The organism is Pseudomonas sp. LAMO17WK12:I5 (genome assembly GCF_900215165.1).
Classification (GTDB): Bacteria; Pseudomonadota; Gammaproteobacteria; order Pseudomonadales; family Pseudomonadaceae; genus Aquipseudomonas; species Aquipseudomonas putida_A.
In genome coordinates this window covers 56,562-110,359 of the sequence record NZ_OBDS01000001.1, presented here as the reverse complement: position 1 = coordinate 110,359, position 53,798 = coordinate 56,562, and the positions used below count along the sequence as shown (strand labels likewise).

The window sequence follows — 53,798 nt, the reverse complement described above, 5'->3', positions numbered from 1 at the left end:
GATCTATCCCGGGTTCTATGCCGGTCGGGCGCTGCACATTCATGTGGCGGTGCGCATGGTCAGCGGCAGTGAATATCTGGAGGAGCGCAACGTGGCCTGGGTCGGTCAGCTGTATTTCCCCGAAGTGGTGTCACGCGCGGTGCTCAATGCCCGTGACTATCGCGGGCGAGCCTCGACACCCTTGAACAATGCCGATGACAGCTACTACAGCAACATGCGCGGCGAAGATTCGACCCTGACCGTGTGGCCGATCGGCCGCGACTCTCACGAGGACGGTTTCTTCGGCCACCTGACCATCGGCATCGACACCTTCGCCGCCTCGTCGCAGATCAAACCCGAGGACTTCGACAAGTACACCGTGTGAACCGATCAACGCAGCTCGTTGAGTGCACGGGTCAGCAACTGCATGTCAGCCGCAGTGGTGGTCAGCCCCGGCGTGATGCGAATGCTCGGCCCGCTCGCTGCGCCGTTGCGTACCACGGTGAACAGGTTGTACTCGTTGAGCAGGCGCTCGACCATTGCCTGTTGATCGGCGTGGCGAGTGAAACGCATCGAGGTGATTCCGCAATACAGGCGCGGATCGTCCGGGGTCATCACCTCGATCCCCGGCAGGTGCCGCACCGCGCTGACCCACAGGTTGCGCAGGTAATTGAGCCGGGCGCTTTTGGCCGCAGCGCCGCCGAGCGAACGGTGCTCTTCGAGTGCCAACGGCAGTGACATCAGCGCCGGAATGTTCGGCGTGCTGTACGGCGTGCGGGCGCGTATGTCGGTGGCCGGAAAGTGCATTTCGCCCATGTCCGGATCGATGTCGGCCAGACGCTGCGGGGCGATGTACAGAAAGCCCAGGGTCAGCGGTGCGCCAATCCACTTGTGCAGGTTGAAACCGGCGAAGGCGATGCCCAGTGCTTCAAGGTTGAACTCGATCTGGCCGAGGGCGTGAGCGCCGTCGAGGATGATGTCCACGCCGTGCTGTTTCGCCAGCGCGGCGATGGCCTGCACCGGCATCACCAGACCGGTGCGGTGGGTGACATGGGTCAGGGCCATCAGTTTGAGTTTCGGATAGCGGATGAAGGCTTCGCGGTAACTGTCCAGCAGGCTGTCGAAACTGGCCGGGTGAGTGTGGTTGATCTCGATCACGTCGACGCCGCGATGGCGAGACAGCCAGCGCATGGCGCCTTTGACCGTGTCGTATTCCAGGTCGCTGATCAGCACCTGATCGCCCGGTAGCAGGCGATTGTAATTACGGATCAGCGACTGCAGCGCATCGCTGGCGTTGCGGGTGAAGGCCACGCTCTGCGCGCGCACGCCGATCGTCTCGGCCAGTTGCGCACGGATCTCCAGGCTGTCGTGCTGTTCGAAACGCTGGCGCACGTACACCGAGTTGCTGGTGTTGATCAGCTCGATGTTGCGCTGGTAGTCCTCGATCACTGTGCGCGACATGCGCCCGAAGTAACCGTTCTCCAGGTTCAGCGGGCCGGTTTGCGCTTCGTAGCGATCGGCGAAGGTTTGCCAGAACGCTTCGTCACGGGCGCGGCGGGTGTTGTCAGGCATGGTCGACTCGGCTCAAGGGGAGGCGCGCTTCAGTGGCGCGGGGCGGGTTTGCCGTGTTTGGCGCGTAGCGGTTCGAGCAGATCCGACAGACCGTTATGGTCGATTTCCTGCATCAGTGCCAACAGTCCGCCGAGTTCGCCGTGAGGAAAACCTTCGCGGGCAAACCAGTTCAGGTAAGGCCCCGGCAGGTCGGCAATGATCCGGCCCTTGTACTTGCCGAAGGGCATTTCACGGGTGATCAACAGCTCAAGCTTTTCAGGATTCATCATTGGCAATCATCTGGATTCAATCAGTCAGGAAAATACAGGCATTCTGCATGCAGGCCAAATGACAGATCATGCAAATAACCGTGATACAGATAGTTCAAATATCTTTAACTTATTGAAAAATAACGATTTATTTTTGAATGAAAAGCTGGCACGCACACTGCAATAACCCTTGCATCTTCAACCAACCGCAAGGAATTGAAAAATGACTGACATGAATAAAGAAGCGATCTCTGTACTCAACGACCTGATCGAAACCTGCAAGGACGGCCAGGAAGGGTTCAAGACTTGCGCTGAAGACATCAAGCATCCAGAACTCAAAACCCTGTTCGTCACCCGTTCTGCCGATTGCGCGACTGCCGCCGCTGAACTGCAGGCTGAAGTGCGTAAACTGGGCGGTGATCCGGAAACCTCAACCAGCGTCAGCGGTGACCTGCACCGTCGCTGGGTCGACGTCAAAGCCATGTTCACCGGCAAGGACGAAGAGGCTGTGCTGAACGAAGCCGAGCGCGGTGAAGACCACGCCCTGAAGGCTTATCGTGAAGCCATCGAGAAAATCAACAAGCACGGCCTGGTCGGTATTCGTGACCTGGTTGAGCGTCAGTACCACGGCGTACAACGCAACCACGACCAGGTGAAAGCCCTGCGTAACCAGGCTCGCGCTCGTTCGTAAGCCGCGCTGAAAAAACTGTGGGAGCGGGCTTGTTCGCGAAAGCGCTGTGTCATGCAACGATAATGTTGCGGACATGACCCCTTCGCGAGCAAGCCCGCTCCCACGTTTGTTTTTTGTACCTGATGATCAGCCGATGCTGATCGCCGACAGCGTCGGCAAGGTCACGGTCTGCTGCTTGCGCGGCGCGAGAATCTCGGCCTCGCCATCCACGACCAGTTCATCGCGCTGGTTGAACACGCGAGTGGCGATGCGCACGCGAAACTTCGGCAGCTTCTCGAGGATTTCCAGGCGCACGGTCAGGGTGTCGCCAATCTTCACAGGCTTCTGAAAACTCATCTGCTGACCGATGTAGATGGTGCCCGGCCCAGGCAGCTCGCACGCTACGGCCGCGCTGATCAGTGCACCGCTGAACATGCCGTGGGCGATGCGTTCCTTGAACATGCTGGCGGCGGCGAACTCGGCGTCCAGGTGCACCGGGTTGTGGTCGCCCGACATCGCGGCGAACAGCTGAATGTCGCGCTCTTCGACAGTCTTGCTGTAGCTGGCGGTCTGGCCGACTTCGAGGGCTTCGTAAGGGATGTTGGTAACCTGGGTCATCGGTCTTGATTCCTGTGACGGATTAAAGTGAATCCACAAAAAATTATTCGCTGCGATGAGGGCGGCGATGGCTCAGCGCCTGGTCGATCCAGGTCAGAACATCGGCAATCACTTCGTCGCGATTGGTTTCATTGAACAATTCGTGCCGCGCCTGCGGGTAGATCTTCAGTTGCAAGTTCTGGCTGCCGGCCGAGCGCAACGCTTCGGCCAGATCTGTCAGACGCTTGCCTTCGCTCACCGGATCACATTCACCGCCGATCACCAGCAGCGGCAGGCCCGGGTCGATCTGGGCGAGATTGGACGCTTTGCTGATCTGCTGCAAGCCGCCGAGCAAGTCGATCCACAATTGATTGGTGCAGCGGAAGCCGCACAACGGGTCGTTGGCATACAGATCGACCTCGACCGGGTCGCGGCTCAGCCAGTCGAACGGCGTGCGCGCCGGTTTGAATTTTTTGTTGAACGAGCCGAACGACAACCACTCGATCAGCGCACTGCGGCCCTTGCCACCCTGACGCAGTTTTTCGAAACGGGCGATTTGTCGCGCCGCGCCGTAAAGCGCCACCGGCTGGAAGTTCGAACCGCTGAGAATCGCCCCATGCAGGCTGGCGCTGTGATGCAGCAGGTAACCCTGAGCGAGGTAGCTGCCCATGCTGTGCCCGAGCAGGATGATTGGCACGTCGGGATGCTGCTGGCCGATGTGCTGATTGAGGCTGGCCAGATCGCCGATCACCTTGCACCAGCCGTCGTCATCGGCGAAATGCCCGAGCGTCCCGTGTTCGGCGGTTTTGCCATGGCCGCGCAGATCCGGGGCGTACACACCGTAGCCTTGTTCACAGAACGCATTCGCCAGCCGCTCGTAGCGCGCGCTGTGTTCGGCCATGCCGTGGGCCAGCAGGATCAGCGCTTTCAAGGGCGCAGCCGGCAACCACTGGTTGACGAACAGGCGGCTGCGGTCACTCGCGTCCAGCCAAAAGCCTCGGTGGATCATGGCAATTCCTTTTTATCGAGCGGTATCGGCCCGCAGTCGTTGCATTGTATAGCGCGTCCGATCAGCTCACGCCACGGCAGGAAGATTCATACGATCAATGTCGCCATCGCCCATATTTGCCTCAATGGCCATAACTGCTAGTGTCCGTGAAGCTCCGCTTTTTGCTTTGTGCCCTCAGGGATCAGCGCGAAACCACAGAAAAGCGGCTCCCGGATCGATTCAGGTAAAGAGGACAAGAACAATGCAACCTGATTTCTGGAATGACAAACGCCCCGCCGGCGTACCACTGGACATCGACATGGGCGAGTTCAAGTCGGTGATCGAGGTGTTTGAGCGTTCCTGCAAGAAATTCGCGGACCGTCCGGCCTTCAGCAATATGGGCGTGACCCTGACCTACGCTGAACTCGAGCGCTACAGCGCGGCGTTCGCCGGTTACCTGCAAGCCCACACCGATCTGGTGCCGGGGGATCGCATCGCGGTGCAGATGCCCAACGTGCTGCAATATCCGATTGCCGTGTTCGGTGCCTTGCGCGCCGGGCTGATCGTGGTCAACACCAACCCGCTGTACACCGCGCGCGAGATGCGCCACCAGTTCAAGGATTCCGGTGCCCGCGCGCTGGTGTACCTGAACATGTTCGGGCAGAAGGTCCAGGAAGTGCTGCCGGACACTGACATCCAGTACCTGATCGAAGCGAAGATGGGCGACATGATGCCCACCGCCAAGGGCTGGCTGATCAACACCGTGGTCAGCAAAGTGAAGAAAATGGTCCCGGACTATTCGCTGCCGCAGGCGATTTCGTTCAAGAGTGCGCTGCGCCTGGGCCGTGGTCTGGGGATCAAGCCGTTGAAGGTCGGTCTCGACGACATCGCCGTGTTGCAATACACCGGCGGCACCACCGGCCTGGCCAAGGGCGCGATGCTGACCCACGGCAACCTCGTGGCCAACATGCAGCAGGTGCGCGCGTGTCTTGCGCAATTGGGGCCTGACGGTCAGCCGCTGCTGCGCGAAGGGCAGGAGGTGATGGTGGCGCCACTGCCGCTGTACCACATCTATGCCTTCACCGCGAATTGCATGTGCATGATGGTATCGGGCAACCACAACGTGCTGATCACCAATCCGCGCGACATCGCAGGCTTCATCAAAGAGCTGAAGAACTGGCGCTTCTCGGCGTTGCTCGGACTGAATACGTTGTTCGTCGCGCTGATGGAGCACCCGGACTTCAAGACCCTGGATTTCTCCAGTCTCAAGCTGACCAACTCCGGCGGTACTGCGCTGGTCAAGGCCACCGCCGAGCGCTGGGAGCAGATCACCGGTTGCCGCATCACCGAAGGTTACGGCCTCACGGAAACGTCGCCGGTGGCCTGCACTAACCCGTATGGCGACAAGTCGCGTCTGGGCACGGTCGGTCTGCCGGTGCCGGGTACGCTGCTGAAAGTCATCAATGACGAGGGTGTCGAGCAGCCGATGGGCGAGCGCGGCGAGTTGTGCATCAAGGGCCCGCAGATCATGAAAGGCTACTGGCACAAACCCGAGGCCACCGCCGAAGTGCTGGATGCCGAGGGCTGGTTCAAGTCCGGTGATATCGCGGTGATCGACCCGGACGGCTTCGTACGCATCGTCGATCGCAAGAAGGACATGATCATCGTCTCCGGTTTCAACGTGTACCCCAACGAGATCGAAGACGTGGTGATGGCCCACCCGAAAGTCGCCAACTGCGCGGTGATCGGCGTGCCGGACGAGCGTTCGGGCGAAGCGGTGAAGCTGTTTGTGGTGGCGCGGGAAACCGGGGTCAGCCTCGAAGAACTGAAGGCGTACTGCAAAGAGAATTTCACCGCTTACAAGGTGCCGAAACACATCGTGCTGCGTGAGTCGTTGCCGATGACGCCGGTCGGGAAGATTCTGCGGCGGGAGTTGCGCGATATCGCCTGATCGGTGAATGGCCGCGCGTGGCGCGGATCGCGGGCAAGCCACGCTCCCACAGGGATCTCCACCAACCTTGTGGGAGCGGGCTTGCCCGCGATGCTTTTTGGGGGTTGAAGGCCCGGAAAACCGGGGCTTTCAGGGTGGTATAGGATTTTTGCTCTAAAATGACTGTTAGAAAGTCTTGAGTCATTAAAGTGACCATGGAGGCCGCTTTTGGCTCTAGTCGGCCCTCGGCAAAGCTGCTACTCTCGGCGCGCTTTGTGACTTCTCGGCCTGTAGAAAAGCCAGATTCACCAATACAAAACACACACCAATAATAATCGCATCAAATGCGGTGAAGAATTCGCGTTGCTGAGGAGTGGGCTTCCATGATCGAAGACTTTTGGAAGGATAAATACCCGGCTGGAATTGCTGCCGACATCAATCCAGACGAGTACCCGAATATTCAGGCAGTGTTGAAGCAATCCTGCCAACGCTTCGCCAACAAGCCGGCTTTCAGCAACCTGGGCAAGACAATCACCTACGGTGAACTGTACGAATTGTCCGGTGCGTTTGCCGCGTATCTGCAACAGCATACCGACTTGCAGCCCGGTGATCGAATCGCCGTGCAACTGCCCAACGTTCTGCAGTACCCGGTGGCCGTCTTCGGTGCGATCCGCGCCGGGCTGATCGTGGTCAACACCAACCCGCTATACACCGCGCGGGAAATGGAACACCAATTCAATGACTCCGGCGCCAAAGCCCTGGTGTGCCTGGCCAACATGGCGCACCTGGCGGAAGCCGTGGTGCCAAAAACCGGGGTCAAGCACGTCATCGTCACCGAAGTCGCCGACCTGCTGCCGCCGGTCAAGCGCCTGCTGATCAACAGCGTGATCAAGTACGTGAAGAAGATGGTGCCGGCCTATCACCTGCCCAAAGCCGTCAAGTTCAACGACGTGCTGAGCAAGGGCCAGGGCCAGCCGGTGGCCGAAGCCAATCCGCACAGCAGCGATGTCGCGGTGTTGCAGTACACCGGCGGCACCACCGGCGTGGCCAAAGGCGCGATGCTCACCCATCGCAACCTCGTCGCCAACATGCTGCAGTGCAAGGCGCTGATGGGCTCCAACCTCAATGAAGGTTGCGAGATCCTGATCACCCCTCTGCCGCTGTACCACATCTATGCGTTCACCTTTCATTGCATGGCGATGATGCTGATCGGCAACCACAACATCCTGATCAGCAACCCGCGCGACCTGCCGGCGATGGTCAAGGAACTGTCGAAATGGAAGTTCAGCGGTTTTGTCGGCCTGAACACGCTGTTCGTCGCGCTGTGCAACAACGAAGGTTTCCGCAAGCTGGATTTCTCCAACCTGAAAGTCACCCTGTCCGGCGGCATGGCCCTGCAACTGGCCGCCGCCGAGCGCTGGAAAGCGGTGACCGGTTGCTCGATCTGCGAAGGTTACGGCATGACCGAAACCAGCCCGGTGGCCACGGTCAACCCGATCCAGAACATTCAGATCGGCACCATCGGCATTCCGGTGCCGTCGACCCTGTGCAAAGTCATCGACGATGCGGGTGTCGAGCAGCCCATGGGCGAAATCGGCGAGCTGTGCGTCAAGGGCCCGCAAGTGATGAAGGGCTACTGGCAGCGTCAGGAAGCCACCGACGAGATCCTCGACAGCGAAGGCTGGCTGAAGACCGGTGATATCGCGCTGATCCAGCCCGATGGCTACATGCGCATTGTCGATCGCAAGAAAGACATGATCCTGGTATCCGGTTTCAACGTTTACCCGAACGAACTGGAAGACGTGCTGGCGACCCTGCCGGGCGTATTGCAGTGCGCGGCCATCGGCGTGCCGGACGAGAAGTCGGGCGAGGCGATCAAGATTTTCATCGTGGCCAAGCCGGGCGTGACCCTGACCAAGGAAACCGTGATGGAGCACATGCGCGCCAACGTCACCGGTTACAAGGTGCCGCGTTCGGTGGAGTTCCGCGATGCGCTGCCGACCACCAACGTCGGCAAGATCCTGCGTCGTGAGTTGCGTGATGAAGAGCTGAAGAAGATCAAGGCCAAGTCCGCCGCCTGAAGCAAAAAGCCCCGCAGATGCGGGGCTTTTTGTTGGAGTAGGTGGTGGATCTGTAGTGACTGTGATGCCGCCTTCGCGAGCAAGCCCGCTCCCACATTCAACCGCGTTCCTCCAGTTGGAATACAGTCAAATGTGGGAGCGGGCTTGCTCGCGAAGCTTTTCGGTTACTGCCGGAACGGCGCGAAATTCACGTTGGTTCCCGCCGGACGCATGTCCTGCAGATACGAATCCTTGTCTGCACTCAATTCCAGGCTCAACGCCGCCTTGCGCTTGCCTTCGTTGCGAATCACCAGACCTTCGAGCTTTTCCCGCAGGAACACCGTCGGCACTTTCAGGTGCAGCAGTTCGTCGGTGGCCGGGGTGTGCATCAGCAGGTGAATCCACTCGTACTGACCGACGGCGAGGCGCGTCACCGGCAGGTCGAACCACCAGATGTTGCGGTTGCGGTTCAATTCGGCGAAGTGGCAGTTGTTGGTGCCGAGCACAGCGCCGCCCAGTTCCTGGTTGCGACGGGCAATGGCCTGCTTTTTATCGAGTTTCATAACATTCCTGCGGGATCTGATCGTTGGCGCACGGCGCCCATAGGTGCGCATTCTCGGGGCTTGCGGGGCAAACATAAAGCCCAACCTGCATGGCACGACGAAATGAAGGGCAAAAATAAATGAAACTCGTGGCAAACCCGGCCAGTCAATCATTACGTACTGACTTTTCCCCTTCAATGCACCAAGGAGAAACACCATGAGTAGCACTGGCGATAAAGTAAAAGGCATGGCTAACGAAGCAGTCGGCAACGTCAAGCAAGGCGTCGGCAAAGCCACCGACAACACCAAGCTGCAAGCCGAAGGCAAACTGCAAGAGAAAAAAGGTGAAGCCCAGCAAGCTGTCGGCAAAGCCAAAGACGCCATCAAGAAAGGTGTCGACAAGGCGTAATTCCGCCTTGAACGAAACACACGAGCGGCCATCCAAGGATGGCCGTTTTTGTGTCAAAACCCGACAGCCATCCACGAAGGTCGCCAAGTAGGCTACCGTGATGTAGAAAACGGCCCCTGAGTCGCCACGACTTCAACCTGTAATGCGGCGAAAGGAGACGCGAATGATTTTTCCAGACATGAAAGGTCTGCCACTGCACCGGGTGATGGTGCGCACGGTCACTGAATTCGTCGACGACGAGATGTCGACCTACGCCTCGGCACTGGCCTACCAGATGCTGTTCTCGCTGTTCCCGTTCATTCTGTTCCTGATTGCCCTGATCGGTTTCCTGCACCTGCCGGACTTCTTCACCTGGTTGCGCCTGCAGTCGGAACTGGTGCTGCCACCGCAGGCGCTGGAACAGGTCAACCCGGTGATTGATCAGTTGCAGCAGTCCAAGGGCGGTTTGCTTTCGGTCGGTATCGTCATCGCCCTGTACACCGCGTCTGCCGGCGTGCGCCTGATGATGAGTGCGATGAATGCCGCTTACGACGTGGTCGAGGGCCGACCGATCTGGAAGCGTTTTCCGCTGTCGGTGTTCTACACCGTCGGCATTGCCGGCATGTTGCTGGTGGCAGCCGCGCTGATGGTGCTCGGGCCGCAGGTGATGGGCTGGATTGCCGCGCAGGTGGGGCTGGAAGACTTCATCGTCACTGTGTGGACGATTGCGCGCTGGCCGGTGATCGTGTTTCTGATGATGGTCGCCGTGGCCCTGATTTACTACGTGATGCCCGACGTCAAACAGGAATTCCGTTTCATCACCCCCGGCTCGGTACTCGCCGTGGTGGTGTGGATCATCGCCTCACTGGGTTTTGCGTTCTACGTCAAAACCTTCGCCAACTACAACGCGATGTATGGCAGCATCGGGGCGATCATCGTGCTGTTGCTGTATTTCTACATTTCCTCGGCGGTGCTGCTGCTCGGCGCCGAGATGAATGCGGTGATCGAACACATGTCCAGCGAGGGCAAGGACGAGGGCGAGAAAGTCCCCGGCGAACTCGATGAGCATCCCAAACAACATGTCTCTGGCCTGGGGCGCGACCACTCGCTCAAGCCGGACACTGACGAAGCCCGACCATGATCCGTGAAATCCTCAAAATGGGCGACGAACGCCTGCTGCGCATTGCTCCACCGGTGCCGCCGGAAATGTTCGACAGCCCCGAGCTGTGGCAACTGATCGATGACATGTTCCAGACTATGGAAAGCGTCGGTGGCGTCGGCCTTGCCGCGCCGCAGATCGGCGTCGACCTGCAACTGGTGATCTTCGGTTTCGAGCACAGCGAACGTTATCCGGACGCCGAAGCGGTGCCGCAGACGATCCTGATCAATCCGCTGATCACGCCGTTGAGTCCGCTGACCGAGGAGGGCTTTGAGGGCTGTCTGTCGGTGCCCGGCCTGCGCGGTGCGGTGGATCGTTATCAGCAGATTCGCTACGAAGGCTTTGATCCCAAGGGCGAGCCGATCGTACGCGTGGCGTCAGGCTTCCATGCGCGGGTAGTGCAGCACGAATGCGATCACCTGATCGGCCGCTTGTATCCGTCGCGGATTCCCGATTTCAGCAAGTTCGGCTTTACCGAAGTGATGTTCCCGGATCTCGATCCAACGGCTGACGATTGATCCTGAGACTACCTTCACTTTCCAATGTGGGAGCGAGCCTGCTCGCGAATGTGCTCGATCAGTGATCAATTTGGTGACTGACACACCGTTTTCGCGAGCAGGCTCGCTCCCACAAGGGTATCTGTGATCTTAGATTGAATGTGGTTCCAGCCCCAGCGCAATCATCGGCTTGCTCCGCGCATACCGGCTCAAGCGTTCGGCCAGCGCGTAGGGCAGGGCAGGGTCGAAACTGAAGCCACGCCGCTCATAAAAACCGCGCAAATCCGGATGACAGAACAGCCACACCGGCTCCTGCAGATCCTTCACTGCCGCCGCGATCAACTGCGCGGCGATCCCTTGCTCACGGCAACCCAGATCGACAAACAGCCCGGTCAGCCAATACCCGCCCGCCACTGGCCGCAGGCACAGCGCGGCGACGATGTCCTCGCGCCGCGCCACCCACAACTGCGCATCGCGCACCGCCTTCATTGACGATTGGTGGCGGCGGTAAAACTTGTTCATCAACGGCCACAAAGGCTCGTCGAGCAGACTGTACTGGGTATCGGGCATGGGATCGGACTGGCGGCGGGCAAAGCGCCGATTATAAAAGAACGGGCGACGCTGGATAGGTGTATACCTGAGCCTACATCCCTGTGAGTGGAGTACGCATCATGTCCAAAGGTATGGATTCAAAGAAAGCCGCGAAGAAGAAACCGGTGAAGACGGCGATTGAAAAGCGTGCAGAGAAGAAAGCCAAGAAGGTCGATATTTTCGGTCATTGATCACGTCCTTCGGGAGCCCGTCCCCCGGGCTCTCGTTTCAGCGCAAAAATAATCTGCAAGATTGCTCGGCTTCGTTGCACAGAAGGGGAAGACTCCCGTTCCGAGCCACGCCATGCCGAATTACTTCGATGCCGACCATCGCCAGCAGATCGAAACCCTGCGCCAGCGCTTCACCGCCCGCACCGAATGGCCGACGTGGCTGCTGCTGATCGGCGTGTATGGCGGCTGGTTCGCAATCATCCTCAACAGCCACTGGCTCGGTCGCGGCTTGAGCACATTGCTGCTGATTCCGCTGCTGGTGCTGTGGCTGTCGGTGCAGCATGAGTTGCTGCATGGGCATCCGACCCGCTCGGTGCTTTTCAATAAAATCCTCGGCTACGCACCTTTTGCGGTGTGGTACCCGTATACCTTGTATCGCGACAGCCACCTGCTGCATCACCGCGATGAACACCTGACCGTGCCCGGCATCGATCCGGAAAGCCGTTATCTGACGGAGGTGCGTTGGCAGGGCAGTTCCTTGTTCGAACGCAGCCTGCACTGGCTGAATAAAACCGTAATCGGCCGCTTCATCATTGGTGCGCCGCTGGGATTGATCGCACTGGCTGCCGAAGAACTGCAACGCCTGAAAAACCGCGAGCGTCAGGCCTGGTTGATGTGGCTGACCCACGGTGCGTTCAGCGTGTTGATGCTGTGGTTTATCGCGCGCTTCAGCGTGTTGCCGGTCTGGCATTACCTGCTGCTGATCAGTGTGCCGGCACTGTCGATCGCGATGATCCGCTCCTACTATGAACACCGCCCGCACGTTCAGCCGGAGCAGCGCACCGTGCTTAACGAAGCCGGCTGGCCGTGGCGCTGGCTGTTTCTGAATCTGAATTTTCATCTGGTGCATCACGACCTGCCGGGGCTGGCGTGGTATGACTTGCCGGCGGCCTACCGGATGCGCCGCGAACAATGGGTAGCGCGCAGTGGCGGGTTTCTGGTGCAGGGTTATGGGCAGTTGTGGCGGCAGCACGGTTTGAAGCCGATCGACAGTCCGCAACATCCTTACCACTAACCTCAAAAACACCACAAAACCCCTGTGGGAGCGGGCTTGCTCGCGAAAGCGGTGTGTCAATAACGCATATGGAGGCTGACACACCGCATTCGCGAGCAGGCGAAGGCCTACAGTGGAAATCTGTTGTCCGGGAATAATGTGTATGACCCAACACCACCTCGAACTGCTGATGTACACCGCCCCCGAGCCCATTCGCGCGGCCAACGAACGCTGGATCGCCCGCATTCTTGAACACCTCGGCCATTCCCGCCTCAACGCCGCAAGCCTGTCGCTCCCCGAGCTTTGGTTGTCGCCGGATCTGCTGCTGACCCAGACCTGCGGCTATCCCTTGATGACCTTGCTGCGCGATCAGGTACGCATCGTCGGTCGCCCGCGCTACGAATTGCCCGACGCCACTGCCGGCAATCATTGCAGCCTGATTCTCAGCCGTGCTGACGATACGCGCAAAACCCTGGCAGATTTTCGCGGCAGTCGCGGGGTGATCAACAGCGAAGATTCCAACAGTGGCATGAACCTGTTGCGCCAGCGTCTGGCGCCGCTGCACCGCAACGGGCAGTTTTTCGCCACGGTCGGCATCAGTGGGGCGCACCGCGAAAGTCTGCGTTGGTTGCGTGAAGCGCGCGCCGATCTGGCGGCGATCGACAGCGTGACCTATGCGTACCTCGCTCGGCATGCGCCTGAAGAAGTCACTGGATTGCGGGTGGTGGCACGCACTGCGCTCAGTCCGACCTTGCCTTTTATCACCGCCGCGACTGCCACTGATGAGCAGATCGAAAAATTGCGCCGGGTGATGAATCAAGCTTTGCATGAACTGCCGGATGTTGTGCAGACATTGGAGCTGCCAGAGGTGCTGGCGGCCAGCGAAAGCGATTATCAGGTCGTGCTCGACTATCAGCGTGAGGCGGATGAGTTGGGCTACGGCCGCTTGCACTGAACAGCCTTATATCTCCAAAAAGAATATAAAAATGAAATATAAATATTATTAATGCATAAGGCGCCTTGCTACGATCGCGCCACCGGATCACCGGACATTCAGCGACCCTTACCCAGGAGCCCTCATGTCCGGCGCCGACACCGCTCACCGCAATCATCTCGACGCTCTGTTCCGCGCCCACTACCGCTGGCTGTGCACTTACCTGAGCCGACATCTGCACGACTCCGCAGGCGCGGAAGACATCGCCGCCGAAACCTTCGCGCAATTGCTTCAGGCGCCCAGTATCACGGCGATTCGCGAACCGCGCGCCATGCTCACCACGATTGCCCAACGCCTGCTCTATCAGCGCTGGCGCCGGGCGGATCTGGAGCGCCGGCATGCGCAGCAGATCGACGTCGAGGTCGCTATCTCGCCTGAAGACCTCGCGCAACTGAGCCAGACCCTCAAACGCCTCGATCACAGCCTGCAACGCCTGCCGGGCAAAGTCCGCTCGACCTTTCTGCTGGCGCGCATCGATGGCCTGACCTACCCGCAAATCGCCGCCGAACTGGGCATCTCTCAGCGTTCGGTCAGCGTTTACATGAGCCGCTCCCAAGCCCTGTGCGACCGCCACAGCGCCAACCAAATCCTGACAGACAAGAGGTCCGCATGAGATCAATCAAAACCCTGCTCGGCCGTTCGTTACTGGCGCTGAGCCTGAGCGTCGGCGCTGTTTCGGCGGCGGAAAAAACCGCACCGATCCACTTCGGTGACATCACTTGGGAAAGCGGCAGTTTCATCACCGAAGTGCTGCGCCTGATCGTCGAAAAAGGTTACGGCTACCCGACCGACACGCTGCCGGGCAGCACCGTCAGCCTGGAAGCGGCGCTGGCGAAGAACGATATTCAGGTGATCGGCGAGGAGTGGGCCGGGCGCAGTCCGGCGTGGGTCAAGGCTGCCAATGAAGGCAAGGTGTTCGGCCTTGGCGACACGGTCAAGGGCGCGACCGAGGGCTGGTGGGTGCCGGAATACGTGATCAAGGGTGACCCCGAGCGCGGGATCAAACCATTGGCACCGGAGCTGAAATCGGTGGCCGACCTGCCGCGCTACAAGGACGTGTTCCGCGACCCGGAAGACCCGCGCCGTGGACGCTTCCTCAACAGCCCGACCGGCTGGACTTCGGAGATCGTCAACAGCCAGAAACTCAAGGCCTATGCGCTGACCGACAGCTATGTCAACTTCCGCACCGGCTCCGGCGCGGCCCTGGATGCCGAGGTGGCGTCGTCGATCAAACGCGGCAAACCGGTGCTGTTCTATTACTGGTCGCCGACGCCGCTGCTCGGGCGCTTCAAACTGGTGAAGCTCGAAGAGCCACCGTTCGATGCTGAAGCCTGGAAAACCCTGGCCGATGCCAACAACCCGAATCCCAAGGGCACCCGCTCGATGCCGGCCAGCCTGGCGATTGGCGTGTCGGCGCCGTTCAAGGCGCAATACCCGGAGCTGGTGTCGTTCTTCGAGAAAGTCGATTTGCCGATTGATCTGCTGAACCAGACGCTGGCCGGGATGAGCGAAAAACGCCAGCCACCGCGGCAGGTTGCCGAAGCATTTTTACGCGATCAGCCGCAGGTGTGGAGGGCGTGGGTGCCGGGGGAGGTGGCGAGCAAGGTGACGGCGGGGCTTTGAGTTTCTGCCGGTTGATCGGTGTTGTTTGAACTGATGCCTTCGCGAGCAGGCTCGCTCCCACACTGGATTTTTGACGTGCACAAAACCCCTGTGGGAGCGAGCCTGCTCGCGAATGATCTAAAGACTTACGCCGCTTCCGCCGCCAACGCCGCCATCACGGTCGGCCGCCGCTCAATCCGCGCCTGAAACCGCGCCAGTGCCGGCCACTGCGCCAGTTCGATCCCGAACAACCCGGCCCAGCGCAACACCACAAACAACAAGGCATCCGCGACGCTGAAGCCGCTCGGCAGCAGATACTCCTGCTGCTCCAGCACTGCGACCAACACCGCAAAACGCTTGAACAACTTCTCCTTGATCACCTCGGCCGGCAACCGCTCATCGAACAGCGCACCAAGCCCGCCGTGGACTTCGCTCGAAATGAAATTCAGCCACTCCTGCAAACGCAGCCGTTCAAAACTGCCGGGTGCCGGCGCCAATCCTGGCTGTGGTTGCAGATCCGCCAGATATTGCAGGATCACCGGGCCTTCGGTCAGTACCGTGCCGTCGTCCAGTTGCAGGGCCGCGACGTACCCCTTGGGATTGATCGCGAGAAAGTCTTCACCGCTGGCGGTGCGCTTGCTGCGGTTGTCGACGCGAATCAGCACGAAGGGCAGCTTAAGTTCGCGCAAGACAATGTGCGGCGCCAGTGAACAGGCTTGCGGGGCGTAATACAGCTTCATCGGCAGCTCTCTGGTGAGGAATTGGCGCCAGTGTCATAGTGCGCCGCACCCTCGGTAAAATTAATCTTTCAGAAACCTGCCATAAGGACAGCTACTGGCATGATGAACCTGATGCATTGGCGGCTGGTGGTCGCCGTGGCCGATCACGGCAACATCACCCGCGCTGCCGAGCGGGTCGGCATGACCCAGTCCGGCGCGAGCCAGGCCCTGGCGCTGATGGAAGAAACCCTCGGCGTGCAACTGTTCAGCCGCGAAAGCCGACAGACCTTGCCCACCGCCATCGGCCTGCCGGTGATCGAACAGGCGCGGCTGATGCTCGGTGCGCTGGAGACCATTCGCCAGACTGTCGACAGCGTTCGCCCGATGCTGCGCGGGACGATCCGCCTGGCGAGTTTTCCCATGGTGCTGGCGAGTTTTCTGCCACCGCTGCTGCGCCAGTTCAATCGGCTTTACCCGGGGATCGAAGTGGTGGCGCTGGAGGTCAGCGATGACGAGGTGGAAACCCTGCTCGCGGCCGGGCTGGTGGATGTCGGCGTGGTGCTCAACCCGGCACCCGAACGCAACGCCGGGCCATTGGGTCGCGACGCATGGGTGGCGGTCGTGCCGGCAGGGCATGCGTTGGCGCTGCGAGGAACCGAGCAGGGCGTCAGCCTGCAAGAACTGACGGCGCTGCCTTTTGTGCTGGCCACCGGCGGTTGCTCGACCAACGCCCGCAGCCTCGCCGCCGAGGCCGGGTTGCAGTTGCAGGACGTGCGGGTCGAGGTGCGCGAATGGAGCAGCGCCTTCACGTTGGTGCGGGAAAATCTCGGCGTGACCCTGGTGCCGGAAATGACCTTGCCGGCCGAGCGCCAGGGCTTGCGCGTGATTGCCCTGCAGCCACGTATCGAACGGGTGTTTTCGCTGGTGCTGCCTGCGGGGCAGACGCCGTCAGCGACGGTGCAGGCGTTGCTGGATCTGGTGGCGGAGACGGCGGTCGCGACAGCTCGCTGAACCGTTTCTTGTGCAAAAAGTGCCAGATACTGGCCGACTAGTGGCCTTGCGCACGGCATGGCGATGGCTATGCTAGCTGTAACTAACTATGTCGACCGTCATCTGTTAGCCGTGATTTCAACGCTGCCAGAGTGCGCAACCCAAGGCACCGGACACTGAACCAACAAGGAGCGGGGTTTTACATGGAAGTTCTTCTGCACGTTAGGGCTGGCCCGTCGCCGGGCTATCAAGAGAAGGATGTCTTGATGAGAGCGTCGCTGCATGGACCCTCGGATTAAACATCATTTATCACCTGACAACTTCCTCCTGTGGAGGAATGCGTGTGCCTGTTCTGTGGAACGTAGTGGTGGATGCTGAAAGACCTGACTTTCATCAAATCAAAAGACCGCGCGGAAGGTGATACAACCATGTTCAACCTACATCACAAGGCTGACCTGCAGGAAATCGAGCGTTTCAGCTGCGCCTTGACCGAAGCCAACGCCAAGCTCGAAGCGATCAGCCGCTCCATGGCGATGATCGAATTTACCCCCGAGGGCATTGTTCTGGATGCCAACGAAAACTTCTGCAAGACCATGGGTTACAGCGCCGAGGAAGTGCGCGGCAAACATCACCGGGTGTTTTGCGAAGAAGCGTTTTACCGCAGCGAGGAGTACGCCAGATTGTGGCGCGACCTGGCCCGGGGTGAGCCGATCAGCGGCACGTTCCTGCGTTTGAACAAGTCCGGCAAGGAGATCTGGCTCGAAGCCAGTTACATGCCGGTGTACGGCCCGGACAAACAAGTCAAAAGTGTGATCAAAGTGGCGTCGGACATCACCGCCCGGGTCAATAAAGAACACGAAGAAGAAAGCATGCTGGCGGCGATCAGCCGTTCGATGGCGGTGATCGAGTTCACCCCGGACGGCAACGTGATTACCGCCAACGACAACTTTCTGAAAACCATGCAGTACTCGCTCAACGAAATCGTTGGCCATCACCACAGCATGTTCTGTCACCGTTCCGAATCCGAATCGGCGCAGTACAAGGCGTTCTGGGCGTCGCTCAATCGCGGCGAATATCACTCGCACCGTTTCGAACGCAAGAACAAGTCCGGGCAGATGGTCTATCTCGAAGCCTCGTACAACCCGCTGTTCGACACCAAGGGTCGTTTGTACAAGGTGGTGAAGTTCGCCAGCGACATCACCAGCCAAATGACCACGTTGCAAAACGCCGCGGAATCGGCCCACAGCACCTCGGTTCAAAACGACGCCTGCGCGCAAAAAGGCTCACAGGTCGTGCAGCAGACGGTGCAGATCATTCAGGACATTTCCCGCGACCTCAACGAAGCGGCGCTGAGCATCGATGCGGTCAGCAAGCAGTCGGACATCATCGGCACCATCGTCCAGACCATCCGCGGCATCGCCGATCAGACCAACCTGCTGGCGCTCAACGCGGCCATCGAAGCGGCGCGAGCCGGTGAACACGGACGCGGTTTTGCGGTGGTGGCGGACGAGGTGCGCAGTCTCGCGGCGCGCACCAGTCAGGCGACCCTGGAGATTGTCGAAGTGGTGCGCAAAAACCATGACCTGTCGCTGAGCGCGGTGTCGAGCATGCAGTCGAGCCTGAGCCGCACCGGGCTGGGTGTGGAACTGGCGAACGAGGCGGGGGAGGTGATTCTGGAGATTCAGCAGGGATCACGGCATGTGGTGGATGCGATCGGGCAGTTCAATGCGACGTTGCAACTAAACTGACACCCATCAACAACGGTAGGAGTGAGCCTGCTCGCGATTGCGGTGCGTCAGTCACTGGATAAGTAACTGATGTATCGCTATCGCGAGCAGGCTCACTCCTACATTGGTTTCTAAGCAACTTTCAGATCACAGCGCCGCGAGAAACTTGTCCGCCAGTTTGTCGCTGTCCTTGACGTCATTGACGTTGTCTTTTTCCGCTTGCGCCAGCTTCATCTTGTCCTGCAGACGCTCGGCGATCTCTTTGCCGATGGCCAGTTGTTTCTCCGGCGGCATGGCTTTGATGTCGTCTTCGGTGATGCCCATGCTCTGAAGGATACTGTCGCGCAGGCGCTGTTCCGGCGACTTGCTCATGTAGTCCTTGAACGCGTCAGTGGCCGAGGTCCCGGTGGTGGTGCCGGCCGCCGTGGCGTCGGTGGTTTGCAGGCCGACACGGGTCTTGGCGAAGGCTTCGTCGACGTTATCGCTGATGCGCGTGGCGGCGGCCACTTGCTGGGTGGCGATCTGCGTGGCCGAATCCTCAACCTTGGAGGTCGCGTCGGTCGCCTGCGACTGGGCCTGGTTCTGCAGCGATTGCAGCATGGCGCCGTGCAGGCCGCTTTGCAGACCGGCAGCGGCGGTCGTGGTCGCGTCATCCGCCAGCCGCTTGGGCAGGTGAATGAGCTGCTGCTGTTTGGCACTGACCAACATCATGATGGAGCCCTATGGATAATTGCTGACGGGCCTGAAGCAGCAATTACCGTGCCTTCGCGCAAAAACACATGATTTCAACGAGTTACGCAACTTGTGCGCCGAACAAAGCGGTCATCCCTTGCCGTCGGGCGGCAGAGGATGACCGTGTAGCCTCAGCGGTGGGCAATGTTTTCCAGCGCCAGATTGCGCGTGCGCGGGCCGAACCAGCCGATGGTCAGCATCACGATCAGCATGCTGCTGACAATGAACGCGAGCACCCCGGGCGTGCCGAAGTTGTCGAGGAACAGCCCGATCAACAGGCTGCTGAACACCGTCGACAAGCGACTGAACGAATAACAGAAGCCCACCGCCCGGGCGCGGATGTTGGTCGGGAACAGTTCGCTCTGGTACGAGTGATAACTGAAGCTCAGCCAGGCATTGCAAAAGGTGATCATCACTCCGCAGACGATCAGGCCGAAGGCGCTGGTCTGCAACGCGAACAAAGTGCCGAAAGTCATCGCGCCAAGGGCCGAGCCGACGATCTGCCACTTGTTCTCGAAACGGTTGGCAAACTTCACGAACAGCAACGGCCCGAGCGGGTAGGCGAGGGTGATGATGAACGCATACATAAGGCTGTGGGTGACACTCACACCCTGGCCGGAAAGCAACGCCGGCAGCCAGTTACCAAAACCGAAGAAACCGATCGCCTGGAACACGTGAAACACGATCAGCATCAATGCGCGACGCCGATATGGCGGCTGCCAGATGTCGGCGAAGCGACCCTTGCCCTCGACATCCACGGGCACCGTTTCCGGAGCGTCCAGCGGTTGGCGGTGATCCTTCTCGCAGCGGGCTTCGATGTCATCGAGAATCCTGTTCGCTTCATCGAACCGCCCATGCTGCGCCAGCCAGCGCGGCGACTCCGGCAGGCGCTTGCGCAGCCACCAGATGAACAGCGCAAACACCGCACTCGCCAGCACCACCCAACGCCAGCCGGACACACCGAACGGCGCCTGCGGCACCAGCCACCAGGACATGAGTGCCACTGCCGGCACCGAGAGAAACTGTACGAAAAAGGCGAAGGCGAACGCTGAACTGCGCATGCGTTTGGGCACCAGTTCCGAGAGGTAGGCGTCGATGGTCACCAGCTCGATACCGAGGCCGATGCCCACCAGAAAGCGCATGCAGATGATCCCCAGCGCCGAGCTTTGAATCCCCATCAGCACCGTGGCCACGGTGTACCAGACCAGCGCAAAGGTGAAGATCGCGCGCCGGCCGAATCGATCGGCCAACGGGCTGAGCAGGCTCGCGCCGAGGAACAGGCCGAGGAAGGTCGCCGACGCGAACGCTGCCTGATCGGAGAAGCCGAACACGCCCTGATTGCCGGTGGCGAAGATCCCTTCACGGATCAGCCCCGGACTGATGTAGGCGGTCTGGAACAAATCGTAGAGTTCGAAGAAACCACCAATCGACAACAGCGCCACCAGTCGCCAGATGGTGGCGACGGCGGGCAGGCGGTCGATGCGGGCGGAAATCTCCGCGGCGCGTATCGGGTCGATGCCGTCGCTTTGCGCGGCGGCGGGGGCGTGAGCAGTCATCTGCGGATCCATTTTTTATTGATGGAAAAGCTTAGCCTGCTATCGGAGTTGATGGATTGTGAATTTCGGCGGTTAGCCCCGGAGAACCGCCGATTACTTGCAATAACTGCTTACCAATTAACGATTTATGCCGCAGCGGCCGAATCAGGCAGCGCCGATGCCGGCAAGCCGAAGACGCGATCGAACAGCCAGTTGAAGGCAAACGTGTAGCACGGGATGAAGATGATCAGCGCCAGATCCAGCAGGAACGCCTGCACCAGACTGATGCTCATCCACCAGGCGATCAGCGGAATCAGGAACACGATCAGCGTCAGTTGGAAACCCACTGCATGAGCGATGCGCCGCTTGACCGTGCGGGTGCGCGACTGCTGGCGGCTTTCCCAGTGCTCGAACAGCGAGGTGTAGATGAAATTCCAGGTCACCGCGATGGTGGTGATGATCACCGCCAGTGGGCCAGTGCTGCCGGGCGAAGTGCCGGATAACAGCGCCAGGCCGAGGGCGGAGAAGGTCATGCCGATCACTTCGTAGAGCGACACGTAGACCAGTTTGCGTTTGACGCCTTGCATGGAGATTTGCCTCTTTCTTGCAACGTGTTGGCCAGCGAGACTGGCGAAGACGGCAAAAGATAGCTTCAATAGGCGTGACAGAAAAAGTCAGTAGCTTTCAGTTTTGGTGATAGGTAGATGAAGTGAATTTCAACAGCGACAGCATCGAACTGTTCCTCGCAGTGATCGAGCGTGGCTCGTTTTCCGCTGCTGCCCGCGCTTTGGGCCGGGTACCTTCCGCGGTCAGCATGGGCATCGGCAACCTTGAGGCGGAGCTTGGCTATGCCTTGTTCGACCGCAGCCATCGTGAACCGCAACCGACGGCGATGGCGCTGTCACTGGTGCCCCACGCGCGGCTGATTGCCGAGCAGCTCAAGCAACTGCAAGTGCATGCGGTGGAGTTGTCCCTGGGGCTGGAGAGCAAGTTGTCGATTGGCGTGGTCGCGGACATTGACCGGCGCCGCTTGCTCGCCGCGATCAAGGTGATTGCCGAGCGTCATCCGCTGCTCGACATTGAGGTACTGACCGCGCCGCAGGACGATGTGCTGGCGATGCTGCACCGTGGCCGCGTCAGCGTGTGCCTGGCGTTCGCCGGGTTGAGCATGAACGTGCTGGAGCGTTTTCAGTTTGTCGGCAGCGAACGGATGATCGCCACGCTGGCGGCGGACAGTCCGTTGTTGCAGGGGCAGGATCTGTTTCTCGAAGACCTGGTGCATGTGCGGCAGATCTTCGTCGCCAGTCGCGACTTGCCGATCAGCGAAACTCGACCGCTGGTGGCCGAATCGCATTGGCGCACCGACACCCTGGAGACTGCGCTGGAGATGGTCGAGGCAGGGCTGGGCTGGGGCAATTTCCCGTTGTCGGTGGTGCAGCCGTGGCTGGACAGCGGGCGCTTGAAGCGACTGAATTTTCGCAACATCGAAAACGGCCTGGTACTGCCGGTGCACGCGGTGTGGCTCAAGAGCCAGCCGCTGCAAAAGGGCGCGCTGGCGCTCGTCGACCTGCTCAGCCACTGATACATGCACAGGGTGGGTGTACCAAAAAACTGTGGGAGCTGGCTTGCCAGCGATTGCGGTGTATCAGTCAACACTGTATCGACTGGCCTGACGCCATCGCTGGCAAGCCAGCTCCCACAGGGATTGCTTCCGACAGCATTTCAGAGCTCAGGTACTCTCGCGAATCTTCAGTTCAAAACCCATATCTTCCACCGGCCGCGCCACACTATTCCCCGCCATCAACGTCAACATTTGCTCCGCCGCACGCCGGCCGATCGCCTCGCGTGGGGTGTTGATGCTGCTCAGGCGCGGGACCATGTGTTCGGACATCGGCAAGTCGTTGAAGCCGAGGATCGCCACCTGCTCGGGGATCTTGATCCCGTTGCGCAGCGCCTCCAGCAGCGCGCCCTGCGCCAGGTCGTCGTTACCAAAGAAGATCGCATCCACATCCGGATGCGCTGCCAGCAGTTGCAGGAACAGCTCACCGCCCAGGCCCACGGACGAGGAGCGCGGGGTCAGCACTTCCAGATCCGGGTCGTAGCGCCCGGCTTTTTGCAGGGCTTTGCGAAAACCCTCACCGCGCAACAGGGTGCGCTGATCGAGTTGCGCACCGATGTAGGCCAGACGCTTGCGCCCACGAGAGAGCAAATGTTCGGCAGCGGTTTCGCCAGCACTGAGCTGGGAGAAACCCACGCAGTTCACTCCGGCCGCGCTGTCCAGTTCCATCATGTACACGCAGGGAATGTTGCTGGCCTCGATCATCCGTCGCGAACTTTCCGTGCGATCAAACCCGGTCAACAGAAAACCGCGTGGCTGATAAGCCATGTAATTGCGCAGCAGGTTTTCTTCTTCATCGCGCGAATAATGGAAGTTGCCGATCAGCACTTCGAAGCCCTTGGGTGTCAGCACCCGATGAATGGCTTCCAGCGTATCGATGAACAACAGGTTGGACAGCGATGGCACCAGCACCACCACTGAATGGCTCTGCGCCGAGGCCAATGCGCGGGCGGCAGGGTTGACCACGTAGTTGAGTTCAAGCGCGGCTTTCTGCACTTTTTCCACCAGTTCCGTGGCGACCGTGCTGACCCCGCGCAAGGCGCGGGAGGCGGTAATCGGGCTCACGCCGGCGAGGCGGGCAACTTCATTAAGGGTGGGACGGCCGGTGGTGCGAGTGTTTTTATCGTTTTTAGGGGTGGTCATCGGGCGGCTTGCCAAACAAAAATCAAGGCACTAAGGTAGCGCTGTCCTGATGCAGCTGCAAATGCGTAAGCGAGGTCCTGCCTGATCTTCGCTTTTTGGCGTTGGGAACAAACCTGCTGCAACCCAAAAAAACGACAAGAAGGCGTCGGCAACTTCTGCCTGTGCACTAGAGTCATAGCTAGCAAAGGTAGCGCTGTCTGCGCGCTGAGGTGTTATATGAGTCATCCCATCACCGCCCTGGTCATCATGGGCGTTGCCGGTTGCGGCAAGACGTGCGTCAGCGAGGCCCTGTGCCAATTGAGCGGCGCCACTGCCATTGAAGGCGATACTTTTCATCCGGCCGCCAACATCGAAAAGATGAGCGCGGGGATCCCCCTGAACGACGACGACCGTGCCGGCTGGCTCGACAGCCTGTGCGATGAACTGCGTCGCGTCGATGCATCGGGTAAACGCCCGGTGCTGACCTGCTCTGCCCTTAAACACAGTTATCGCGAAGTGCTACGCAGTGCCTTGCCGGGCCTGGGCTTCGTGTTTCTTGAGCTGACCCCTGAAGTCGCCGCCGACCGCGTATCGCATCGTCCGGGCCACTTTATGCCGGCAACGTTGATCGAAAGCCAGTTCGCCACCCTCGAATCGCCGGTAGGTGAGCCGTTGACCCTGGCGCTGAATGCTTCGATCCACAGCGTTGAAGAACTGGCGGCCCAGGCGCACGTCTGGTGGCAGGCCCACGGTTTGAAACAGGCGGTATGAGTGTGTTGAAAGAGCTAGCGCTGTCCTCACGAATTCTGTTTAACCCGCTTTAATAACAACAACAAGCCAGGAGACACCCCCAATGTTTGGCATGTCCCACGACGCCTACCTGCTGCTCGATGCAGTGGTCACGGTAATCGGCCTGATTATCCTGATCACCAAATTCAAGATTCACCCCTTCATCTCGCTGACCATTGCGGCCGCGTTCCTCGGCCTGACGTCCGGCATGCCGATCGGCACCATCATCAAGGCGTTCCAGGACGGCTTCGGTGGCGTGCTCGGTTTCGTCGGCATCATCCTCGCGCTGGGCACCATGCTCGGCAAAATGATGGCCGAATCCGGTGGTGCCGATCAGATCGCGCAGACACTGATCCGCGCCTTCGGCAAGGACAAAGTCCAGTGGGCAATGATGTTCGCCGCGTTCCTGGTGGGCATTCCGCTGTTCTTCGAAATCGGCTTCGTGCTGCTGATTCCGCTGGTGTTCATCGTTGCCCGCCGCACCGGTGTGTCGATCATCAAGATCGGTATCCCGCTGCTCGCCGGCCTGTCCGCAGTACACGGTCTGGTGCCGCCGCACCCGGGCCCGCTGCTGGCGATCGGCGTGTTCGGCGCCGACATCGGCAAGACCATCCTCTACGGTCTGATCGTTGCGCTGCCGACCGCCATCATCGCCGGTCCGATCTTCGGTACCTTCATCGCCAAGCACATTCCCGGCACGCCGAATCAGGAGCTGGTCGATCAACTGGCCCGTGAAAGCGACGACTCAACCAAGTTGCCGAGCTTCAGCATCACCCTGATCACCGTGCTGCTGCCGGTGTTCCTGATGCTGCTGAAAACCTTCGCTGACGTGGCGCTGCCGGACGGTCACTTCTTCCGCACCTGGATGGACATGATCGGTCACCCGATCTCGGCCCTGCTGCTGGCCTTGCTGCTGTCGCTGTACACCTTCGGTCACAAGCAGGGCATCGGTTCGCAGCAGATGCTCAAGTGGCTGGACGCGAGCCTGGCGCCGACCGCCGCGATCATCCTGATCATCGGTGCCGGTGGTGGCTTCAAGCAGATGCTGGTGACCAGTGGTGTGGGCGACGTGATCGGCCACATGGCAGTCAGCGCACAGATTTCACCGATCCTGCTGGCGTGGCTGGTGGCGGCGGTGATTCGTATTGCTACCGGTTCGGCCACCGTGGCGACTATCACGGGCGCGGGCATCGTGGTGCCGGTGGTGGGGATGATTCCGGGCGTCAACCGTGAGCTGCTGGTGCTGGCCACCGGTGCCGGGTCGTTGATCCTGTCCCATGTGAACGACGCCGGCTTCTGGCTGGTGAAGCAGTACTTCAACATGACCGTGGCCGAAACCTTCAAGACCTGGACCGCGATGGAAACCATCCTGTCGGTGGTGGGCCTGGGCTTTATCCTGCTGTTGTCGCTGTTCGTTTAAGCGATCACACAGACACAAAAAAACCGCAGCGATGCGGTTTTTTTGTGCGCTGATTTTAGGGTTCACCCAAAACCAATGTGGGAGCGAGCCTGCTCGCGAAGAGGCCATGTCAGACAACCAATATGTTGACTGATAGACCGCTTTCGCGAGCAGGCTCGCTCCCACAGGGGGCAGGTGTCAGGCGCCAGTTTTGGTGACTAAGCCATCCGCCCGGAACATCCCGCGAATCCCGCGCACCGCCTGACGAATCCGGTCCTGGTTTTCAATCAGCGCGAAGCGCACGTGATCATCGCCATACTCACCAAAGCCCACCCCCGGCGAGACGCAGACCTTGGCCTCGGCCAGCAGCTTCTTGGCAAATTCCAGCGAACCCAGATGCGCATAAGCCTCGGGAATCTTCGCCCAGACGTACATCGAAGCCTTCGGATTCTCGACCATCCAGCCCAGCTCATGCAGGCCTTTGACCAGCACGTTACGACGCTGGCGATACTGCTCGGCGATGTCGCGCACGCATTGCTGATCGCCTTCCAGCGCAGCAATCGCCGCCACTTGCAGCGGAGTGAAGGTGCCGTAGTCGTGGTAGCTCTTGATCCGCGCCAGGGCGTTGACCAGCTCCGGGTTGCCGACCATGAAACCGATGCGCCAGCCAGCCATGTTGTAGCTCTTGGACAGGGTGAAAAACTCCACTGCGATGTCCTTGGCGCCGGGCACCTGCATGATCGACGGGGCTTTCCAGCCGTCGTAGACGATATCGGCGTAGGCCAGGTCGTGAATCACCAGCACGTCGTACTGCTTGGCGAGGGCGATCACCCGTTCGAAGAAATCCAGCTCGACGCACTGCGCGGTGGGGTTGGACGGGAAACCGAGGATCATCATTTTCGGCTTGGGGATCGAACCGCGAATCGCCCGCTCCAGTTCATCGAAGAAGTCCACGCCCGGCACCAGCGGCACCGAACGCACCTGGGCGCCGGCAATCACCGCGCCGTAGATGTGAATCGGGTAACTCGGGTTCGGCACCAGCACCGTGTCGCCCTGATCCAGGGTCGCCAGCATCAAGTGCGCCAGGCCTTCCTTGGAACCGATGGTGACAATGGCTTCGCTTTCCGGGTCGATATCGACCGCGTAGCGTTGCTTGTACCAGTTGGAAATCGCCCGGCGCAGGCGCGGAATGCCCTTGGACGTGGAGTAACCGTGGGTGTCTTCACGTTGGGCAACTTGTACGAGTTTTTCGACGATGTGCGGCGGTGTGGCCCCGTCGGGATTGCCCATGCTCAAGTCGATGATGTCTTCACCACGACGCCGCGCGGCCATCTTCAGCTCGGCGGTGATGTTGAAAACGTAAGGGGGGAGTCGATCAATGCGCGCAAAGCGGCGCGGCGAACCTTGTTCAGCCATTGTTGCCTCGGATAACGTAAGCGCCCGGAACCGTCCGAGCGACGCTGGTCACTGCGGTGACCTGTGGCGGAAGATAAGGGCAGCGATGGCAGACTGTCCAGCGTGCACGACAATAATTTTTTCCAAGGAAATGCTTAATGGAATTCACCAGCGGCTTCTTGCTGAGCCTTTCGCTGTGCCTGGACATCGGCGTAGCCAACATCGCGATGATCACCCTGGCGATGCAGCGCGGTTACTTTCAGGGCTTCGCGCTGGGCCTCGGCACTTGCGTCGGCGACCTGATCTACGCGGTGCTGGCGCTGGCCGGGATGACCGTGTTGCTGCAGTACGAAAGCGTGCGCTGGGTGCTGTGGATCGGCGGGTCGGCGCTGCTGATCTACTTTGCGGCGAAGATGATCTATTCGGCGATTCACCATGAGGCGCAGTTGGCGGCGACGGCGGAGGTGGGGCAGAACTCGCATCGCAAGGAATTCTTCCGAGGGATCTTCCTCGCTATGTCCTCGCCTAGCGCGATCCTCTGGTTCGCCGCGGTTGGCGGCACCCTGATCGCCCGTTCCGGTGGCGGCGGTCCGCTCAGCTCGGCGCTGTTTCTCGGCGGTTTTCTCTGCGCCGGCCTGCTGTGGTCGGCCGGTCTGTGCTTTGCCGCAAGCCACGGCGGCAAGTTGCTCGGCGACAAGCTGTTGCGCTACTCCTACATGGCATCGGCGGCGATCTTCTGCTATTTCGCGGTTTACGTGATCGTATCCGGTTATAACGAGTTCGTCGGCTCCGGCGCTGCCGACCAGTTGCACGCCTTGTGACATTGCGAATCGGGTTTGGCTTCTATACTCAGCAGCCGAACCCCTACTTTTGTTCCAGGAGTCGAGTCATGGATGAGCAAAAACGCGTCGAAGTGGCGGAACCTCGCTTCGAACATGGACACTTCCTGCTGATCGCGGGATTTCGTGGACGATTTACCCAGGACACTGCCAAGGACATCCCCGCGCTGTGGGAAAAGTTCTTGCCGCACCTGGGAAAGATACAGGGACAAAAAAACGAAGTGACCTACGGCGTCTGCAGCAATTTCGACGGCAAGGGTGGCTTCGACTACATCGCCGGGGTAGAAATCAGCAAGCTCGATGACCTCGACCAGAAGGTCTATCAGTGGGTCGAAGTGCTGCCCCGGCAGTACGCGGTGTTCGAGCACAAGGGACCGCTCGACCAGTTGCCGCAAACCCTGCAATACATCTACAAGACCTGGCTACCGACTTCCCATTACGTGGAACTGAATGCCCCGGAGCTGGAGCGCTACAGCGCCGATTTCAATCCGCGACTGCATACCGGCAAACTGGAAATCTGCGTGCCAGTCGACAGCAAAGCCTGAACCAATAACGCTGAGGCGGATCACTGATCCGCCTCATGTTGTTCAACCGCGCTTGCCTTTGCCCAGCCGTCGCGCCCGCAACAGGTCGATGCCCAAGGTGATAAAGCCGAACGTACTGATGCCCAACACCATCAACAGGCCGATTTCAACGCTGCTCATAAGCGGTTACCCCCAAGGGTGATCAGAGACACACCGCAGGAATAGCCCGTCAGCGGCACGAAGAAAAGCGCTTATACGCAGGCTTTACGCCCCCCGCGCGGATCGATATGAACACCTTATTCCTTTATGCTTTGCGCACTTTTCTCCGTTGATTTTCGAGCTGCCATGAACACCGTCATCCGCAACGTCACCGCCGCCGACCTGGATCGCTGCTACGCCATCGAAACCGTTGCCTACGAAGGCGATGAAGCCGCCACTCGCGAGAAGATCGCCACGCGCATCGCCACCTGGCCTGAGGGTTTCATCGTCGCCGAAGTAGACGGCGTAGTCGCCGGGTTCATCAACTCGGGTGCGGCGTTTGATGTGCAAATGTCCGACGAGGCGTTCAAGGAGCTGATCGGTCACGATCCGCAAGGGCCGAACGTGGTGATCATGTCGGTGGTGGTGCACCCGGACTATCAGGGCCAGGGTTTGGCCAAGCGACTGATGGCCGAGTTCATCGAGCGCATGCGCGGGATGGACAAGGCGACGATTCATCTGATGTGCAAGGAGAAGCATATTCCGCTGTACGCCGGGTTCGGCTTTGCCTACATCAAGCCGTCGGAGTCCGACCATGGCGGGATGGCGTGGCACGAGATGATCCTTACTTTGTAAGACATCACTCATAACCTGTGGGAGCTGGCTTGCCAGCGATAGCGGTGGGTCAGTCGACAGCAATGTTTGATGTGCCGATGCCATCGCTGGCAAGCCAGCTCCCACAGGTTCTAGCGGTGTTTGCAATTCCCCGTTCAGTAGAGAGTGTCGCTTACTCTTTTCGGTGCTTCGCGGTCGTAGGTCTCGGCGTCAAACTGCCCGTCGTTCAGGCGCTTGTGGAAGGCGCCGGCAGAGGGCAGGGCCGAGCGCGGCAGGTGGGTTTCCGGGTTCCAGGCGTCAGAGCGTACAAAGGCTTTCGAGCAGTGGAAAAACGCCGCCTCTACCGTCACCAGCAACACCGTTTTCGCCGGTTTGTCGTTCACCGCAAAGCTTTCCAGCAGCTCAGGATCGGCGCTGATGGTCGCGGTGCCATTGACCCGCAAGGTCTCGCCAATGCCCGGAATGATGAACAGCAACGACACCCGTGGATCGTGCAGCACATTGCGCAGGGTATCGATGCGGTTGTTGCCCGGGCGGTCCGGCAGAGCCAGGGTGTTTTGGTCAATGACCCGCACGAACCCGGCTTTGTCACCGCGCGGCGAATTGTCGAGACCGTCGGCGCCCACCGAGCTGACGATCACCAGCGGCGACAGGCGCACCATCGCCTGATAATCCTCGTTGAGAAAACCGATCTGCTTGCGCACCGCGCGGTCGTGGGGCAGGCCGTAAATAGCTTCCAGTGCTTCGATTGAATCGATCATCGTGCATCCCTCGATGATTTAGAAAAACAGTCCCATACGCCGTTCGTAACCGACCCGGCCCTTGTACGCTTCGCCGCTGTCGACGAAACCGTGTTTGGCGTACAGCGCGATGGCGGCATCGTTATCGGCATCCACCGACAGTTCCAGCCCCTTGATCTCCGGCCATGCTTCACGCGCCACCTCGGGCAGCGCCTGCAGGCAAGCCTTGCCGTAACCTTTGCCCTGCGCCCGGTGGTCGACCTGCAGGGCGTGCAGGGTGGCGCTGTGTTCATTGGCCCAGGCCGGCAACACGGGCGGGCGCTTGAGCAGCAGGAACGCCACCGGCACCTGGTCGGCCAGCAGGGCAAAGCCTTTGACGCCGGGATCAGGTTTGGACAGCAGCGTGTGCAGCGCGCCGTGAATGTCGCCGGAGAACTTGATCTGCTCGGGATGGATTTCAATCGCCTCGACCTGCTGACGCTGCAACGCGTTCAGGCTGTCGTACGGCACGAGTTGGGCTGACACGGGAATTTCCTTTTTCCTACAAAGATGAGCCTCGGATTCTAGCGATTTTGTGTTCGGCGGAAATTTTTTGTTTCGACTGTCGATCTGCCCGATGGCCGAACGACTAAAGGTGTCTTCACAACAAAAACCACGGAGAACACCATGAGCGCACAGACTGAAATCCAAGCCCTGATCAACACCTACCGCGAAGCGGTGATGACCAAGGACGTCGACAAAGTCATGGCGTTGTATGCCGATGACATCCTCTCTTTCGACGCGATCAAGGCCCTGCAATTCAAGGGCAAAGCGGCCTACCGTGCCCACTGGGAAGCCTGCATGGAGATGTGTTCCGGCCCGCACGTTTTCGAGTTTCACGAGATAGCCATCGAGACCGCCAACAACCTCGCCTTCGCCCATTGGGTGACGCATTGCGGCGGCACCAACGACAAGGGCGAAACCCAGAGCTGCTGGATGCGCGCCACCGCGTGCTATCGGCAGGTCGGCGGGACGTGGAAGATCGCTCACGAGCACTGGTCGGCACCGTTCGATCCGATGAGCGGCAGCACGCTGTTCGATGTGCAGCCCTGATCTTCAGCCATAGTTGATCCGTTCGATTCAGGAGAAAACCATGAAGTATTTATGCTTGGTCTACAGCGATGAGCGCCTGCTGCACACCTCGCCCGACAGCCCGGAAGACGCCGAGTGCTGGGCCTACGCCGAGTCGATTCAGGGCAGCGGGCGGATGGTCGCGGCCGAAGCGCTGGAGTCGGTGCAGACCGCGACCACGGTGCGCATGCGCAACGGCAAGCTGTCGATCACCGATGGCCCGTTCGCTGAAACCAAGGAGCAACTGGCCGGTTTCTACCTGATCGATGCCAAGGATCTCAACGAAGCGATTCAGGTCGCCGGTAACATTCCGGCGGCCCGGGTCGGCAGCGTTGAAGTGCGTCCGGTGCGGCAGTTGAATGTCTGAAGTCCGGGCGCGGGTCGAGCAGGTCTATCGCGAAGACTCGCGGCGGATTCTGGCGACCCTGATTCGTCTGCTCGGGGATTTCGACCTCGCCGAGGAAGCCTTGCACGAGGCGTTCTTCGTCGCGGTCGAGCGCTGGCAGCGCGACGGTGTACCGGACAATCCGCGCACCTGGCTAGTGTCCACCGGGCGTTTCAAGGCCATCGATGTGTTGCGCCGCCGCGCTCGCTTCAAGGCCTCACAGCCGCTGTTGCTGGCGCAGCTCGAAGAACTGGAACAGGCCGACTGGAGTGGCGAAGACGTGGAAGACGACCGCCTGCGGCTGATCTTCACTTGCTGTCACCCGGCGCTGGCGGCGGACGCGCAAGTGCCGCTGACCCTGCGTGAAGTCTGCGACCTGACCACCGAGGAAATCGCCCGCGCGTTTCTCTCGGCGCCGGCGGCGATTGCCCAGCGCATCGTGCGCGCCAAGGCGAAGATTCGCGATGCAAAAATCCCTTATCAAGTACCGAGCCTGAGCGAACTGCCCGAGCGCCTCGACAGCGTGCTGCGGGTGATTTATCTGGTGTTCAACGAAGGCTATTCGGCATCGATGGGCGCCGAGCTGACCCGCGAAGATCTGACTCGCGAGGCGATTCGGCTTGGGCGGTTGCTGATGGAGCTGCTGCCGGAACCGGAGGTCATGGGCCTGCTGGCGTTGATGTTGTTGCATGAGTCGCGGCGGCCGGCGCGCACGTCACCCAGTGGAGAATTGATCCTGCTGGATGACCAGGATCGCTCGCGCTGGGATGCCGGGTTGATTGCTGAAGGTTGTGCGCTGGTGGAGCGGGCGCTGACCACCCGAAGGTTCGGGCCGTATTGCCTGCAAGCGGCGATTGCCGCGGTGCATGCCGAAGCGCCGTCAGCGGCGGAAACCGATTGGCAGCAGATCGTCGGGCTGTATGACGTGCTGTTGCGGGCGGTGCCGTCGCCGGTGATCGAGTTGAACCGCGCGGTGGCAGTGGCCAAGCGCGATGGGGCGCTGGCCGGGCTGACGCTGATCGAGGGGATTCTGGATCGCGGTGAGTTGCAGGATTACCACCTGGCGCATTCGGCGCGGGCGGAGTTTTGTCGGCAGTTGGGCCGGGTGGAGCAGGCGCGGGCGGCGTATCGGCGAGCACTGGAACTGACCCGGCAAGAGCCGGAGCGGCGGTTTATCGAGGGGCGGCTGAGCGAACTGGATTGATCCGAGATATTCATTGGCAGTGCCGGCCCCTTCGCGAGCAAGCCCGCTCCCACAGGCGATCGCATTCCAACTGTGGGAGCGAGCCTGCTCGCGAATGGGCGCGCCGCTATTCCAGCATCTTGCTCAGCAACCAGCTCCCCGCCGGCCCCGGCGGATACAGCCGCGACCACAACGCATCGACATACACCGGCCGCGGCCAGCCGCGCACCGTCAGTTCCACCAGCGAGCCATTACCGAAACGCGCCACCAGCCAGCGCGGCAGCGCCGCCCAGCCGAAGCCCATCTCGGCCATTTCCATCAGCATCAGGTAACTCGGCGCCGACCACACCCGGCCCTTTGCCCGGCTGTCGTAGGGATTGACGATGGTCGCCAGGCGCAACTCGCGATGCTGCTCCAGCACCTGCTGGTCGACCCGTTCGACACGGGTCAGCACATGATCATCTTTGACGAACAGCGCCAGGTCAGTGCGCTCGGCGACGGTCGAGGTCACCAGATCCGGTGGATAGGTGTCCTGCATTTCGGCAAACGCCAAGTGTGCGCGGCCACGCTGGACCAACTCGATCAGGTCGTCACACTCGGCGATCAAGCAATCCAGTTCCAGGTCCGGATAACGCTGCTCGAAGCCGACCAGTGCCGCTTCAAATCGCGCTGACTGGTAGGTGTCGGAAATCGCCACGGTCAGCTTCGGCTCGACGCCTTGTGCCAGTTGCCGGGCGCTCATTTCCATACGACTGGTGGCCGCCAGAATCGCCTCGGCCCGTTGCAGCATCACATGGCCGGCCGGAGTCAGGGTCGGTTTGCGGCTGCTGCGGTCGAACAGAATCAGATCCAGATCGATCTCCAGGCTGGCCACTGCCGCACTGATGGTCGACTGACTGCGCCCCAGCTTGCGCGCCGCTGCAGAAAACGAACCCTGAGTGGCCGCTTGCACGAACGCCAACAGCACTTCTTGCGAAGCCATGAACTATCGCCTTGATCGATGGTTATTGGTTATGAAGTATCGGTATGGTGGCCGATCATGGCAACCCTCTTCACTCAAGGAGTCAGGCCATGACTGCCAACAAATCCATCACTGAACGTATCTTCCAGGCCATCGGTTTCGAGTGTCTGGCGATCTTGATCTGTACCCCGTTACTGGCGTGGATCATGGACAAACCGCTGCTGGACATGGGCGCGGTGACCGTGCTGATTGCCCTGCTGGCGCTGGCGTGGAACGTGCTGTTCAACGGCTTTTTCGACCGCATGCTCAAGCGCCTGAACATCGCGCACAACGCCTGGACGCGGGTGGTCCATGCGCTGCTGTTTGAGGGCGGATTGATCGTGATGGGCGTGCCGCTGATTGCCTGGTGGTTGTCGGTCAGCCTGTGGCAGGCGTTCTTGCTCGACATCGGCGTTCTGCTGTTTTTCCTGCCGTACACCTATGTGTATCACTGGGGCTATGACGTGGTGCGCGAGCGCCTCGTGACCCGCCGGGTATGCGCGGGATAAGCACAACCTGTGGCTAATGCAAAACCTGTGGCGAGGGGATTTATCCCCGATGGGGCGCGTAGCGGCCCTTCTTTTTATCCAGAAAAGAAGGGCCTGCTGCGCAGTCCATCGGGGATAAATCCCCTCGCCACAGAGGCTCTCACCAAGAAAGTTTTTAGTGAATGGGGGATTTAAAGGAACATCCCGCCCGACGCCTCGACCCTCTGCCCGTTGATCCACTGCGCACCCGGCGCCAGCAGCATCGACAGCGCACCCCCAATATCATCCGGTTGCCCGGCGCGCCCCAGTGCGGTGTTGCTCGCAACCATCGCGTTCAACGCGGCGTTGTCGCGCACCGCACCGCCGCCAAAGTCGGTCTCGATGGCGCCCGGCGCCAGTATGTTCACGCCGATCTGCCGCGCGCCCAGCTCCTTGGCCTGATAGCGGGTCAGCACTTCCATCGCGCCTTTCATCGCGGCGTAGGCGGCATAACCCGGCAGGCTGAAGCGGGTCAGGCCGCTGGAGATGTTGATGATCCGGCCGCCGTCATTGATCAGCGACAGCAGTTGCTGAGTCAGGAAGAACGGCCCTTTGAGCTGGATATTCATCAGCAGGTCGAACTGTTCCGGGGTGGTCTCGGCGAACGCCGCGTGCACTCCGATCCCGGCGTTGTTGATCAGGAAGTCGAAACGCGGACGCTCCAGTTGCTGCAGCGCCTGCTCCACCCGCGAAGCGAAATCGGCAAAGGTTTCGCTGCGACCAACATCCAGTTGCAGCATCACGGCTTTGGCGCCGCGTTGTTCCAGTTCAGCCACCAGCGCCTGGGCTTCATCGGCGCGGCTGTTGTAGGTGCCGATGATGTCCACGCCTTCGGCGGCGAGGTGCAGGGCGGCGTTCTTGCCCAGGCCACGGCTGGCACCGGTGATCAATGCGATTTTGCGGCTCATGTGAAATCCTCGATTGCGTTGAGTGGTGATGAGCAAAGTTTATTTATCCGCCATGGGGTGATAAACAGACTGAAACCGGAATCACTGATCGACTCAGCCGAACAATCAACGGGTGTCCTGATGAACAAACTGGAACTGCTGCGCACCTTCGTCCGGGTCAGCGAACTGTCGAGTTTCACCCTGGCCGGGGAGAGTCTTGGGTTGCCGCGCTCGACGGTTTCCGAACACGTCCAGGCCCTGGAAACCCTGCTCGGCACCCGCCTGCTGCAACGCACCACGCGCAAGGTGCAGGCGACTCAGGACGGCTTGGTGCTGTACGAACGCAGCAAGGATCTGCTGTCGCACATGGACGAGATCGAGGGGCTGTTTCGGCAGGATCCGGCCTCGCTGAGCGGGCGGATTCGTGTCGACATGCCGAACATCCTCGCGCGGCGCCTGATCATGCCGCTGCTGCCGGAGTTCATGGCGCGCCACCCGAATCTGGAACTGGAAATCAGCAGCACCGATCGCCGCGTCGATCTGCTCAGCGAAGGTTTCGATTGCGTGGTACGCATCGGCGCGCAGCCGGATCAGTCGGTGGTGGCGCGGCACTTGGGCGACTTCCCGATGATCAACTGCGCCAGCCCCGCGTACCTCGAACGCTACGGCGTGCCGCAGACGTTGGAGGATCTGGCGCAGCATCGGCTGGTGCACTACGTCGGGGTGCTCGGTTCGCGCTCGGAAGGGTTTGTGTATGAACAGGACGGACAGGTGCGGCGATTGCCGATGGCTGGCAGCGTCACGGTCAACAGCACCGATGCTTACGAGTCGGCGTGCCTGGGCGGCTTCGGCCTCATCCAGGTGCCGCGCACCGGCATGCAACCGCACCTCGAAACTGGCGAGTTGGTGACTGTGCTGCCGCAGTTCACGGCGCCGGCGATGGGCATTTCAATCCTGTATGCGCGGCAACGGCATTTGCCGCTGCGGGTGCGGGTGTTCATGGATTGGTTGGGGGAGGTGATTCGTTCGACGCTCTGACTGATACCGCAGATCAACTGTAGGAGTGAGCCTGCTCGCGATGGCGTGCTGTCAGTCGATGCAGATGTGACTGAAGCGCCGCTATCGCGAGCAGGCTCACTCCTACAGGGGGGGCCGGGTTGTTCAGAAGATCTGGGTGAACAGCCAGTACAGGCTGCCCGACAGCAGAATCGCCGCCGGCAAGGTCAGCACCCACGCCATCAGCAGATTGCGGATGGTCTTCATCTGCAAACCACCGCCATTGGCGACCATGGTCCCGGCCACACCCGATGACAGCACGTGGGTGGTCGACACCGGCAAACCGAACATGTCCGCCGCGCCGATGGTCAGCATCGCCACGGTTTCCGCTGAGGCGCCCTGGGCGTAGGTCAGGTGGGTCTTGCCGATTTTTTCACCGACCGTCACCACAATTCGTTTCCAGCCAACCATGGTGCCGAGGCCCAGAGCGATGGCCACGGCGATCTTGACCCACAGCGGGATAAAGCGTGTGGCGTTGTCGATCTGCTGTTTGAACAGTTGCAGTTTGTCAGTGGTGTCGGCGTCGAAATTGCCGACCTTGTTCTTGTCCATCAGGCGAATGCTTTCGCTGGCCAGGTACATGTCGTTACGCACGTTGCCCATGGCCTCGGCCGGGACTTTCGACAGCGAGCCATAGCCTTTCACCTCTTCGCCAATGTGCCCGGTGAGAGCGGCGAGGGCGGGGATCAGTTGCGGCGTGGCTTGCTTGCTGCGCACGTAATCCGACAGCACCGGACGCGGATCGGCCGGGGCCGGCAGCGGGGTGTTTTTCACCAGCGCTTGCTGGGTGACTTCGGCGACGGCAGCGAACTGCAGCGCCTGATCGGCGGGCATGGTGCGGTTCAACGCGTAAGCCATCGGCAAGGTGCCAACCAGAATCAGCATGATCAGGCCCATGCCTTTCTGCCCGTCGTTGGAGCCGTGGGCGAAAGACACGCCGGTGCAGGTGGCGATCAGCAAACCGCGAATCCACCACGGTGGCGGGTTGTTGCCTTCCGGTGCCTTGTACAGCGCGCGATTCTTGATGAAGGCGCGCATGGCCAGCAGCAACAGCGCCGCGCAGCCGAAGCCCACCAGTGGCGACAGCAGCAGGGCGTAACCGATCTTGGTCGCCTGCGCCCAGTCCACGCCACTGGTGCCATCGCGTCCGTGCATCAAGGCATTGGCCACGCCTACGCCGATGATCGAGCCGATCAGCGTATGCGATGACGAGGCCGGCAGGCCCAGCCACCAGGTGCCGAGGTTCCACAGAATTGCCGCGATCAGCAGGGCAAAGATCATCGCGAAACCGGCGGACGAACCGACCTGCAGAATCAGCTCCACCGGCAGCAGGGCGATGATGCCGAACGCCACCGCGCCACTGGACAGCAACACCCCGAGGAAGTTGAAGAAGCCCGACCAGACCACCGCCACATTCGGCGGCAACGAGTGGGTGTAGATCACCGTCGCGACCGCGTTGGCGGTGTCGTGGAAACCGTTGACGAACTCGAAGCCCAGCGCAATCAGCAGCGCCACGCCGAGCAACAAAAACGGGGTCCAGGTGGTGACGGTGGTGCCCAGCTCATGCATGTCGTGCATCAGGCTGTAAGCGGTGAACAGCATCCCCATGGCGAGCACCGCGAAGAACACCACATAAGTGAACGGGCCGGGTTTTTTATCAAGTGCCGGCCGGCCGCCGTGGGCGGACGTGGGGCGGGCGGCGGTCAGGGAGGGAGTAGCCATGAGCGGACAATCCTGAGCGAGGGAAGGAGTGTCGGTCATGATCGTTGCTAAATATTACAGAGAGACTGCGACAGGTCAGTGTTTGGCTGAATAACCAGACCACCGATCTGAAGGTCAATGAGGTCCCCTGTGGGAGCGAGCCTGCTCGCGAAGACGGCGTGTCAGTCACCGTCATTGTTGAATGACAGATCGCATTCGCGAGCAGGCTCGCTCCCACAGGGGAACTGTGCTGGACATCAAGTTTGGTGGTTAGTAATCCCCACGCTTGCGAAACGCCCAGCGCCCGGCAATCACGGTAAACGTCGCGACCAGCGCCACCAGAATCCAGAACCCCTCGGGATCCGTCGCCAGTGGCACTCCCCCCACGTTCATGCCAAAGAAACCGGCAATGATGTTGATCGGCAACGCCAGCACCGTGACCACGGTCAGGGTGAACAGTGTGCGGTTGCTCTGTTCGTTGAGGTTGGCGGCGATTTCTTCCTGGAGCAGTTTGATCCGCTCGCCGAGGGCGGTGAGGTCGTTGATGATCAGCGCGAACTCCTCGGTGGATTTGCGCAGCTCCTTGACGTCCTCCTTCTGCAGCCACGGCGGCGGACGATTGAGCAGGCGCAGCAGCGAACCCGGCTCCAGCGCCAACAGCCGTTGCAGGCGCACCAGTACCCGGCGATTGGCGCCGAGTTCGGCGCGGTTGGTCGACAGGCGTGAGGAGAGCAATTCGTCCTCGACCAGATCGACGCTCATGCTGGTCTTGCGCACGATCTGCGTCAGCACTTCACCCTGATCACGCAGCAAGTGCACCAGCAGTTCCGACGGCGAGCGAAAGCATTCGCCGGCCTTCACCGACGAACGCAATTTGTCCACCGAGTGCAGCGGTTGCAGGCGTGCGCTGACGATCAGTTTGCTGCGCACGCAGACCCACAGCGTCGACACGTCTGAGGAAACCATGCTGCTGAGGTTGAACACCACGTCGTTGACCACTGCCAGCAACGCCGAGTCAACGTGTTCGATGCGCGTCGAGCGCGAACCTTCGTGCAGCGCCTCGAAAAACTCTTCGGGCAATTGCAGATGACTTTTCATCCAGCGCTCGCACGCGGCGTGCGCCAGGTTCAGGTGCAGCCAGAGGAATTCATCACTGTCGCTGTCGTCTTGCAGACAACGCAGGGCGGTCGCCGAATCGACTTCGCGGCCACGTTCACCGGGACGAAAACGGAAGCCGTAAAGCAGACCGAACAAATCAGGATCGCGATGACTGAGATCAAGGCTGTGGTTCATGGAGGCTCGCTGCGAGGAGGGGACGCCGGTCGCGGAATGGCAGGTTCACTGAGCCGCATCATCGCAATCGCATGTGACGCTTGCGTGACTGAAAAATGACAGCGACCCGGATCATCCACTGGTAATCCAGTGGGAGGGGGCTTGCTCGCGAATGCGGATGTTCATTGAGTGACGATGTGGATGACACGCCGCTTTCGCGAGCAAGCCCCACCCTGGGCCACGGTCGATCACAGCCTTTCAATTCATCTGCCAATGGTCGGATTCTCTTCAAGAAGCGCTCTGGTACGCCGATCACGCTTGGTTACGTCAGTCATGCAGAGCGCATTCACAGCATCACCCAGATGCGTGGTGAGATTGCCAATGCCGCCACGGTGATCCGTCGCCTGAGCGCCTGACGTCCGCCGACGTGTACCGGTTCGGTTACCGAGTCGGTACACAGTCGATCTCAAATCCGTGCGAGTGCCGCCGATGGCCGGTTATCTAAAACCGGCATTGGAGCCCTCCCATGGTCAGCATCACCTCCGTTTCGATCAATCAGACCGTCAGCACCGCCACCAGCAAAACCAGGATCAGCGACGCGAGTGACGACACCTCGACCCCTGCAACCAGCAGCGCGGGCGTCAGCGCCGATACCAGCAAAGTGGCGGCTGGCGGGGGCGCGGCTCCGGCAGGCGACAGCAGTTCCGACAGCAGCGGTGAATCGGATTCGGTGAAAGAATTGCGCAAGCAGATCGCCGAGCTGCAAAAGCAATTGCAGGAACAGCAGCAGGCGCTGCAAGCGGCTCAGGCCAAGCAGGAAGACGCTGATGTCAAGGCTGCCGACGTGGCGTCCGCCGAGTCGCAAATCTCCAGCACTTCGGCTTCGTTGCAGACGGCCACGGCGGCGTTGTTGCAGGCGTTGCAGGATTCCGGGTCGAGCAGCTCGGGGGCGTTGGTCAGCACCTCGGCTTAAGCATCACGCGATTCCCCTGTAGGAGTGAGCCTGCTCGCGATAGCGGTATATCTGCCTTATTCATGGTGACTGACACACCGCTATCGCGAGCAGGCTCACTCCTACAGAGAACTGCGGTGTGTTTCAGAGGGTTGGCAGGCTGAAGGTGAACAGCGTGCCGCTCTGTGCGGTGGACGCCACATGCAAATGCCCGCCATGGGACTGGGCGATCTGGCTGGCGATATACAGCCCCAGACCGAGCCCGGCCTGGGGCGCGCTGCCGGTCGGGCGGGAGTAGGGCTGGAACAGGTGCGGCAGGATCGCCTCGGGAATATGCCCCTGATTCTTCACCGCCAGCATCAACGCACCGTGCTCGACCTGGGCGATGACTTCGATATCCCCTTCCGGGTCGCCATGGGTCACAGCATTGGCCAGCAGGTTCGACAGCAACTGGGCAATCCGGCCACGGTCGCAGGCCACGCCCTTCAATTCGCCGATGCAGGCGTGAATGGTGCGCTGCGGATGCACATTGCGGATTTCCGTCACCACCTGCTGCACCGCGTCGGTCAAGTCGGCGCAGGGCTGGATCGCGACCGGAATACCATTGCCCAGACGTCCGCGAGCAAAGTCGAGCACATCATCCACCAACCGCGTTGCCCTTTGCGCACTGCCAAGGATATTGCGTATCCGCACCTCGATGGCAGGGTCCGGATGCTTGCGCAGAAGCATTTCGGCGCCGGCGCTGATGGCGAACAACGGGTTACGCAAGTCGTGGCCGAGCACGGCAATGAACTGTTCGCGCAACTCGGCGGTTTCGCGCTCCTGCAACAACGCGGTTTCGGTGAGCTGCGCGTTTTCCTCGGCTTCGATCTGCAATGCGAGCATCCGCGCGAACGACTCCATGGTGCTCTGGATGCTGCTGGACTTGAGTTGCGCGGGGTTCGGATCGAGCGCGCAGATCGTGCCGAAAAACCGTCCGTCAGTGCGGAACACCGGCACCGAGATATAACTCTCGAATTTGTACAGGCGCGGGGTGTGATGATCGCGGTAGAGCGGGTCTTCGCTGGCCTTGTCGATCACCACCGAGGTGTGCGCAGCACGGATTTCGTGGCACAGCGTGGTGACCACATCCAGCTCGCCGCCAACCTGCAGGCCGAAATCCAGCTGATCGAGGACGGCGCAGGCTGTCCACGAATCCTCGGTAACCCGCGCCACGGCGGCAAAGCGCAGGCCGGTCAGTTCGCGGATCACTTGAAGGATCGCCGGAACCGCGCTGATCCGTCCGATTGTCGCGATGTCTGCTGCCGCTGTCTGCCCCATGCCCATCGTTCTCGGCTGCAATCGTTATCTGATGGTCGCCATACTAGCGGTCTGATGGCGGTTTTGGCATCCCTTCAGGCTGCATCCGCGTGATTCGCCGGGCTACGGACGCAAAAAAGCCGCACGATCGCTGATCGTGCGGCTTTGCTTTGGCGGTGTATCAGGTGTCTTGCTTGTTGCTCAGGACTTTGCCGGTGGTGGCGTCGAAGTCGACGTCGAACTCTTTGCCATCGGCGGTTTTCAGCTCGACTTCGTACTCGTAACCGTTGAAGTGGTTATCCAGATCGGTGTCGGTGATGGTCGCACCCGGATGCAGTTTCAGCGCTTCGGCATTCATCGATTCCAGCGACTTGATCTTGCCGGATTTGACCAACTCAGGGATCTGGTCGACACGCACATCGGCTTGGGCCAGGCCAGCAGTCAGGGTCAGGGCAGCGGCGGTAAACAGGGCAGTCAAAGTTTTCATCGGGTCATTCCTTGGGTTGTTCGTTGAAGTGGGTTCAGGTTAACCACCACAACTTAACTCACCCTTAAAACCCCACATCGCGTGCAGCGCTCTTGTGGGAGCGAGCCTGCTCGCGATGCGGACAACCCGGTCTGCTGATCAGAACCCGTTGTTCTTCAACACCTGATCAACACTGGCACTGGCCGGGCGCTTGTAGAACTTCAACAGTTCGCTGGCGCGGTTGGTGAAGATGCCATCAACGCCGGCCGCCATGACTTTCTCGAAATCCACCGGCTCATCGACGGTGTAGACGTGCACCAGCATGCCCTGATCGTGGGTGTACTGGTTCATCCACGGTTGCACCAGATCCGAATAGCTCTGGTCGCCGCCCTTGGTCAGCTTGGCCGAAGGGCCGGTGCCGATGGCGCCCTGCGACTTGGCGAAATCAACCCATTGCTTGAATTCGGCTTCGGACTTCGGCTCCTGCTTGCCGTAGAACACGTTCTTGTCCTTCTCGCCGGACTCGGCAAAGGTCACCTTCGATTTCGGCTCGATGCTGCCTTCGCCGACCCACAGCAGCAGGATTTTCGGCACTTGCGGCATTTCCTTTTGCAGCAGTTCGAGGCTGTTCTTCTCGAAAGTCTGCAGGATCACCTTGCCTTTGCCCTGGCCGACGCCCAGTTCGCTTTTCGCCAGTTTCGAACCGGCCGGGCTCAGCCAGCCGCGATCCTGCAGCTTCTCTTTGAGGTCATGCTCGATGCCAGGGAACAGTTGCGGCTCTTTGGTTTCGATGTACAGGCCCGGTTTGTGTTTCGGGTTGGCCTGGGCGATGTCGATGATTTCATCGAGGGTGAGGATTTTCAGCCCGGCATAGGTCGGACGCGCGCGATCCGGGTAAGCCTTGTTGTACCAGCTGCCGGCGTCGAGGGTTTTCAGTTCGGCCATGGTGAAGGCGGTGGCCGGGCTGTCTTTACGCTCCGGGAATTTGGTCGCGACGTCTGTGGTGCGCTGCAGGTTGTTATCGTGCAGGGCGAACAGCACGCCGTCCTTGCTGCGCTGCAAATCCATTTCCAGGTAGTCGGCGCCGAGGTCGCGGGCCAGTTTGTAGGAGGCGGCGGTGGACTCCGGTGCATCAAAGGACGCGCCACGGTGAGCGATCACGGCTGGATGCGGGATGCCATGGGCGGCGGCAAGCGCGTTGACGTCAGTCTGGGCGGCGTGGGCCTGGCCGAGACCGAGCAGCAGGCTCAGCACGAGGGCGCTTTTGGTGAAAGTGGCGGGCATGTTCGAGTTCCTTTCGCAGGGCATTTTCAAAGACGTACCTTTTAACAACTGAATCGATTGGGTGCTATCGCCAGACCGACATAAACGTATTAAAAGCGATTTTTCCTGCACTTTTGTGGCGCGGTTTGCAGTACGCTTGCCCTCGGCAGACGCTCCGGCAGAGGGCGCGCCGATTCCGTTGCCCTGCGTGTAAACCATCGATGATTTTTCGTGAGGTTTACCATGCGCATCACTTCCCAACTCATCTGTCAGGCCGCCGATGACCTCAAGGGTTTCGTCGGCCTCAACCGCAAAACCGGCCAGTACATCGTGCGTTTCAGCGAAGATTCGTTCGGCATGGACGTGGCGGATGACGGCATTATTCCCACCAGCGAGTTTGTCTGGGCGCCAGCTTCTGAGACGACCATGACCTTGAAGCGCGAGCTGATTCAGTTGCTGCTGGATCAGAACATCGATGAGCGGATCAACATCAGTGAGCCGTTGCGGGTGTACATGAGCAAGGTTGAGGTGCCGGAGATTGTGGCGGTGCGCAGTCTGGTGCAGGGCTGAAGTTTTGTAGTGGCTGTGCCGGCCTCTTCGCGAGCAGGCTCGCTCCCACATTGGATCTGTGGCGTTCACAAATCCCTGTGGGAGCCAGCCTGCTGGCGATGAGGCCAGTGAGCACACAACCAAATTCAAAACCCAAACGCGGTACCTGTGGGAGCGGGCTTGCTCGCGAAGGGGCCAGTCAGCGCGCCGCCAAAGTCACTGCCCAAACCGATACTCCCGCTCCACCCGACACACCCGGGTCTGAAACTTCGAATACCACTGCGCCCGGCCGCGCGCCTGGATCACCCGGTGCTCGGGATGCTCGCGCCAGGCCAGAATCGCCGCTTCGCTCTGCCAGTAGGAAATGGTGATCCCGACCCCGTCTTCCCCACGAATCGAATCAATGCCGAGAAACCCCGGTTGCTGGCTGACCAACTCCATCATCCGTTCCGACGCCGCCGCATAACCGTTGTCACCCTCGGTGCGGGTCGAGGTGAAAATCACCGCAAAGCAAGGCTCGTTCGGCTTCATGGACGTTGCTCCGCACACGCTTCGACGAACGCCCGCACCAATGGCGGAACCTGGCCCTTGAGCGCCGCACGTTCCGGTTGAAACAACGTGGCGACAAAAAACACATGGTCAGGCAATTCGATTGCGCGCAAGTCGCCTGCCGAATCATGCCCCACGGCGCGTAGCTGATGGCTCAGCAAATCTCGTTCGAACTGCGGATTCACCCCGAACCGGCAGCGATAGCCTTCATGAATCTCGGACGTTTCGTACGCCTTGGCGATCAACGAACCGGCGACCAGATGAATGCTGTCCACCGCCTCCACCAACGCACAGGTCAGCGGTGTGAGCACGGCTCGCGGTGAATCCGGTGATGTTTCGCCATGCTCGGCATCGGCCCAGCCCAGCACGTTGCGGGAAAACTCCAGCAGCGCATGCTGAAAACCACCGCAGGTGCCGAGGAAAGGGCGCTGTTGTTCGCGGGCAAAACGGATGGCCCTGAGTGCACCGGCCTCACTTTTGTAGGGGCTGGCCGGGACGCACCAGAAGCCGTCAAAGTGATCCAGCGCAGTGTCGGCGTGGATCTGCTCGGTGGGCAGCCATTCGAATTGCACATTGTGGCCGGACTGCTCGGCGATCAGGCCGAGGGCAACGGGGATCGCCTGGTGGGCGGTGACTTGCGGATCGTGATCGCCGATCAGGGCGATGGAAATGGCGTCCATGGGATTTCCTTGATTTGAGTGAGTGATGAACCTCTGTGGTGAGGGTGTGCAGTTGTCGATCACCGGGGCTCACTATAGATTGGCGTTCACGCACTCAATATTGGCGTTTCCCCAAGTGATCAATGCAGCAACGCACTATCGACTCGATTACCCGGACCTGGCGCTGATCCTTGCGTTGGTGCGCGGCGGCTCTCTGGCCCGGGCGTCGCAGCTACTCAGGGTAGATGTGTCTACGGTGTTTCGCGCAGTGCGGCGGCTGGAGTCAGCGCTGGGTCAGCAACTGTTCGAAAAGAGCCGCGCCGGGTACCTGCCAACCACCCTCGCGCAGACTCTCGCCGAGCAGGCCGAACGCGCCGAGCAGGCACTGGAAGCGGCGCGGATCGGTGTCGAGCAGGGCGGCGAAGTGGTCAGCGGCACGGTGCGTCTGACCTGTACTGATTCGGTGCTGCAAGGTCTGTTGTTGCCGGCGCTGGCGCAGTTCATGCCGAACTATCCGGCATTGACTCTCGAGCTGAGCACCTCCAACGATTTCGCCAACCTCAACCGCCGCGATGCCGACATCGCCCTGCGCCTGACGCGTACGCCGCCAGAGCATCTGGTCGGACGGCAACTGGCGAAGATTTCCTACCGGGTCTGCGCCAGTGCGCGTTATCTGCAAAACGTCGATGCGACGGATCTGGCGGCGCTCACCTGGATCGCCCCGGACGAGTTTCTGCCGGATCACCCGACCGTCGCCTGGCGCCGTCAGCAGTTGCCCGGCGTGACCCCGGCTTATCGCTGCAACAGCATGCTCTCGGTGACGGAACTGGTGCGCGGCGGACTCGGCGTGGCGGCGTTGCCGGACTTTCTCATTACCGAAGGTTTACAGGCTCTCAGCGAACCGTTGCACGGCTACGACACCGCGCTGTGGCTGCTGACCCGCCCGGACTGCCGGGCGTTGCGCTCGGTGGTCACGCTGTTCGATGAACTGGGGCGGGCACTGCGGTTGCCGTGATCAGCGTTGCGGGTTCTGGCAGATGTGCGCATGCAGTTCGCGGGTCAGGCCTTCGATGCGTTCGGTCAGGCTCTTGGTCATTTCGGTGAGGCGGGTGTTCTGCTCCAGCAGTTCGAGCAGTTGCGCGGTGGTCTGCGCGGCCTGCGCCTGGCGCTCGCTGTTGGCCACCGCCAGCGCTTCACGGTGTTGCGCGTCGGCGTCCGATTGCGCCTTGTCCCGCGCGGCTTGCCGGGTTTGTGCCAGCAGGATCAACGGTGCGGCGTAGGCCGATTGCAGGCTGAACGCGAGGTTGAGCAGGATGAACGGGTACACGTCGAAAGTGGTGATACCCGTCGCATTGAGGCACACCCACAACAGCACGATCAGGGTTTGTGCGCCAAGAAAGGTCGGCGTGCCGAAGAACCGCGCGAAGGCCTCGGCGCGCAGGGCGAACGTGTCGTTGCCGAAGGTGGTGTTGAGGTGGGCGTGGGGGCGGTGGAAGCGCAAGTGGTCGACGGGGGCGGGCGTGGGGACGTCGGGTTTTTCTGTGGTCATGATGGGCTCGGCAGGACTTGGGACTGAAGGTCACTATAGTCCTGCATCGAGGCTTATGGCCCTTTCGCGAGCAGGCTCGCTCCTACAGGGGAACGCATTCCAATGTGGGAGCGAGCCTGCTCGCGAAGGCCGCGACGCGGTCTCTCAGCCCGGCGCGCGCTCATTGGCAAACATGCTCACCGCCTGCACCGCTTCACTGGCGCCATCGCGGATCTGCAGAATCACGCTGCCAGCCTGATCCGCCAGTTCAACGCCTTGCGCCGCCCGCCCGCGAGTGCCTTCCATGCTCTTGATCGCCTGACGGGTTTCGCTCTGGATCAGGCCGATCATGTTGGAAATCTCCGCCGTCGAGCCGCTGGTACGCGCCGCCAGTTGCCGCACTTCGTCCGCTACAACCGCGAATCCGCGACCCTGATCACCGGCACGCGCCGCTTCAATCGCTGCGTTGAGCGCCAGCAGATTGGTCTGGTCGGCAATCGCACGGATGGTGTTGACAATCGCCGTGATCTGCTCCGAGCGTTCGCCAAGTTGCGCGATCAGCGTTGATGACTGCGCGATATCGTCAGCGATTTCGCGCATCTCACTGGCCGCCTGCTGGATCACCTGAGTGCCTTGCTCGGCGACTTTCCGGGTTTCCACCGAGATGTGATAAGCAGCGCTGGCGCTGCGCGCATCGTGCTCGTGCTGCTCGACGCGGGCGGTGACGTCCGTGGCGAATTTCACCACTTTGCACAACCGCCCGGCAGCGTCGTATACCGGGTTGTAGTTGGCCTCCAGCCACACACTCTGGCCGCGCTTGTCGACGCGTTCGAACTGACCCTGAAACAGCTCACCCTGATTCAACCGCCGCCAGAAATCCTCGTAGGCGCTGCTGTTGACCAGCTCCGCGCGGCAGAACAAACGGTGATGTTTACCCTTCAGTTCAGCGAGCGTGTAACCCATGCGCGTCAGAAAATTCTGGTTGGCGGTGAGAATGCCGCCGTTGAGGTCGAATTCGATCACCGCCATCGCCCGGTCGATCGCCTGCAGCTTGGCATTGGCCTCGCTTTCCTGCTGAACCTTGGTCGTCACGTCCATGGCGAACTTGACCACTTTGACCACGCGCCCCGACGCATCCTTGATCGGGTTGTAATTAGCTTCCAGCCAGACCGGCTGGCCCTGGCTGTTGATCCGCTCGAAGGTGCCGGACTGGAACTGGCCGTTTTTCAGGCGCGACCACAGTTCGGTGTATTGCGCGCTGCGGCCAAACTCCGCGGTGCAGAACAAGCGATGCGGCTGGCCGATCACCTGTTCGGCGCGGTAACCCATGGTTTTGAGGAAGTTGTCATTGGCCTTTAACACCACGCCTTCAAGGTCGAACTCGATCACCGCCATGGAGCGATTGATCGCTTCAAGCAGGCCGTTCTGTTCGGTGATGGTGTGTTGAAGGTCGTTGAGTTCGGACTGGTGGCGTTTGAAAAACATAGGGGCAGTACCTGGAAGTAGGGAAAGACGAGGTTTGTGTCCCTGTTTCCGCGCTGGCAGAGCAAATGCCGGGTCGGCATTTGTCATTGACTGCAAAGTGCCAGCATCCAGGCTGACGAGCCGATCTTATACAAACTGCTTTGAGTTGTACAAGAAATTGCGAATCAGTTTTTTCAAGGCTGAGGGCGCGGGCGTCTTCTTAGCCCGGACTGCTCAGCGCCACGCTGATGGTGTTGCGCCCCGTGTGTTTGGCGGTGTACAGCGCTTTGTCGGCGTCATCCAGCCAGGCAACCGCGTCGCTGTACGACGGCTGAAACCGGGCCAGACCGATACTCAGGCTGACGCGCAGCTCTGGCACATCCGGGTGCCGATATTGATCCATCGCCTGACGCAATCGTTCCATTTGCGCCTCGGCTTTATTGAGTGGCTGGTCGGGCAGGATCAGGCAAAACTCGTCGCCGCCATAACGGCCGGCCCGTTCACCTTCGGCCAGCAGCCCTTTGAGTGCCTGGCTCAACTCGCGCAGCACGGCGTCGCCAACGATGTGCCCATAGTTGTCGTTGATGGTCTTGAAATGATCGATGTCGATCAGCGCCAGAATGTCCTGGGTGTTGTTATCTCGGCACCGGGTGAAACGCGTATGGAGCAGATCCTTCCAGGCGCCGTGATTGAGCAGCCCGGTGAGGCTGTCGGTGCGGCTCAGGTCTCTGAGTGCACGTTTGTGTTGTGCAAGTTTGATCGCCAGTTGGTAGCTGACCATGCCCAGGGCCAAGGGGTACAAGGTCAGCATCGGCAGGCAGGCCCAAACCTCGATTTGCGTCATCGTCAGGCTGAACTTGAAGCCGAACAATAAACAGCCCAGCAGCACGCCGGCGATTTGGGCGAGAGCGCCCAGCAGGAACAGACGTCGTCCACCAGCGGCGACATTGTTCATGGTCATCATCGACAGGATGGTCACGGTGGTCAGCGGATTGAACTGAAAGCACGCGGTCCAGAACCCCCCGCACAACGAGTCGTACAACAGGTTGCGGCGTTCGGCATGGTAGGGGAAGGTCGAGCGGGTCGAAATCTGGTAGGCCAGATGCGGCCAGATAAAACCGTTGAACACCAGCAGCGCCCAGAGCCAGTTCGGCATGTGCAACGGATACAGCGCGGCCGCGACGCTGAAAAAGCCGACACCCAGACCGATGATCCTGGGCAGATAAATGCGTCTGGCGAATGACAAGCCTTTGCCGCGTTGATTTTCCATGATGTCCTGCGCCAGATTCATCCTGAAATACTTTGAAGTGTTTTTTCAGGTTGACCGTTCGTCGGTCAATTGTCGGACATTGTCATTTATTCCAACGGGAATAATCAGTGTCCTTCCGAGCCATTTAATCGTGGCGGGGCGCAGGAGAGGGCCGGTTTAGAGCTGGTATCTGGACAGAAACATCTCCATGGCCGACTCGGCCACGGCTTTTTGCGTGTCTGCATCCAGCGGCGGCAGGCCCATGGAAATCTGCGGCCAGAAACCGAACGATTTCAACAGCCCTTGCACCTGCTGCGCGGCGAATTCTGCGTTTACGGTTTTCAGCCGACCATCCGCCAGCGCAGCGCGAATCCACACCGTCAGGCCTTCCTCCCGCTCTCCCATGCGCGCCACCATGTCCTGCGCGCGCTCCGGAGAATGAATGGTGGCAGCGATCGCCACCCGCGCCAGTCCGAGAAAGTTGTCATCGGCCATCATCTGCAGTTTAGCCAGCAACATGGGCAGCAGTTGCTCGCGCAGCGGCTGATCCGCGCGATAGGTCACGGCTTGCTCGTCGGTAATCCGAGCCCAGAGTTGGTTGAGAATTTCAGCGAACAGCTCTTCCTTGCTGGGAAAATGGTTGTACACCGTGCGCTTCGACACCCCGGCGGTGGCCGCGATCTTGTCCATGCTGGTGACCTCGAACCCGTTGGCACGGAATTCGGCAATTGCCGCCTGGATGATGGCTTCGCGTTTGCGGTCGGTGAGGCGTTGTGGAGCTGTCATAAGTACGCTTCGGCAGAGAAGGGGTGGAATTACACTTGGCAGTTTACTTGTCATCACGTTTCATGCAACCTAGAAACTACACCGCCCAGTGTAATGTTGCGTTAATCCGCACAACCTAAAAACAGACAGTTCGGCTGATGCGTGCGTGCCTTGGCCATTTATCGTCCCACCGTGAAAAACCGTGAATTGCGCGGTTTTTCTGGAGTCTCTCAGTCATGGCCAATCCAGATTTTTCTGCGGATCAAACTTCCACGCCTGAAGCCTCTCGCCAGGATCAAGGGCTGTTCCGTAACCATGCGCCGGTGCAGCGCGAAGGTGGGCGCAAGATGCTGCGGATCATGTGGAACATGATCTTCAACAAGCCGCGCAATACCCGACCGGCCGCCGCGATCCCGGTTCAACCGCTGACCCGTGAAGACCTGCTGGCGGCGCCTGACCACAGCGTCTATCGCCTCGGTCACTCGACCCTGCTGCTGAAAATGCGCGGCAAATTCTGGATCACTGATCCGGTCTTCGCCGAGCGTGCCTCGCCCGTGCAATGGGCCGGCCCGAAACGTTTTCACCAGCCGCCGATCAGCATCGACCAGTTGCCGCCGATCGAAGCGGTGATCCTGTCGCACAACCATTACGACCACCTCGATTACCAGGCGGTACTGAAACTGGCGGCCAAAACCAACTATTTCCTGACCCCGCTGGGCGTCGGCGACACCCTGATCAAATGGGGCATCGACGCCAGTAAAGTTCGCCAGTACGACTGGTGGCAGGGCACCGAAATCGCCGGCATCCGCTTCGTTGCCACTCCCTCGCAGCACTTCTCCGGACGCGGCTTGTTCGACAGCAACAGCACCCTGTGGGCCTCGTGGGTGATGATCGACGGCGACACGCGAATCTTCTTCAGTGGCGACAGCGGCTACTTCGACGGCTTCAAACGCATCGGCGAACAATACGGCCCGTTCGATCTGACCCTGATGGAAACCGGCGCCTACAACGTCGAATGGCCACACGTGCACATGCAACCCGAAGAAACCCTGCAGGCGCACCTCGACCTCAAGGGCCGCTGGCTGTTTCCGATCCACAACGGCACCTTCGACCTGGCAATGCACGCCTGGCATGAACCGTTTGACCGGATTCTGGCGCTGGCCTGGGAGCGTAGTGTTTCGATTACCACGCCGCGAATGGGCGAGGCGTTTAATTTGATGCAGCCGCAGCGGGGGCACACGTGGTGGCTGAATATGGAGCAGGATGTGTCGGAAAACGCCCCAATTGCTGGTAGCGGCTACAAGTCGGGATGACTTTTCCTACTGTCGGTAGTCCAGCTGGCTGACAGCTCTTTCCTATGTCCTCGGTAGGCTTGGTCGCGAGTGAATGAATCACTCGTGATTAGCCTAAACAAGGACGATAGACATGACGCATTTCTTCAAACGTCGCGTGAATACGCTGACGAAATCCATATTGGTCGCACTGGCAGCGACAGGAGTCGCTGCCAGTGCCCATTCGGCCACTGATCTTCATTACGCCAGCGTCAGTGAACTCAGCAAAATGATGGCCGACAATGAGCTCACTGCTGTTGAGCTGGTTGAACACTTTCAACAGCGAATTGCCGAGCTGGACAAGCAAGGCCCTGCTATCCACGCCATCGTCGAACTGAATTCACAAGCCATCGAAATTGCCACCGCGCTGGATAACGAGCGTAACGAGGGACAGTCGCGTGGCCCGTTGCATGGTATTCCGGTGCTGCTCAAAGACAATTTTGATACCGCCGACAGCCTGCAAACCAGCGCCGGCTCCTTGGCCATGGTCGGCCAGCCGGCAGCCAATGATGCTTTTGTGGTTAAACAGCTGCGGGATGCCGGCGCGATTATTCTGGGTAAAGCCAACATGAGCGAATGGGCTTATGTGCGGGAAATGGGTTTGCCCCATGGTTGGAGCGGACGTGGTGGGCAAGGGAAAAACCCACATGCACTGAGCGAGGAAATCTGCGGTTCCAGTTCTGGATCGGCCGCTGCCGTGGCTGCCGGTTTCGCGCCGATCTCCTTGGGCACGGAAACCAACGGTTCGATCACTTGCCCGGCATCGGCCAATGGCGTAATCGGCGTTAAACCCACCTTGGGCCTGTTCAGTCGCACCGGGGTGGTGCCAATCACCCGTCTGCAAGACACCCCTGGTACTTTGACACGTACTGTCCGTGACGCAGCGTTGATGTTCAACGTGTTGCAAGGCACGGATGCGACAGACTCCGCGACATCGATCGCCCCGACAGGAATCGACTACACCGCGTTACTGGCAAACGATGCCCTGCAAGGCAAGCGTATCGGTTATCCCGCCGCTTACGAGGGAACGGACGGCGTGGTTCTGACTCCCGGAGTGGAGTTTCAGAAGGCAATGATCACACTCGAGAAACAAGGTGCGACGCTCGTGCCAGTGACCGTTCGTTTACCTGATATCGATAATTTCGTACCCGGTCTGATGGGCGCGATGAAGTACGAATTGCCTGAATATCTCGTCAGCCGTTCCGGTCTGCCGATTCAGTCGTTGCAGGACCTGATCGACTTCAATCAGCTCAATCCCGGCAAGGAGGGCTATGGGCAGGCCACGCTCGAAGCGATGAATGCGCTGGACATGACTCACGAACAGGCCAGCGGATTGATCTTGAGCATCAGCAAAAACTTCAAGGACGCCATTGACGAGCAACTGCACGAACACAACCTCGACGCAATGGTTGCCGAAACGGATGGTTACTCGCAATTTTCTGCCGCAGTGGCTGGTTATCCGGCGGTAACCCTGCCATCGGGCATGAGCGCTAACGGTATACCCACGTCCGTGTTCTTTTTCGGCAAAGCATGGAGCGAGCCGCAATTGTTCGCCATGGCCTACAGCTATGAACAAGCCTCGGCCGAGCTGCGGCACCCTGCGTTCAAGTAATCATTCCACCTAAGCAAAATCCCCACGCTCTGCAACGTTCTGCTGCATGGCCTGGGGATTCAATTTGCGACCCGGCGCAAACCCGGGAAAGAACACCAACCCCTGTGCCTCAAACCGATAAGCCAACGCCAGCCGCGTCGCATCCGCCACGTCCTGCTGCGCTTCAAACCGCTGGATATCATCCACCGCAACCTCTGCCTCGCGCGACAGTTGTTCCACGCTCCAGCCCAGCATCGCTCGGGCCTGGACGCAGTGCGTCGGGGTGAACTGGAAAAGGGCAATGCGTTCGAGGATGTGGTTCATCGCAAGAGAGGCCATGGTGTGCTCCGGGCTCAAGAGTGCTGATTGAAAATGTACTGTGTTTTTGTACAGTTGTTTTCGGCCGGGATCAAACGCATTTTTTGATTTGCCCTAGTTCGCCGCCTCCAACCAGACGGACGGTGCCTGTCCGAGGATGCGCCGGAACATCGTCGAGAACGCCGCCGGGCTCTCATAACCGAAGTCCAGGGCGATCCGCGTCACCGCTTCACCGGCCGCCAGCCGCGCCAGTGCCAGCACCACGCAGGCCTGTTGCCGCCATTGGCTGAAGCTCAACCCGGTCTGCTGCCGAAACAGTCTGTTGAAGGTGCGCAAGCTTATGTGCAACTGCCCGGCCCAGTGTTGCGGCGACTGATGGGCGTTGGGTTGATGCAGAAAGGTCTGACACAAAGCCAGGAGCTTTCCGTCAGTCGGCAGCGGAATGTGCAAGGGCAGGGGCGCACTGCGCGCCAGTTCATGCAGCAGCAGGTCGATCAACACGCCGTCGCGTCCTTCGAGGTCATAAGTCAGCGGCACCTCCACGGCTTCCATCAACAAGTGCCGCATCAACGGCGAAACGCTGATCACCTGGCAGCGCCCACCCAAGTCCACCGCCCCCGGCTCGATGTACAAACTGCGCGTACTCACGCCGAGCATCAGCACTTCATGCGCCACTCCCGGCGGAATCCACACTGCCCGTTGCGGCGGCAC

General features: G+C 60.2%; 58 protein-coding genes and 3 pseudogenes (2 of these 61 cut by a window edge). 31 read left to right on the top strand and 30 right to left on the bottom strand.

Annotated features, from left to right (window positions below):
- On the top strand, positions 1–364 hold the 3' portion of the coding sequence (locus tag CRO59_RS00565; RefSeq protein WP_027612569.1) for an intradiol ring-cleavage dioxygenase. Its footprint begins 362 nt before the window's first position; only the last 364 of its 726 coding nucleotides appear in the window; its start codon lies beyond the left edge, outside the window; the stop codon is at positions 362–364.
- 5 nt (positions 365–369) lie between these two features.
- Here the strand turns inward: CRO59_RS00565 and CRO59_RS00560 are convergent, their stop codons facing one another.
- Both CRO59_RS00560 and CRO59_RS00555 read right to left on the bottom strand, forming a co-directional pair.
- Entirely contained in the window at positions 370–1,551 is a 1,182-nt protein-coding gene (locus CRO59_RS00560) for an aminotransferase class V-fold PLP-dependent enzyme (protein ID WP_097085909.1), read from the bottom strand.
- Between the two features lie 29 nt (positions 1,552–1,580).
- Positions 1,581–1,817 (bottom strand): DUF3820 family protein, encoded by a 237-nt coding sequence (locus tag CRO59_RS00555; RefSeq protein ID WP_003227425.1) that lies wholly within the window; start codon positions 1,815–1,817, stop codon positions 1,581–1,583.
- A 205-nt stretch (positions 1,818–2,022) separates the two neighbouring features.
- Here CRO59_RS00555 and CRO59_RS00550 point away from each other — a divergent pair, with 205 nt between their 5' ends.
- A complete protein-coding gene (locus tag CRO59_RS00550) occupies positions 2,023–2,490 on the top strand; it encodes a PA2169 family four-helix-bundle protein (RefSeq protein ID WP_003227422.1) in 468 nt (155 codons plus the stop codon).
- A gap of 126 nt (positions 2,491–2,616) precedes the next feature.
- On the opposite strand, the gene CRO59_RS00545 is transcribed toward CRO59_RS00550, so the two are convergent.
- Both CRO59_RS00545 and CRO59_RS00540 read right to left on the bottom strand, forming a co-directional pair.
- Positions 2,617–3,087, bottom strand: a complete 471-nt coding sequence (locus tag CRO59_RS00545; protein WP_097085907.1) for a MaoC family dehydratase — start codon at positions 3,085–3,087, stop codon at positions 2,617–2,619.
- A 43-nt stretch (positions 3,088–3,130) separates the two neighbouring features.
- A complete protein-coding gene (locus CRO59_RS00540; RefSeq protein ID WP_096795063.1) occupies positions 3,131–4,075 on the bottom strand; it encodes an alpha/beta hydrolase in 945 nt (314 codons plus the stop codon).
- Positions 4,076–4,316: 241 nt separating this feature from the next.
- Here CRO59_RS00540 and fadD2 point away from each other — a divergent pair, with 241 nt between their 5' ends.
- Together fadD2 and fadD1 are read left to right on the top strand one after the other, a co-directional pair.
- A complete protein-coding gene (gene fadD2 / locus CRO59_RS00535) occupies positions 4,317–6,005 on the top strand; it encodes a long-chain-fatty-acid--CoA ligase FadD2 (RefSeq protein ID WP_097085905.1) in 1,689 nt (562 codons plus the stop codon).
- 362 nt (positions 6,006–6,367) lie between these two features.
- Positions 6,368–8,065: a long-chain-fatty-acid--CoA ligase FadD1 gene (gene fadD1, locus CRO59_RS00530; protein WP_003227414.1), complete on the top strand. Its 1,698-nt coding sequence runs from the start codon at positions 6,368–6,370 to the stop codon at positions 8,063–8,065.
- Positions 8,066–8,229: 164 nt separating this feature from the next.
- Here the strand turns inward: fadD1 and CRO59_RS00525 are convergent, their stop codons facing one another.
- A complete protein-coding gene (locus CRO59_RS00525) occupies positions 8,230–8,607 on the bottom strand; it encodes a hypothetical protein (protein WP_007969330.1) in 378 nt (125 codons plus the stop codon).
- 196 nt (positions 8,608–8,803) lie between these two features.
- Here CRO59_RS00525 and CRO59_RS00520 point away from each other — a divergent pair, with 196 nt between their 5' ends.
- From CRO59_RS00520 to def, 3 genes are all read left to right on the top strand, one after another.
- A complete protein-coding gene (locus CRO59_RS00520) occupies positions 8,804–8,995 on the top strand; it encodes a CsbD family protein (protein ID WP_027612573.1) in 192 nt (63 codons plus the stop codon).
- A 163-nt stretch (positions 8,996–9,158) separates the two neighbouring features.
- Positions 9,159–10,115, top strand: a complete 957-nt coding sequence (locus CRO59_RS00515; RefSeq protein ID WP_027612574.1) for a YihY/virulence factor BrkB family protein — start codon at positions 9,159–9,161, stop codon at positions 10,113–10,115.
- Positions 10,112–10,651, top strand: coding sequence for a peptide deformylase (gene def / locus CRO59_RS00510; protein ID WP_097085903.1), 540 nt, complete (start codon positions 10,112–10,114; stop codon positions 10,649–10,651). Before CRO59_RS00515 ends, def begins: the two co-directional genes overlap by 4 nt.
- A 129-nt stretch (positions 10,652–10,780) precedes the next feature.
- Here the strand turns inward: def and CRO59_RS00505 are convergent, their stop codons facing one another.
- The gene (locus tag CRO59_RS00505) at positions 10,781–11,200 is read right to left on the bottom strand and encodes a GNAT family N-acetyltransferase (RefSeq protein ID WP_097085900.1); all 420 of its coding nucleotides are present in this window, start codon (positions 11,198–11,200) and stop codon (positions 10,781–10,783) included.
- Positions 11,201–11,524: 324 nt separating this feature from the next.
- Here CRO59_RS00505 and CRO59_RS00500 point away from each other — a divergent pair, with 324 nt between their 5' ends.
- The 4 genes from CRO59_RS00500 (at position 11,525) to CRO59_RS00485 (ending at position 15,062) form a co-directional block, all read left to right on the top strand.
- The gene (locus tag CRO59_RS00500; RefSeq protein WP_097085899.1) at positions 11,525–12,466 is read left to right on the top strand and encodes a fatty acid desaturase; all 942 of its coding nucleotides are present in this window, start codon (positions 11,525–11,527) and stop codon (positions 12,464–12,466) included.
- 142 nt (positions 12,467–12,608) lie between these two features.
- Complete coding sequence (locus tag CRO59_RS00495) at positions 12,609–13,400, top strand: phosphate/phosphite/phosphonate ABC transporter substrate-binding protein (protein WP_097085897.1); 792 nt, start codon at positions 12,609–12,611, stop codon at positions 13,398–13,400.
- A gap of 124 nt (positions 13,401–13,524) precedes the next feature.
- A complete protein-coding gene (locus CRO59_RS00490; protein ID WP_027612579.1) occupies positions 13,525–14,052 on the top strand; it encodes a sigma-70 family RNA polymerase sigma factor in 528 nt (175 codons plus the stop codon).
- On the top strand, positions 14,049–15,062 hold the full coding sequence (locus CRO59_RS00485) for an ABC transporter substrate-binding protein (RefSeq protein WP_027612580.1): 1,014 nt from the start codon (positions 14,049–14,051) through the stop codon (positions 15,060–15,062). Before CRO59_RS00490 ends, CRO59_RS00485 begins: the two co-directional genes overlap by 4 nt.
- A gap of 125 nt (positions 15,063–15,187) precedes the next feature.
- Here CRO59_RS00485 and gstA read toward each other — a convergent pair whose 3' ends face one another.
- A complete protein-coding gene (gstA, locus tag CRO59_RS00480) occupies positions 15,188–15,781 on the bottom strand; it encodes a glutathione transferase GstA (protein WP_097085895.1) in 594 nt (197 codons plus the stop codon).
- Positions 15,782–15,880: 99 nt separating this feature from the next.
- On the opposite strand from gstA, the gene CRO59_RS00475 reads away from it, so the two are divergent.
- The 3 genes and pseudogenes from CRO59_RS00475 (at position 15,881) to CRO59_RS29130 (ending at position 18,498) form a co-directional block, all read left to right on the top strand.
- Positions 15,881–16,771, top strand: a complete 891-nt coding sequence (locus CRO59_RS00475) for a LysR family transcriptional regulator (RefSeq protein WP_097085893.1) — start codon at positions 15,881–15,883, stop codon at positions 16,769–16,771.
- A gap of 350 nt (positions 16,772–17,121) precedes the next feature.
- Positions 17,122–17,955, top strand: a pseudogene (locus CRO59_RS29135) (PAS domain-containing protein); the annotation flags it as partial.
- Between the two features lie 3 nt (positions 17,956–17,958).
- Entirely contained in the window at positions 17,959–18,498 is a 540-nt protein-coding gene (locus tag CRO59_RS29130) for a methyl-accepting chemotaxis protein (protein WP_256214240.1), read from the top strand.
- A gap of 126 nt (positions 18,499–18,624) precedes the next feature.
- On the opposite strand, the gene CRO59_RS00465 is transcribed toward CRO59_RS29130, so the two are convergent.
- The 3 genes from CRO59_RS00465 to CRO59_RS00455 form a co-directional block, all read right to left on the bottom strand.
- Positions 18,625–19,185, bottom strand: a complete 561-nt coding sequence (locus tag CRO59_RS00465) for a hypothetical protein (RefSeq protein ID WP_097086278.1) — start codon at positions 19,183–19,185, stop codon at positions 18,625–18,627.
- A gap of 155 nt (positions 19,186–19,340) precedes the next feature.
- Positions 19,341–20,765: an MFS transporter gene (locus CRO59_RS00460; protein ID WP_097085891.1), complete on the bottom strand. Its 1,425-nt coding sequence runs from the start codon at positions 20,763–20,765 to the stop codon at positions 19,341–19,343.
- 125 nt (positions 20,766–20,890) lie between these two features.
- Positions 20,891–21,331 (bottom strand): PACE efflux transporter, encoded by a 441-nt coding sequence (locus CRO59_RS00455; RefSeq protein ID WP_097085888.1) that lies wholly within the window; start codon positions 21,329–21,331, stop codon positions 20,891–20,893.
- A 122-nt stretch (positions 21,332–21,453) separates the two neighbouring features.
- On the opposite strand from CRO59_RS00455, the gene CRO59_RS00450 reads away from it, so the two are divergent.
- Entirely contained in the window at positions 21,454–22,326 is an 873-nt protein-coding gene (locus CRO59_RS00450) for a LysR family transcriptional regulator (RefSeq protein ID WP_096795051.1), read from the top strand.
- Positions 22,327–22,473: 147 nt separating this feature from the next.
- Here the strand turns inward: CRO59_RS00450 and CRO59_RS00445 are convergent, their stop codons facing one another.
- Positions 22,474–23,505: a LacI family DNA-binding transcriptional regulator gene (locus CRO59_RS00445; RefSeq protein ID WP_007917805.1), complete on the bottom strand. Its 1,032-nt coding sequence runs from the start codon at positions 23,503–23,505 to the stop codon at positions 22,474–22,476.
- Between the two features lie 216 nt (positions 23,506–23,721).
- Between CRO59_RS00445 and CRO59_RS00440 the strand changes: the two genes are divergently transcribed.
- Together CRO59_RS00440 and CRO59_RS00435 are read left to right on the top strand one after the other, a co-directional pair.
- Positions 23,722–24,255, top strand: coding sequence for a gluconokinase (locus CRO59_RS00440; RefSeq protein WP_027612589.1), 534 nt, complete (start codon positions 23,722–23,724; stop codon positions 24,253–24,255).
- 82 nt (positions 24,256–24,337) lie between these two features.
- On the top strand, positions 24,338–25,693 hold the full coding sequence (locus CRO59_RS00435; RefSeq protein WP_097085886.1) for a GntP family permease: 1,356 nt from the start codon (positions 24,338–24,340) through the stop codon (positions 25,691–25,693).
- Between the two features lie 177 nt (positions 25,694–25,870).
- Here the strand turns inward: CRO59_RS00435 and alaC are convergent, their stop codons facing one another.
- Positions 25,871–27,088 carry an alanine transaminase gene (gene alaC, locus CRO59_RS00430; RefSeq protein ID WP_027612591.1) on the bottom strand — a complete coding sequence of 406 codons (1,218 nt, stop codon included), beginning with the start codon at positions 27,086–27,088 and terminating at the stop codon, positions 25,871–25,873.
- A gap of 137 nt (positions 27,089–27,225) precedes the next feature.
- Here alaC and CRO59_RS00425 point away from each other — a divergent pair, with 137 nt between their 5' ends.
- From CRO59_RS00425 to CRO59_RS00415, 3 genes are all read left to right on the top strand, one after another.
- Positions 27,226–27,888: a LysE family translocator gene (locus tag CRO59_RS00425; protein ID WP_007969355.1), complete on the top strand. Its 663-nt coding sequence runs from the start codon at positions 27,226–27,228 to the stop codon at positions 27,886–27,888.
- A 68-nt stretch (positions 27,889–27,956) separates the two neighbouring features.
- The gene (locus CRO59_RS00420) at positions 27,957–28,451 is read left to right on the top strand and encodes a GyrI-like domain-containing protein (RefSeq protein WP_027612592.1); all 495 of its coding nucleotides are present in this window, start codon (positions 27,957–27,959) and stop codon (positions 28,449–28,451) included.
- A gap of 324 nt (positions 28,452–28,775) precedes the next feature.
- Entirely contained in the window at positions 28,776–29,264 is a 489-nt protein-coding gene (locus tag CRO59_RS00415) for a GNAT family N-acetyltransferase (RefSeq protein ID WP_097085884.1), read from the top strand.
- 134 nt (positions 29,265–29,398) lie between these two features.
- Here the strand turns inward: CRO59_RS00415 and CRO59_RS00410 are convergent, their stop codons facing one another.
- Positions 29,399–30,004: a pyridoxamine 5'-phosphate oxidase family protein gene (locus CRO59_RS00410; protein WP_097085881.1), complete on the bottom strand. Its 606-nt coding sequence runs from the start codon at positions 30,002–30,004 to the stop codon at positions 29,399–29,401.
- Between the two features lie 18 nt (positions 30,005–30,022).
- Complete coding sequence (locus CRO59_RS00405; protein ID WP_097085879.1) at positions 30,023–30,508, bottom strand: N-acetyltransferase; 486 nt, start codon at positions 30,506–30,508, stop codon at positions 30,023–30,025.
- 141 nt (positions 30,509–30,649) lie between these two features.
- Between CRO59_RS00405 and CRO59_RS00400 the strand changes: the two genes are divergently transcribed.
- The 3 genes from CRO59_RS00400 to CRO59_RS00390 are packed head-to-tail and all read left to right on the top strand — an operon-like array spanning position 30,650 to position 32,682.
- Positions 30,650–31,075 carry a nuclear transport factor 2 family protein gene (locus tag CRO59_RS00400; protein ID WP_097085877.1) on the top strand — a complete coding sequence of 142 codons (426 nt, stop codon included), beginning with the start codon at positions 30,650–30,652 and terminating at the stop codon, positions 31,073–31,075.
- Between the two features lie 40 nt (positions 31,076–31,115).
- Positions 31,116–31,460 (top strand): YciI family protein, encoded by a 345-nt coding sequence (locus tag CRO59_RS00395; protein WP_007969364.1) that lies wholly within the window; start codon positions 31,116–31,118, stop codon positions 31,458–31,460.
- Entirely contained in the window at positions 31,453–32,682 is a 1,230-nt protein-coding gene (locus CRO59_RS00390) for an RNA polymerase sigma factor (protein WP_097085875.1), read from the top strand. Before CRO59_RS00395 ends, CRO59_RS00390 begins: the two co-directional genes overlap by 8 nt.
- A 106-nt stretch (positions 32,683–32,788) precedes the next feature.
- On the opposite strand, the gene CRO59_RS00385 is transcribed toward CRO59_RS00390, so the two are convergent.
- The gene (locus tag CRO59_RS00385) at positions 32,789–33,643 is read right to left on the bottom strand and encodes a LysR family transcriptional regulator (protein ID WP_097085873.1); all 855 of its coding nucleotides are present in this window, start codon (positions 33,641–33,643) and stop codon (positions 32,789–32,791) included.
- Between the two features lie 89 nt (positions 33,644–33,732).
- Here CRO59_RS00385 and CRO59_RS00380 point away from each other — a divergent pair, with 89 nt between their 5' ends.
- Positions 33,733–34,170 (top strand): multidrug/biocide efflux PACE transporter, encoded by a 438-nt coding sequence (locus CRO59_RS00380; RefSeq protein ID WP_027612600.1) that lies wholly within the window; start codon positions 33,733–33,735, stop codon positions 34,168–34,170.
- A 170-nt stretch (positions 34,171–34,340) separates the two neighbouring features.
- Here the strand turns inward: CRO59_RS00380 and CRO59_RS00375 are convergent, their stop codons facing one another.
- A complete protein-coding gene (locus CRO59_RS00375) occupies positions 34,341–35,096 on the bottom strand; it encodes an SDR family NAD(P)-dependent oxidoreductase (RefSeq protein WP_027612601.1) in 756 nt (251 codons plus the stop codon).
- 120 nt (positions 35,097–35,216) lie between these two features.
- Here CRO59_RS00375 and CRO59_RS00370 point away from each other — a divergent pair, with 120 nt between their 5' ends.
- The gene (locus tag CRO59_RS00370) at positions 35,217–36,113 is read left to right on the top strand and encodes a LysR family transcriptional regulator (protein WP_097085871.1); all 897 of its coding nucleotides are present in this window, start codon (positions 35,217–35,219) and stop codon (positions 36,111–36,113) included.
- 123 nt (positions 36,114–36,236) lie between these two features.
- Here CRO59_RS00370 and CRO59_RS00365 read toward each other — a convergent pair whose 3' ends face one another.
- Together CRO59_RS00365 and CRO59_RS00360 are read right to left on the bottom strand one after the other, a co-directional pair.
- Positions 36,237–37,853 (bottom strand): inorganic phosphate transporter, encoded by a 1,617-nt coding sequence (locus CRO59_RS00365; protein ID WP_097085869.1) that lies wholly within the window; start codon positions 37,851–37,853, stop codon positions 36,237–36,239.
- A gap of 249 nt (positions 37,854–38,102) precedes the next feature.
- Positions 38,103–39,125 (bottom strand): transporter, encoded by a 1,023-nt coding sequence (locus tag CRO59_RS00360; RefSeq protein ID WP_027612604.1) that lies wholly within the window; start codon positions 39,123–39,125, stop codon positions 38,103–38,105.
- A gap of 164 nt (positions 39,126–39,289) precedes the next feature.
- Between CRO59_RS00360 and CRO59_RS28485 the strand changes: the two genes are divergently transcribed.
- Together CRO59_RS28485 and CRO59_RS00355 are read left to right on the top strand one after the other, a co-directional pair.
- A complete protein-coding gene (locus CRO59_RS28485; protein WP_143503033.1) occupies positions 39,290–39,520 on the top strand; it encodes a hypothetical protein in 231 nt (76 codons plus the stop codon).
- 110 nt (positions 39,521–39,630) lie between these two features.
- A complete protein-coding gene (locus CRO59_RS00355; RefSeq protein ID WP_097085867.1) occupies positions 39,631–40,077 on the top strand; it encodes a hypothetical protein in 447 nt (148 codons plus the stop codon).
- 123 nt (positions 40,078–40,200) lie between these two features.
- Here the strand turns inward: CRO59_RS00355 and CRO59_RS00350 are convergent, their stop codons facing one another.
- From CRO59_RS00350 to CRO59_RS00340, 3 genes are all read right to left on the bottom strand, one after another.
- Positions 40,201–41,376, bottom strand: a complete 1,176-nt coding sequence (locus CRO59_RS00350) for a GAF domain-containing sensor histidine kinase (RefSeq protein ID WP_097085865.1) — start codon at positions 41,374–41,376, stop codon at positions 40,201–40,203.
- A gap of 160 nt (positions 41,377–41,536) precedes the next feature.
- The gene (locus tag CRO59_RS00345; protein ID WP_007917758.1) at positions 41,537–41,842 is read right to left on the bottom strand and encodes a PepSY domain-containing protein; all 306 of its coding nucleotides are present in this window, start codon (positions 41,840–41,842) and stop codon (positions 41,537–41,539) included.
- Positions 41,843–41,980: 138 nt separating this feature from the next.
- Entirely contained in the window at positions 41,981–43,105 is a 1,125-nt protein-coding gene (locus tag CRO59_RS00340; RefSeq protein WP_097085863.1) for a glycerophosphodiester phosphodiesterase, read from the bottom strand.
- Between the two features lie 222 nt (positions 43,106–43,327).
- On the opposite strand from CRO59_RS00340, the gene CRO59_RS00335 reads away from it, so the two are divergent.
- The gene (locus CRO59_RS00335; protein WP_097085861.1) at positions 43,328–43,654 is read left to right on the top strand and encodes a DUF2025 family protein; all 327 of its coding nucleotides are present in this window, start codon (positions 43,328–43,330) and stop codon (positions 43,652–43,654) included.
- A gap of 195 nt (positions 43,655–43,849) precedes the next feature.
- On the opposite strand, the gene CRO59_RS00330 is transcribed toward CRO59_RS00335, so the two are convergent.
- On the bottom strand, positions 43,850–44,164 hold the full coding sequence (locus CRO59_RS00330; RefSeq protein ID WP_027612609.1) for an antibiotic biosynthesis monooxygenase: 315 nt from the start codon (positions 44,162–44,164) through the stop codon (positions 43,850–43,852).
- Complete coding sequence (locus tag CRO59_RS00325; protein WP_097085859.1) at positions 44,161–44,862, bottom strand: CTP synthase; 702 nt, start codon at positions 44,860–44,862, stop codon at positions 44,161–44,163. The genes CRO59_RS00330 and CRO59_RS00325 overlap by 4 nt, the downstream gene beginning before the upstream one ends.
- Positions 44,863–44,914: 52 nt before the next feature.
- Between CRO59_RS00325 and CRO59_RS00320 the strand changes: the two genes are divergently transcribed.
- Positions 44,915–45,856, top strand: a complete 942-nt coding sequence (locus CRO59_RS00320; protein ID WP_027612611.1) for a LysR family transcriptional regulator — start codon at positions 44,915–44,917, stop codon at positions 45,854–45,856.
- On the opposite strand, the gene CRO59_RS00315 is transcribed toward CRO59_RS00320, so the two are convergent.
- The 5 genes and pseudogenes from CRO59_RS00315 to CRO59_RS00300 all read right to left on the bottom strand — a co-directional run bounded on the left by CRO59_RS00315 (position 45,857) and on the right by CRO59_RS00300 (position 49,868).
- Positions 45,857–46,390, bottom strand: a complete 534-nt coding sequence (locus CRO59_RS00315; RefSeq protein WP_097085857.1) for a DUF1003 domain-containing protein — start codon at positions 46,388–46,390, stop codon at positions 45,857–45,859. It abuts the gene before it with no gap.
- Between the two features lie 144 nt (positions 46,391–46,534).
- Positions 46,535–46,972, bottom strand: a pseudogene (locus CRO59_RS29125) (methyl-accepting chemotaxis protein); the annotation flags it as partial.
- 108 nt (positions 46,973–47,080) lie between these two features.
- Positions 47,081–47,764 (bottom strand): annotated as a pseudogene (locus tag CRO59_RS29120) (PAS domain-containing protein); the annotation flags it as partial.
- Positions 47,765–48,053: 289 nt separating this feature from the next.
- On the bottom strand, positions 48,054–49,103 hold the full coding sequence (locus tag CRO59_RS00305; RefSeq protein ID WP_027612614.1) for a diguanylate cyclase: 1,050 nt from the start codon (positions 49,101–49,103) through the stop codon (positions 48,054–48,056).
- A 156-nt stretch (positions 49,104–49,259) separates the two neighbouring features.
- The gene (locus CRO59_RS00300) at positions 49,260–49,868 is read right to left on the bottom strand and encodes a TetR/AcrR family transcriptional regulator (RefSeq protein WP_097085854.1); all 609 of its coding nucleotides are present in this window, start codon (positions 49,866–49,868) and stop codon (positions 49,260–49,262) included.
- Positions 49,869–50,083: 215 nt separating this feature from the next.
- Here CRO59_RS00300 and CRO59_RS00295 point away from each other — a divergent pair, with 215 nt between their 5' ends.
- Complete coding sequence (locus CRO59_RS00295; protein ID WP_097085852.1) at positions 50,084–51,160, top strand: MBL fold metallo-hydrolase; 1,077 nt, start codon at positions 50,084–50,086, stop codon at positions 51,158–51,160.
- Between the two features lie 112 nt (positions 51,161–51,272).
- Positions 51,273–52,790, top strand: a complete 1,518-nt coding sequence (locus CRO59_RS00290; protein WP_097085850.1) for an amidase family protein — start codon at positions 51,273–51,275, stop codon at positions 52,788–52,790.
- A gap of 9 nt (positions 52,791–52,799) precedes the next feature.
- Here CRO59_RS00290 and CRO59_RS00285 read toward each other — a convergent pair whose 3' ends face one another.
- Both CRO59_RS00285 and CRO59_RS00280 read right to left on the bottom strand, forming a co-directional pair.
- On the bottom strand, positions 52,800–53,108 hold the full coding sequence (locus CRO59_RS00285; protein ID WP_027612618.1) for a hypothetical protein: 309 nt from the start codon (positions 53,106–53,108) through the stop codon (positions 52,800–52,802).
- A 93-nt stretch (positions 53,109–53,201) separates the two neighbouring features.
- On the bottom strand, positions 53,202–53,798 hold the 3' portion of the coding sequence (locus CRO59_RS00280) for a helix-turn-helix domain-containing protein (protein WP_097085848.1). Its footprint extends 171 nt past the window's final position; the window shows 597 of its 768 coding nt (coding positions 172–768); the start codon falls outside the window, past its right edge; its stop codon occupies positions 53,202–53,204.

What these genes read in the sequence shown, in the direction of transcription:
- CRO59_RS00560 (WP_097085909.1), bottom strand. Translation starts at nt 1,551, where the DNA reads ATGCCTGACAACACCCGCCGCGCCCGTGACGAAGCGTTCTGGCAAACC.
- CRO59_RS00555 (WP_003227425.1), bottom strand. Translation starts at nt 1,817, where the DNA reads ATGAATCCTGAAAAGCTTGAGCTGTTGATCACCCGTGAAATGCCCTTC.
- CRO59_RS00550 (WP_003227422.1), top strand. Translation starts at nt 2,023, where the DNA reads ATGACTGACATGAATAAAGAAGCGATCTCTGTACTCAACGACCTGATC.
- CRO59_RS00545 (WP_097085907.1), bottom strand. Translation starts at nt 3,087, where the DNA reads ATGACCCAGGTTACCAACATCCCTTACGAAGCCCTCGAAGTCGGCCAG.
- CRO59_RS00540 (WP_096795063.1), bottom strand. Translation starts at nt 4,075, where the DNA reads ATGATCCACCGAGGCTTTTGGCTGGACGCGAGTGACCGCAGCCGCCTG.
- fadD2 (WP_097085905.1), top strand. Translation starts at nt 4,317, where the DNA reads ATGCAACCTGATTTCTGGAATGACAAACGCCCCGCCGGCGTACCACTG.
- fadD1 (WP_003227414.1), top strand. Translation starts at nt 6,368, where the DNA reads ATGATCGAAGACTTTTGGAAGGATAAATACCCGGCTGGAATTGCTGCC.
- CRO59_RS00525 (WP_007969330.1), bottom strand. Translation starts at nt 8,607, where the DNA reads ATGAAACTCGATAAAAAGCAGGCCATTGCCCGTCGCAACCAGGAACTG.
- CRO59_RS00520 (WP_027612573.1), top strand. Translation starts at nt 8,804, where the DNA reads ATGAGTAGCACTGGCGATAAAGTAAAAGGCATGGCTAACGAAGCAGTC.
- CRO59_RS00515 (WP_027612574.1), top strand. Translation starts at nt 9,159, where the DNA reads ATGATTTTTCCAGACATGAAAGGTCTGCCACTGCACCGGGTGATGGTG.
- def (WP_097085903.1), top strand. Translation starts at nt 10,112, where the DNA reads ATGATCCGTGAAATCCTCAAAATGGGCGACGAACGCCTGCTGCGCATT.
- CRO59_RS00505 (WP_097085900.1), bottom strand. Translation starts at nt 11,200, where the DNA reads ATGCCCGATACCCAGTACAGTCTGCTCGACGAGCCTTTGTGGCCGTTG.
- CRO59_RS00500 (WP_097085899.1), top strand. Translation starts at nt 11,525, where the DNA reads ATGCCGAATTACTTCGATGCCGACCATCGCCAGCAGATCGAAACCCTG.
- CRO59_RS00495 (WP_097085897.1), top strand. Translation starts at nt 12,609, where the DNA reads ATGACCCAACACCACCTCGAACTGCTGATGTACACCGCCCCCGAGCCC.
- CRO59_RS00490 (WP_027612579.1), top strand. Translation starts at nt 13,525, where the DNA reads ATGTCCGGCGCCGACACCGCTCACCGCAATCATCTCGACGCTCTGTTC.
- CRO59_RS00485 (WP_027612580.1), top strand. Translation starts at nt 14,049, where the DNA reads ATGAGATCAATCAAAACCCTGCTCGGCCGTTCGTTACTGGCGCTGAGC.
- gstA (WP_097085895.1), bottom strand. Translation starts at nt 15,781, where the DNA reads ATGAAGCTGTATTACGCCCCGCAAGCCTGTTCACTGGCGCCGCACATT.
- CRO59_RS00475 (WP_097085893.1), top strand. Translation starts at nt 15,881, where the DNA reads ATGATGAACCTGATGCATTGGCGGCTGGTGGTCGCCGTGGCCGATCAC.
- CRO59_RS29130 (WP_256214240.1), top strand. Translation starts at nt 17,959, where the DNA reads ATGACCACGTTGCAAAACGCCGCGGAATCGGCCCACAGCACCTCGGTT.
- CRO59_RS00465 (WP_097086278.1), bottom strand. Translation starts at nt 19,185, where the DNA reads ATGTTGGTCAGTGCCAAACAGCAGCAGCTCATTCACCTGCCCAAGCGG.
- CRO59_RS00460 (WP_097085891.1), bottom strand. Translation starts at nt 20,765, where the DNA reads ATGACTGCTCACGCCCCCGCCGCCGCGCAAAGCGACGGCATCGACCCG.
- CRO59_RS00455 (WP_097085888.1), bottom strand. Translation starts at nt 21,331, where the DNA reads ATGCAAGGCGTCAAACGCAAACTGGTCTACGTGTCGCTCTACGAAGTG.
- CRO59_RS00445 (WP_007917805.1), bottom strand. Translation starts at nt 23,505, where the DNA reads ATGACCACCCCTAAAAACGATAAAAACACTCGCACCACCGGCCGTCCC.
- CRO59_RS00440 (WP_027612589.1), top strand. Translation starts at nt 23,722, where the DNA reads ATGAGTCATCCCATCACCGCCCTGGTCATCATGGGCGTTGCCGGTTGC.
- CRO59_RS00435 (WP_097085886.1), top strand. Translation starts at nt 24,338, where the DNA reads ATGTTTGGCATGTCCCACGACGCCTACCTGCTGCTCGATGCAGTGGTC.
- alaC (WP_027612591.1), bottom strand. Translation starts at nt 27,088, where the DNA reads ATGGCTGAACAAGGTTCGCCGCGCCGCTTTGCGCGCATTGATCGACTC.
- CRO59_RS00425 (WP_007969355.1), top strand. Translation starts at nt 27,226, where the DNA reads ATGGAATTCACCAGCGGCTTCTTGCTGAGCCTTTCGCTGTGCCTGGAC.
- CRO59_RS00420 (WP_027612592.1), top strand. Translation starts at nt 27,957, where the DNA reads ATGGATGAGCAAAAACGCGTCGAAGTGGCGGAACCTCGCTTCGAACAT.
- CRO59_RS00415 (WP_097085884.1), top strand. Translation starts at nt 28,776, where the DNA reads ATGAACACCGTCATCCGCAACGTCACCGCCGCCGACCTGGATCGCTGC.
- CRO59_RS00410 (WP_097085881.1), bottom strand. Translation starts at nt 30,004, where the DNA reads ATGATCGATTCAATCGAAGCACTGGAAGCTATTTACGGCCTGCCCCAC.
- CRO59_RS00400 (WP_097085877.1), top strand. Translation starts at nt 30,650, where the DNA reads ATGAGCGCACAGACTGAAATCCAAGCCCTGATCAACACCTACCGCGAA.
- CRO59_RS00395 (WP_007969364.1), top strand. Translation starts at nt 31,116, where the DNA reads ATGAAGTATTTATGCTTGGTCTACAGCGATGAGCGCCTGCTGCACACC.
- CRO59_RS00390 (WP_097085875.1), top strand. Translation starts at nt 31,453, where the DNA reads ATGTCTGAAGTCCGGGCGCGGGTCGAGCAGGTCTATCGCGAAGACTCG.
- CRO59_RS00385 (WP_097085873.1), bottom strand. Translation starts at nt 33,643, where the DNA reads ATGGCTTCGCAAGAAGTGCTGTTGGCGTTCGTGCAAGCGGCCACTCAG.
- CRO59_RS00380 (WP_027612600.1), top strand. Translation starts at nt 33,733, where the DNA reads ATGACTGCCAACAAATCCATCACTGAACGTATCTTCCAGGCCATCGGT.
- CRO59_RS00375 (WP_027612601.1), bottom strand. Translation starts at nt 35,096, where the DNA reads ATGAGCCGCAAAATCGCATTGATCACCGGTGCCAGCCGTGGCCTGGGC.
- CRO59_RS00370 (WP_097085871.1), top strand. Translation starts at nt 35,217, where the DNA reads ATGAACAAACTGGAACTGCTGCGCACCTTCGTCCGGGTCAGCGAACTG.
- CRO59_RS00365 (WP_097085869.1), bottom strand. Translation starts at nt 37,853, where the DNA reads ATGGCTACTCCCTCCCTGACCGCCGCCCGCCCCACGTCCGCCCACGGC.
- CRO59_RS00360 (WP_027612604.1), bottom strand. Translation starts at nt 39,125, where the DNA reads ATGAACCACAGCCTTGATCTCAGTCATCGCGATCCTGATTTGTTCGGT.
- CRO59_RS00355 (WP_097085867.1), top strand. Translation starts at nt 39,631, where the DNA reads ATGGTCAGCATCACCTCCGTTTCGATCAATCAGACCGTCAGCACCGCC.
- CRO59_RS00350 (WP_097085865.1), bottom strand. Translation starts at nt 41,376, where the DNA reads ATGGGGCAGACAGCGGCAGCAGACATCGCGACAATCGGACGGATCAGC.
- CRO59_RS00345 (WP_007917758.1), bottom strand. Translation starts at nt 41,842, where the DNA reads ATGAAAACTTTGACTGCCCTGTTTACCGCCGCTGCCCTGACCCTGACT.
- CRO59_RS00340 (WP_097085863.1), bottom strand. Translation starts at nt 43,105, where the DNA reads ATGCCCGCCACTTTCACCAAAAGCGCCCTCGTGCTGAGCCTGCTGCTC.
- CRO59_RS00335 (WP_097085861.1), top strand. Translation starts at nt 43,328, where the DNA reads ATGCGCATCACTTCCCAACTCATCTGTCAGGCCGCCGATGACCTCAAG.
- CRO59_RS00330 (WP_027612609.1), bottom strand. Translation starts at nt 44,164, where the DNA reads ATGAAGCCGAACGAGCCTTGCTTTGCGGTGATTTTCACCTCGACCCGC.
- CRO59_RS00325 (WP_097085859.1), bottom strand. Translation starts at nt 44,862, where the DNA reads ATGGACGCCATTTCCATCGCCCTGATCGGCGATCACGATCCGCAAGTC.
- CRO59_RS00315 (WP_097085857.1), bottom strand. Translation starts at nt 46,390, where the DNA reads ATGACCACAGAAAAACCCGACGTCCCCACGCCCGCCCCCGTCGACCAC.
- CRO59_RS00305 (WP_027612614.1), bottom strand. Translation starts at nt 49,103, where the DNA reads ATGGAAAATCAACGCGGCAAAGGCTTGTCATTCGCCAGACGCATTTAT.
- CRO59_RS00300 (WP_097085854.1), bottom strand. Translation starts at nt 49,868, where the DNA reads ATGACAGCTCCACAACGCCTCACCGACCGCAAACGCGAAGCCATCATC.
- CRO59_RS00295 (WP_097085852.1), top strand. Translation starts at nt 50,084, where the DNA reads ATGGCCAATCCAGATTTTTCTGCGGATCAAACTTCCACGCCTGAAGCC.
- CRO59_RS00290 (WP_097085850.1), top strand. Translation starts at nt 51,273, where the DNA reads ATGACGCATTTCTTCAAACGTCGCGTGAATACGCTGACGAAATCCATA.
- CRO59_RS00285 (WP_027612618.1), bottom strand. Translation starts at nt 53,108, where the DNA reads ATGGCCTCTCTTGCGATGAACCACATCCTCGAACGCATTGCCCTTTTC.